The sequence below is a fragment of the uncultured Jannaschia sp. genome, from assembly GCF_947494055.1.
GTDB lineage: Bacteria > Pseudomonadota > Alphaproteobacteria > Rhodobacterales > Rhodobacteraceae > Jannaschia.
In genome coordinates this window covers 1-56205 of record NZ_CANLTR010000007.1, presented here as the reverse complement: position 1 = coordinate 56205, position 56205 = coordinate 1, and the positions used below count along the sequence as shown (strand labels likewise).

At 68.4% G+C, this 56205-nt stretch carries 56 protein-coding genes and 1 pseudogene (1 of these 57 only partly in view); 25 read left to right on the top strand and 32 right to left on the bottom strand.

Translation table 11 applies throughout. The features are described 5' to 3' along the window. Positions 1-126: the start of a PQQ-dependent sugar dehydrogenase gene (locus Q1A87_RS09030; RefSeq protein WP_299650012.1), read on the bottom strand. It extends 1065 nt beyond the left edge of the window; 126 of the gene's 1191 nt are visible here — the first part of the coding sequence; the start codon lies at positions 124-126; its stop codon lies off the left edge, out of view. Between the two features lie 99 nt (positions 127-225). After that, positions 226-2184 (bottom strand): bifunctional 2',3'-cyclic-nucleotide 2'-phosphodiesterase/3'-nucleotidase, encoded by a 1959-nt coding sequence (locus Q1A87_RS09025; RefSeq protein WP_299650009.1) that lies wholly within the window; start codon positions 2182-2184, stop codon positions 226-228. Positions 2185-2320: 136 nt separating this feature from the next. Between Q1A87_RS09025 and Q1A87_RS09020 the strand changes: the two genes are divergently transcribed. Next, the gene (locus tag Q1A87_RS09020; protein WP_299650006.1) at positions 2321-2713 is read left to right on the top strand and encodes a four-helix bundle copper-binding protein; all 393 of its coding nucleotides are present in this window, start codon (positions 2321-2323) and stop codon (positions 2711-2713) included. Positions 2714-2798: 85 nt separating this feature from the next. Here Q1A87_RS09020 and rplI read toward each other — a convergent pair whose 3' ends face one another. The 3 genes from rplI to rpsF are packed head-to-tail and all read right to left on the bottom strand — an operon-like array spanning position 2799 to position 4038. Further along, positions 2799-3434, bottom strand: a complete 636-nt coding sequence (rplI, locus tag Q1A87_RS09015) for a 50S ribosomal protein L9 (protein ID WP_299650003.1) — start codon at positions 3432-3434, stop codon at positions 2799-2801. Positions 3435-3444: 10 nt separating this feature from the next. Beyond that, positions 3445-3672, bottom strand: coding sequence for a 30S ribosomal protein S18 (gene rpsR / locus Q1A87_RS09010; protein ID WP_299650000.1), 228 nt, complete (start codon positions 3670-3672; stop codon positions 3445-3447). Positions 3673-3684: 12 nt separating this feature from the next. After that, a complete protein-coding gene (gene rpsF, locus Q1A87_RS09005) occupies positions 3685-4038 on the bottom strand; it encodes a 30S ribosomal protein S6 (RefSeq protein WP_299649997.1) in 354 nt (117 codons plus the stop codon). Positions 4039-4297: 259 nt separating this feature from the next. Here rpsF and Q1A87_RS09000 point away from each other — a divergent pair, with 259 nt between their 5' ends. Continuing rightward, positions 4298-4864: a YceI family protein gene (locus Q1A87_RS09000; RefSeq protein WP_299650267.1), complete on the top strand. Its 567-nt coding sequence runs from the start codon at positions 4298-4300 to the stop codon at positions 4862-4864. A 78-nt stretch (positions 4865-4942) separates the two neighbouring features. Here the strand turns inward: Q1A87_RS09000 and Q1A87_RS08995 are convergent, their stop codons facing one another. Beyond that, entirely contained in the window at positions 4943-5401 is a 459-nt protein-coding gene (locus Q1A87_RS08995) for a PRC-barrel domain-containing protein (protein WP_363322975.1), read from the bottom strand. 173 nt (positions 5402-5574) lie between these two features. After that, on the bottom strand, positions 5575-6789 hold the full coding sequence (locus Q1A87_RS08990) for an acyl-CoA dehydrogenase (protein WP_299649994.1): 1215 nt from the start codon (positions 6787-6789) through the stop codon (positions 5575-5577). A gap of 77 nt (positions 6790-6866) precedes the next feature. Here Q1A87_RS08990 and Q1A87_RS08985 point away from each other — a divergent pair, with 77 nt between their 5' ends. Beyond that, positions 6867-7760: a MoxR family ATPase gene (locus Q1A87_RS08985; protein ID WP_299649991.1), complete on the top strand. Its 894-nt coding sequence runs from the start codon at positions 6867-6869 to the stop codon at positions 7758-7760. Positions 7761-7930: 170 nt separating this feature from the next. On the opposite strand, the gene Q1A87_RS08980 is transcribed toward Q1A87_RS08985, so the two are convergent. The 10 genes from Q1A87_RS08980 to Q1A87_RS08935 form a co-directional block, all read right to left on the bottom strand. Next, positions 7931-9079, bottom strand: a complete 1149-nt coding sequence (locus Q1A87_RS08980) for an aminotransferase class I/II-fold pyridoxal phosphate-dependent enzyme (protein WP_299649988.1) — start codon at positions 9077-9079, stop codon at positions 7931-7933. A 419-nt stretch (positions 9080-9498) separates the two neighbouring features. Beyond that, positions 9499-10410 (bottom strand): pseudouridine-5'-phosphate glycosidase, encoded by a 912-nt coding sequence (locus Q1A87_RS08975; protein ID WP_299649985.1) that lies wholly within the window; start codon positions 10408-10410, stop codon positions 9499-9501. A gap of 217 nt (positions 10411-10627) precedes the next feature. After that, entirely contained in the window at positions 10628-11701 is a 1074-nt protein-coding gene (locus Q1A87_RS08970; protein ID WP_299649982.1) for a 4-oxalomesaconate tautomerase, read from the bottom strand. Next, the gene (locus Q1A87_RS08965; RefSeq protein ID WP_299649979.1) at positions 11694-12365 is read right to left on the bottom strand and encodes a 4-carboxy-4-hydroxy-2-oxoadipate aldolase/oxaloacetate decarboxylase; all 672 of its coding nucleotides are present in this window, start codon (positions 12363-12365) and stop codon (positions 11694-11696) included. The genes Q1A87_RS08970 and Q1A87_RS08965 overlap by 8 nt, the downstream gene beginning before the upstream one ends. Before the next feature lie 9 nt (positions 12366-12374). Further along, positions 12375-13115, bottom strand: a complete 741-nt coding sequence (locus tag Q1A87_RS08960; RefSeq protein WP_299649976.1) for a PIG-L deacetylase family protein — start codon at positions 13113-13115, stop codon at positions 12375-12377. A 105-nt stretch (positions 13116-13220) separates the two neighbouring features. After that, positions 13221-14459 carry an organoarsenical effux MFS transporter ArsJ gene (arsJ, locus tag Q1A87_RS08955; protein WP_299649973.1) on the bottom strand — a complete coding sequence of 413 codons (1239 nt, stop codon included), beginning with the start codon at positions 14457-14459 and terminating at the stop codon, positions 13221-13223. Next, on the bottom strand, positions 14456-15454 hold the full coding sequence (locus Q1A87_RS08950) for an ArsJ-associated glyceraldehyde-3-phosphate dehydrogenase (protein WP_299649970.1): 999 nt from the start codon (positions 15452-15454) through the stop codon (positions 14456-14458). Before Q1A87_RS08950 ends, arsJ begins: the two co-directional genes overlap by 4 nt. A 113-nt stretch (positions 15455-15567) precedes the next feature. Then, entirely contained in the window at positions 15568-16848 is a 1281-nt protein-coding gene (locus tag Q1A87_RS08945; RefSeq protein WP_299649967.1) for a TRAP transporter large permease, read from the bottom strand. Then, a complete protein-coding gene (locus Q1A87_RS08940) occupies positions 16845-17354 on the bottom strand; it encodes a TRAP transporter small permease (protein ID WP_299649964.1) in 510 nt (169 codons plus the stop codon). The genes Q1A87_RS08945 and Q1A87_RS08940 overlap by 4 nt, the downstream gene beginning before the upstream one ends. Before the next feature lie 57 nt (positions 17355-17411). After that, positions 17412-18380 (bottom strand): TRAP transporter substrate-binding protein, encoded by a 969-nt coding sequence (locus Q1A87_RS08935; RefSeq protein WP_299649961.1) that lies wholly within the window; start codon positions 18378-18380, stop codon positions 17412-17414. A 227-nt stretch (positions 18381-18607) separates the two neighbouring features. Between Q1A87_RS08935 and Q1A87_RS08930 the strand changes: the two genes are divergently transcribed. Continuing rightward, a complete protein-coding gene (locus Q1A87_RS08930) occupies positions 18608-19126 on the top strand; it encodes a hypothetical protein (RefSeq protein WP_299649958.1) in 519 nt (172 codons plus the stop codon). Positions 19127-19150: 24 nt separating this feature from the next. On the opposite strand, the gene mnhG is transcribed toward Q1A87_RS08930, so the two are convergent. Genes mnhG through Q1A87_RS08900 form a run of 6 tightly spaced genes read right to left on the bottom strand, consistent with a single transcriptional unit; the run spans position 19151 to position 25071 of the window. Continuing rightward, positions 19151-19534: a monovalent cation/H(+) antiporter subunit G gene (mnhG, locus tag Q1A87_RS08925; RefSeq protein ID WP_299649955.1), complete on the bottom strand. Its 384-nt coding sequence runs from the start codon at positions 19532-19534 to the stop codon at positions 19151-19153. Then, entirely contained in the window at positions 19531-19818 is a 288-nt protein-coding gene (locus Q1A87_RS08920) for a K+/H+ antiporter subunit F (RefSeq protein ID WP_299649952.1), read from the bottom strand. The genes mnhG and Q1A87_RS08920 overlap by 4 nt, the downstream gene beginning before the upstream one ends. Then, positions 19815-20315 (bottom strand): Na+/H+ antiporter subunit E, encoded by a 501-nt coding sequence (locus Q1A87_RS08915; RefSeq protein WP_299649949.1) that lies wholly within the window; start codon positions 20313-20315, stop codon positions 19815-19817. Before Q1A87_RS08915 ends, Q1A87_RS08920 begins: the two co-directional genes overlap by 4 nt. A 1-nt stretch (position 20316) precedes the next feature. Beyond that, positions 20317-21867, bottom strand: coding sequence for a monovalent cation/H+ antiporter subunit D (locus Q1A87_RS08910; protein WP_299649946.1), 1551 nt, complete (start codon positions 21865-21867; stop codon positions 20317-20319). Then, a complete protein-coding gene (locus Q1A87_RS08905; protein ID WP_299649943.1) occupies positions 21864-22202 on the bottom strand; it encodes a Na+/H+ antiporter subunit C in 339 nt (112 codons plus the stop codon). The genes Q1A87_RS08910 and Q1A87_RS08905 overlap by 4 nt, the downstream gene beginning before the upstream one ends. 1 nt (position 22203) lies before the next feature. After that, positions 22204-25071: a monovalent cation/H+ antiporter subunit A gene (locus Q1A87_RS08900; protein ID WP_299649940.1), complete on the bottom strand. Its 2868-nt coding sequence runs from the start codon at positions 25069-25071 to the stop codon at positions 22204-22206. 219 nt (positions 25072-25290) lie between these two features. Here Q1A87_RS08900 and Q1A87_RS08895 point away from each other — a divergent pair, with 219 nt between their 5' ends. Further along, positions 25291-26079 (top strand): potassium channel family protein, encoded by a 789-nt coding sequence (locus tag Q1A87_RS08895; RefSeq protein WP_299649937.1) that lies wholly within the window; start codon positions 25291-25293, stop codon positions 26077-26079. Between the two features lie 25 nt (positions 26080-26104). Here Q1A87_RS08895 and Q1A87_RS08890 read toward each other — a convergent pair whose 3' ends face one another. From Q1A87_RS08890 to Q1A87_RS08880, 3 genes are all read right to left on the bottom strand, one after another. Next, complete coding sequence (locus Q1A87_RS08890) at positions 26105-26611, bottom strand: chemotaxis protein CheD (protein ID WP_299649934.1); 507 nt, start codon at positions 26609-26611, stop codon at positions 26105-26107. A gap of 34 nt (positions 26612-26645) precedes the next feature. After that, complete coding sequence (gene cheB / locus Q1A87_RS08885; protein WP_299649931.1) at positions 26646-27686, bottom strand: chemotaxis-specific protein-glutamate methyltransferase CheB; 1041 nt, start codon at positions 27684-27686, stop codon at positions 26646-26648. Between the two features lie 91 nt (positions 27687-27777). Next, positions 27778-29985 (bottom strand): methyl-accepting chemotaxis protein, encoded by a 2208-nt coding sequence (locus Q1A87_RS08880; protein WP_299649928.1) that lies wholly within the window; start codon positions 29983-29985, stop codon positions 27778-27780. Between the two features lie 235 nt (positions 29986-30220). Between Q1A87_RS08880 and Q1A87_RS08875 the strand changes: the two genes are divergently transcribed. From Q1A87_RS08875 to Q1A87_RS08835, 9 genes are all read left to right on the top strand, one after another. Further along, positions 30221-30526 carry an STAS domain-containing protein gene (locus tag Q1A87_RS08875; protein WP_299649925.1) on the top strand — a complete coding sequence of 102 codons (306 nt, stop codon included), beginning with the start codon at positions 30221-30223 and terminating at the stop codon, positions 30524-30526. Then, entirely contained in the window at positions 30523-30891 is a 369-nt protein-coding gene (locus tag Q1A87_RS08870; RefSeq protein WP_299649922.1) for a response regulator, read from the top strand. The genes Q1A87_RS08875 and Q1A87_RS08870 overlap by 4 nt, the downstream gene beginning before the upstream one ends. A 4-nt stretch (positions 30892-30895) precedes the next feature. Continuing rightward, complete coding sequence (locus Q1A87_RS08865) at positions 30896-33130, top strand: chemotaxis protein CheA (RefSeq protein WP_299649919.1); 2235 nt, start codon at positions 30896-30898, stop codon at positions 33128-33130. Next, positions 33120-33584: a chemotaxis protein CheW gene (locus Q1A87_RS08860; protein WP_299649916.1), complete on the top strand. Its 465-nt coding sequence runs from the start codon at positions 33120-33122 to the stop codon at positions 33582-33584. Before Q1A87_RS08865 ends, Q1A87_RS08860 begins: the two co-directional genes overlap by 11 nt. Further along, positions 33584-34441 carry a protein-glutamate O-methyltransferase gene (locus tag Q1A87_RS08855; protein WP_299649913.1) on the top strand — a complete coding sequence of 286 codons (858 nt, stop codon included), beginning with the start codon at positions 33584-33586 and terminating at the stop codon, positions 34439-34441. The genes Q1A87_RS08860 and Q1A87_RS08855 overlap by 1 nt, the downstream gene beginning before the upstream one ends. 18 nt (positions 34442-34459) lie before the next feature. Further along, positions 34460-34846: a response regulator gene (locus tag Q1A87_RS08850; RefSeq protein ID WP_299649910.1), complete on the top strand. Its 387-nt coding sequence runs from the start codon at positions 34460-34462 to the stop codon at positions 34844-34846. Further along, positions 34843-35250, top strand: a complete 408-nt coding sequence (locus Q1A87_RS08845; RefSeq protein WP_299649907.1) for a hypothetical protein — start codon at positions 34843-34845, stop codon at positions 35248-35250. Before Q1A87_RS08850 ends, Q1A87_RS08845 begins: the two co-directional genes overlap by 4 nt. 247 nt (positions 35251-35497) lie before the next feature. Further along, a complete protein-coding gene (locus Q1A87_RS08840) occupies positions 35498-37042 on the top strand; it encodes a phospholipase D-like domain-containing protein (RefSeq protein WP_299649904.1) in 1545 nt (514 codons plus the stop codon). A 93-nt stretch (positions 37043-37135) separates the two neighbouring features. Further along, entirely contained in the window at positions 37136-40309 is a 3174-nt protein-coding gene (locus Q1A87_RS08835) for a DEAD/DEAH box helicase (protein ID WP_299649901.1), read from the top strand. 307 nt (positions 40310-40616) lie between these two features. On the opposite strand, the gene Q1A87_RS08830 is transcribed toward Q1A87_RS08835, so the two are convergent. Next, positions 40617-41372, bottom strand: coding sequence for a glycosyltransferase family A protein (locus tag Q1A87_RS08830; RefSeq protein ID WP_299649898.1), 756 nt, complete (start codon positions 41370-41372; stop codon positions 40617-40619). Then, positions 41369-43219 carry a hypothetical protein gene (locus Q1A87_RS08825; protein ID WP_299649895.1) on the bottom strand — a complete coding sequence of 617 codons (1851 nt, stop codon included), beginning with the start codon at positions 43217-43219 and terminating at the stop codon, positions 41369-41371. Before Q1A87_RS08825 ends, Q1A87_RS08830 begins: the two co-directional genes overlap by 4 nt. A gap of 504 nt (positions 43220-43723) precedes the next feature. Between Q1A87_RS08825 and dusA the strand changes: the two genes are divergently transcribed. Next, positions 43724-44719 (top strand): tRNA dihydrouridine(20/20a) synthase DusA, encoded by a 996-nt coding sequence (gene dusA, locus Q1A87_RS08820; RefSeq protein ID WP_299649892.1) that lies wholly within the window; start codon positions 43724-43726, stop codon positions 44717-44719. 389 nt (positions 44720-45108) lie between these two features. Here the strand turns inward: dusA and Q1A87_RS08815 are convergent, their stop codons facing one another. From Q1A87_RS08815 to ccmI, 3 genes are read right to left on the bottom strand one after another with little or no spacing between them, the layout of a single operon-like run. After that, on the bottom strand, positions 45109-45345 hold the full coding sequence (locus tag Q1A87_RS08815; RefSeq protein ID WP_299649889.1) for a DUF1289 domain-containing protein: 237 nt from the start codon (positions 45343-45345) through the stop codon (positions 45109-45111). Then, positions 45342-45818 carry a Holliday junction resolvase RuvX gene (ruvX, locus tag Q1A87_RS08810; protein ID WP_299649886.1) on the bottom strand — a complete coding sequence of 159 codons (477 nt, stop codon included), beginning with the start codon at positions 45816-45818 and terminating at the stop codon, positions 45342-45344. The genes Q1A87_RS08815 and ruvX overlap by 4 nt, the downstream gene beginning before the upstream one ends. After that, a complete protein-coding gene (gene ccmI / locus Q1A87_RS08805) occupies positions 45815-47014 on the bottom strand; it encodes a c-type cytochrome biogenesis protein CcmI (protein WP_299649883.1) in 1200 nt (399 codons plus the stop codon). Before ccmI ends, ruvX begins: the two co-directional genes overlap by 4 nt. Positions 47015-47194: 180 nt before the next feature. Between ccmI and Q1A87_RS08800 the strand changes: the two genes are divergently transcribed. From Q1A87_RS08800 to Q1A87_RS08755, 10 genes are all read left to right on the top strand, one after another. Next, positions 47195-48439: a sarcosine oxidase subunit beta family protein gene (locus tag Q1A87_RS08800; protein ID WP_299649880.1), complete on the top strand. Its 1245-nt coding sequence runs from the start codon at positions 47195-47197 to the stop codon at positions 48437-48439. Between the two features lie 121 nt (positions 48440-48560). Next, a complete protein-coding gene (locus Q1A87_RS08795; protein ID WP_299649877.1) occupies positions 48561-48740 on the top strand; it encodes a hypothetical protein in 180 nt (59 codons plus the stop codon). A gap of 39 nt (positions 48741-48779) precedes the next feature. Next, entirely contained in the window at positions 48780-49088 is a 309-nt protein-coding gene (locus tag Q1A87_RS08790; RefSeq protein WP_299649875.1) for a sarcosine oxidase subunit delta, read from the top strand. Beyond that, positions 49085-52060 carry a sarcosine oxidase subunit alpha family protein gene (locus Q1A87_RS08785; RefSeq protein WP_299649872.1) on the top strand — a complete coding sequence of 992 codons (2976 nt, stop codon included), beginning with the start codon at positions 49085-49087 and terminating at the stop codon, positions 52058-52060. Before Q1A87_RS08790 ends, Q1A87_RS08785 begins: the two co-directional genes overlap by 4 nt. Further along, positions 52053-52544 (top strand): sarcosine oxidase subunit gamma, encoded by a 492-nt coding sequence (locus Q1A87_RS08780; protein ID WP_299649869.1) that lies wholly within the window; start codon positions 52053-52055, stop codon positions 52542-52544. Before Q1A87_RS08785 ends, Q1A87_RS08780 begins: the two co-directional genes overlap by 8 nt. 72 nt (positions 52545-52616) lie before the next feature. Then, entirely contained in the window at positions 52617-53216 is a 600-nt protein-coding gene (locus Q1A87_RS08775) for a superoxide dismutase (RefSeq protein ID WP_299649866.1), read from the top strand. Between the two features lie 105 nt (positions 53217-53321). Next, on the top strand, positions 53322-53561 hold the full coding sequence (locus tag Q1A87_RS08770) for a hypothetical protein (RefSeq protein ID WP_299649863.1): 240 nt from the start codon (positions 53322-53324) through the stop codon (positions 53559-53561). Beyond that, entirely contained in the window at positions 53562-54029 is a 468-nt protein-coding gene (locus tag Q1A87_RS08765) for a host attachment family protein (protein WP_299649860.1), read from the top strand. It begins immediately after the preceding gene. Between the two features lie 150 nt (positions 54030-54179). After that, positions 54180-54677, top strand: a complete 498-nt coding sequence (locus tag Q1A87_RS08760) for a hypothetical protein (protein WP_299649857.1) — start codon at positions 54180-54182, stop codon at positions 54675-54677. Between the two features lie 485 nt (positions 54678-55162). Beyond that, complete coding sequence (locus Q1A87_RS08755; RefSeq protein WP_299649854.1) at positions 55163-55717, top strand: LysM peptidoglycan-binding domain-containing protein; 555 nt, start codon at positions 55163-55165, stop codon at positions 55715-55717. Here the strand turns inward: Q1A87_RS08755 and Q1A87_RS08750 are convergent. Next, positions 55714-56205 (bottom strand): annotated as a pseudogene (locus tag Q1A87_RS08750) (hypothetical protein); the annotation flags it as partial. The gene Q1A87_RS08755 and the pseudogene Q1A87_RS08750 overlap by 4 nt on opposite strands.

The following is a 56205-nucleotide window of genomic DNA, read 5'->3' as shown; positions in this document are numbered from 1 at the left end:
CGGCGTGATCGGGGCGCGGAACTGCTCGGGGAAGGCCGGCTCGAAATCGGTGTTCCGGCCTCCGTAGTTGAAGTCCTGCGCCATGGCGCAGGCGGGCAGGGCGGCGAGAAGGATGGCGAAGCGCATGCGGATCGTCTCCGGTCTGGTGTCGGTTGCCGGAAACGATAGCGCATCCCGCGGATTTATCAGGCCGGTCCGTCTCACAACCGCGTCAGGCGGCGTTCGCTAGAGCGTCAGACGGTACCGCAGGAACCCGTCCTCGTCGATGCCCATCTCCTCCAGGTCGAGGCCCGGCACGTCCCCGGCATAGGCGGTCGCCGCCGGGCCGGTCTCGAACACGACGCTGGTCCCGTCGAGCGGCAGGAAGCCCCAGTTCGCGTCCGCCGACGGGCTGATCGTGCCCTGCTCGACGATGTAACGAACGATGACGTCGCGGTTCGTGTCCGGCGCCTCGACGACGATGGTCGACCCGTCGGCCCCGGGGAAGTTGCCGCCGCCGCCCGCGCGGTAATTGTTGGTGGCGACGATGAACGCCTGCGCGGGGTCGATCGGCGCGCCCTCGTAGCTCAGGTCCACGATGCGGTTCGCCTCCGGGTTCACGAATACGCCTTCCGCGTCGTATTTCGAGGGCTGGCTCAGGTCGATCCGGTAGGACACGCCGTCGATCACGTCGAAATTGTAGCTCGGGAAATCCGGGTTCAGCAGGATCGCGTCCGCGCTGCCCGGCTCGATTTGGTTGAACATGCCGGCGGAGCGTTCGAGCCAGTCCTTCACCTGCGCCCCGGTGATGCGCACGGCGCGCACCGTGTTCGGATAGAGGTAGAGGTCGGCCACGTTGCGGATCGCCACGTCGCCCGCCGGGACGTCGGTATAATAGTCCGGACCCCCGCGGCCGCCGGCCTTGAAGGGCGCGGCCGCCGACAGGACGGGCAGGTCCTCGTGCTCCGAGCCGGCCAGAAGCTGCTCGACATACCATTTCTGTGCGATCGAGACGATCTGAACGGACGGATCGTCGGCGACGAGCGCGAAGTACGAATGGAGCGGCGCGTCCGTCTTGCCGACCGGACGGCGCACGTAGTCCAGCGTCGCCTGGTGGTCGTCCTCGGTCACCGCCAGCACCGACTCCACGCTCTCGACCTGCGGCTCCCAGTCGCCGTCCTCGTCGCGGGTCGCGATGGGGCGGATCTCCTGCGTGCTCGCCGCGATGCGCCAGCCGTTTCCGTCCCGCTCGAGGAGCAGGTCGACGAGACCCATGTGACTGCCCCAGAAGCCGGGCATGACGGCGGGCTTGCCATGGATCAGGCCGGCCTCGGCATCCACCCCCTCGAGTCCGGCATAGGTCTCGCCCGGGAACTCCTGATGGTGGTGACCGGTCAAAACGACGTCGATCCCCTCGACGGCGGCGAGGGGGATGGAGGCGTTCTCCATCATCTCGGTATATTCGACCGGGCCGATCCCGGAATGCGAGAGGGCCACCACGATGTCCGCGCCGTCCTCCCGCATTTGCGGCACGTAGGCCTCGGCCGCCGCGACGATGTCGCGGACGGTGACGTTGCCCTCCAGATGCGCACGGTCCCAGCGGAGGACCTGCGGCGGGGTGAAGCCGATCACCCCGATGCGGATGGGATGCGTCTCGCCGGCGCCGTCGGTCAGCTCCCGGTCGAGGATGACGTAGGGCGGCACCAGCGTCTCGTCCTCGGTGATCGACGCGCCCTCGCGGCGGACGACGTTCGACAGGACGACCGGGAAGGCCGCTCCGGCCAGCGCGGTCTCGAGGAACTCGAGCCCGTAGTTGAACTCGTGGTTGCCGATCGTGCCGGCATCGTAGCCCACGGTATTCATCGCGGCGATGACGGGGTGGATGTCGCCTGCCTTCAGCCCACGCTCGTAGGCCATGAAGTCGCCGAGCGGGTTGCCCTGCAGGAAGTCGCCGTTGTCGAGGACGATCGCGTTGCCGGCCTCCGCGCGCAGATCCTCGATCAGCGCGGCAGTCCGCGCGAGGCCCACGGTATCGATCTCGCGGTCGGCGTAATAGTCGTAGGGCCAGACATGGACATGCAGGTCCGTCGTCTCGGCGATGCGCAGATGCGCCTGACCCGCCTGCGCCCGGGCGGCGAAGGGATGGACGGCGACGAGGCCGGTCGCGGCACTGGATGCGAGGAAGCGTCGGCGGGAGAGGATCATCGGTGGCTCCGCGAGGTCAGGGTGAGTCGCGGGCAGGATAGCCGGTTTACCGGCGGATGCACGACGCGACGGACGGCGCGGAACGGTCGGCGGCTTCGCCCGTTGGGTCGCCGAGTTCAGCCAAGGGAGATACCTGATGTCCATCAAGGAAATGATCGCCGAGCACCCAGACGTCGCGGGCCATGACAACGAGTTCCTGGGGCAGGCCGTGCGCCACGCGATGTATTGCGCCGCGATCTGCAATTCCTGCGCCGATGCCTGCGCCGCGGAGCCGAACGTGGCCGAGCGGGTCGACTGCATCCGCAAGTGCAACGACTGCTCGGATATCTGCGAGGCGACCTACCGCGTGGCGACGCGGCGCACGGGCAGCAACGAGGCGCTTCTGAAGGCAACGCTCGAGCTCTGCATCCAGGCCTGCGAGACCTGCGCGGAGATGTGCGAGATGCACGACGACGCCCATTGCAAACGTTGCGCGACGATGTGCCGGGAATGCGCCGAGGATTGCCGGAAGGCCGCGGCCAACCTCTGACGTCGCGATCCGTCCGACCGGACATGGGTCGAAACGAGAAAGGGCCGCCCGATGGGGCGGCCCTTTCCCTGTCGGATGGATCGGATCAGCTCGGCTGCTCTTCCCCGCCCGTGTCGCTTTCGGGCGTGGGGACCGGGCCGCTCCGGTCGTCGCCGTATTCGTCGGCAGCGCCGCCGATATCGTCGAACAGCTCGGAGATCTCGAATTCCGCCGCGGCCTCTTCCTCGGCCGCAAGATCCTGAATGGACTTGCCCGACGCCTGAAGCTCGGCCTCCTCGGGGGAGCGCGCGACGTTCAGCTCGATTTCCAGCTCGACCTCGGGGTGCAGGCGCACCGTGACCTTGTGCAGGCCGAGATACTTGATCGGCTGCTGGAGCGCGACCTGCCCGCGGTTCACGGTATAGCCGGCCTCGGTCGCCGCCTCGGCCGCGTCGCGCGTGGTGACGGAGCCGTAGAGCGCGCCGGAATCGGAGGCCTGACGGATGATGACGAACTGCTCGCCGTTGAGGCGGGCGGCCATCGAGTCGGCCTCCTTCTTCGTTTCGAGGTTGTCGGCCTCGAGTTGCGCCTTGCGGCCCTCGAACGCCTTCACGTTGGCATCCGACGCGGTGAGCGCCTTGCCTTGCGGCAGAAGGAAGTTGCGGGCGTAGCCGGGCTTGACGTCCACGACCTCGCCCATCTGGCCGAGCTTGGCCACGCGTTCCAGAAGGATCACTTGCATGTCGCTCTCCTCACTTCACGGCATAGGGCAGGAGCGCCAGGAACCGCGCGCGCTTGATCGCACGGGCGAGGCGGCGCTGGTTCTTGGCGGAGACGGCGGTGATGCGCGCCGGGACGATCTTGCCGCGCTCGCTGACGTAGCGTTGCAGCAGGCGAGTGTCCTTGTAATCGATCTTGGGCGCGTTCGGGCCCTCGAACGGATCGGTCTTGCGACGGCGGAAGAATGGTTTTGCAGCCATGATATGCTCTCCTTACCGGCGCTCGCGGCGGGTATCCCGCTCGTCGCGCTTCTGCATCTGGACCGAGGGACCTTCCTCGTGGGCGTCGACCTTCACGGTCAGCACGCGCATGACGTCGTCGTGCAGCCGCGCGAGACGCTCCATCTCGTGCACCGCGTCCGAGGGGGCGTCGGTGCGCAGGAAGGCGTAATGCCCCTTGCGGTTCTTGTTGATCTTGTAGGCCATCGTCTTGACGCCCCAGTACTCGCTGTCGACGACGGTGCCGCCATTGTCCGCGAGGACGGTGCTGAAATGTTCGACGAGGCCCTCGGCCTGCGCGGAGGACAGATCCTGCCGCGAAATCATCACATGCTCGTAGAGCGGCATGTTCACTCCTGTCTTGTCGGCGCGCGTTTCATAGTCCGGAGCAAAGGGCCCGCCCCCCGGACACGAGAGACCACGCGGAATGGGTGCATGGCGGGTGGGCCGCGTATAGCGACGTGGGCACGGCATGCAAGGGGCCGCGTCCGCGGCGAACCGACCGGACATGCACAGACCTTGTTCGTGCAGATGTCTATCCGGCGCGTCCCTCGATCGCGTATCGGGACGTTGCAAAATCATTCCTGAACCCGGAGACATCATCGTGATCCGCACCACACTCGCCGCACTCTTCCTCGCGACGCCCGGCTTCGCCGAACCCGTCGCCTACACGCTCGACTCGGCGCACAGCCAGGTCGTGTTCACCTACGAGCATCTCGGCTTCTCGACCACGACCGGCATGTTCTCCGGGTTCGAGGGCGAGATCATGTTCGACGCCGAGGACCCCGCCGCGTCCTCTGTGGAGGTATCGATGCCCACGGCGTCGATGATCACCGGCTGGCAGCCGCGGGAAGAGCATTTCATGACCGAGGATTTCCTCGACGCCTCCCAGAACGAGGCCATCCGCTTCGTCTCGACCGGCATCGAGGTCACCGGGGAGGACACGGCGCTCATCACCGGCGACCTGACCGTCAACGGCGTCACGCAGGAGGTCGTCCTCGACACGAAGCTCAATCAGGCCGGGGAGCATCCGATGGAGGGCAAGCCGTGGCTCGGCTTCGATGCCAGCGCGACGGTCCTGCGGTCCGACTTCGACGCGGGCGCCTTCGCGCCGATGGTCTCCGACGAGATCGAGGTGATGATCTCAATCGAGGCGATGCAGGCCGGGGCCTGATCGTTCCGGGTCCGGATTGGAAAGCCTGAAACGAAAAGGGAGGGCCGAAGCCCTCCCGATCCGTGATGTCGGACTAGCTCAGTTGAACCAGCCTTCGTCGACCGAGGGCAACTCCTCGAGCTGCTCCTCGCTGAGCCGCGTGATGTAGCTGTAGGTCTGGTCGTCCACCGCTTCGAGGCGCAGGTCCTCGACCGGGACCATCACGTGCTTGTCGCCGATATCCAGAAAACCACCGACTTCGGCGACGATCCCGACCATCTGGCCGCCTTCGTCGAGCACGATGTCCTCGATCTCGCCGATCTGGGCGTAATCGGTGCCGTAGGCGTAGTTGTTGTAGCTGTACGCGTCCCGGTTCGCCGTATCCATCCAGGTGGTGTCGTCGTACTGGTCCGCGATCGAATAGACCGGGCCGCCTGTGATGTCGCGCGTCCGGATAAGGTCGGACATGTCTGCCATCGCGTCCTGCGCGAGTGCGGCCAGGGGCGCGCCACCGGCGATTGCGGCGGCGAGGGCGGTCGTTACAAGGGGCTTCATCATTGTGTGGGCTCCTTTTCGTTGCAAGATACGAACTCGACGCACACGTTCCGATGAAGTTCCATGCAAATACAACCGGTCCGGAGCCGTACGAAGCCTGAAAGGGGCCGTTCTTCGCAAAGCCGCCCTCGCCATCCGCGCCGGTCCGATGGGACGGCGATCCGGTTCGTTTGACGTCAGAAGAACGCCTGCAGCCCCGTCTGCGCGCGGCCGAGGATCAGGGCATGGACGTCGTGGGTGCCCTCGTAGGTGTTCACCGTCTCAAGGTTCATCATGTGGCGGATCACCGGATATTCCTCGGAGATGCCGTTGCCGCCATGCATGTCGCGCGCCAGTCGCGCCACGTCGAGCGCCTTGCCGCAATTGTTGCGCTTGATCATCGAGATCAGCTCCGGCGCAGCCTTTCCCGCGTCCAGCAACCGACCCGCCTGCAAGGCGCCCTGCAGGCCGAAGGCGATCTCGGTCTGCATGTCGGCCAGCTTCTTCTGGAACAGCTGCGTCTGCGCGAGCGGCCGGCCGAACTGCTTGCGATCGAGCCCGTATCGCCGCGCCGCGTGCCAGCAGGTTTCCGCCGCGCCCATCACGCCCCAGGCGATGCCGTAGCGTGCCCGGTTGAGGCAGCCGAACGGGCCCTTCAGCCCCTGCACGTTCGGCAGGAGCGCGTCCTCGCCGACCTCGACGCCGTCCATGACGATCTCGCCCGTGGTCGAGGCGCGGAGGCTCTGCTTGCCCTTGATCCGGGGCGCGCTGAGCCCCGTCATGCCCTTCTCGAGCACGAAGCCGCGGATCTTGCCGTCATGCGCGTCGGACTTGGCCCAGACGACGAAGACGTCGGCGAAAGGCGCGTTCGAGATCCACATCTTCGCACCGTCGATCCGGTAGCCGCTCTCGGTCTTCACCGCGCGCGTCTTCATGCTCGCCGGGTCGGAGCCGGCATCCGGCTCGGTCAGGCCGAAGCAGCCGATCAGGTCGCCCGCCGCGAGACCGGGCAAATATTTCCGCCGCTGCTCCTCGGACCCGTAGGCGTGGATCGGGTACATCACGAGCGAGGATTGCACCGACATCATTGACCGGTAGCCGGAATCGACGCGCTCGATCTCTCGCGCGACGAGGCCGTAGGTCACGTAGTCCGAGCCGAGCCCGCCGTATTCCTCCGGGATCGTCACGCCGAGCAGACCGGCCGCGCCCATCTTGGCGAACAGTTCCGGCGCGTCGAGCTCGTCGCGGTAGGCGTCGCGGACGACGGGGGCCAGCTCGCCCTGCGCGAAGGCGCCCGCCGCGTCGCGCAGCATCCGCTCCTCCTCGGTGAGCTGATCCTCCAGACGGAACGGGTCGGCCCAGTCGAACTGTCCCAGATCCGGGCCGCGGCCCTCGGTTGCCGTATCCTTCATGGCATCGTCCTCCGTTTGCTCTCAGATACGCCCCCGAATGCGCGACGGCAACGCGGCTTGACCGCACGGGTCCGCTCATGCCCCATGCGCCGATGGACTCGATCGACGACGTGCAGGCGCGGCTCGCGGAACAGGACTACGTTTGCGGGCGAGCGCTCGCGACGGTGGTGTTCCTCGCGCTCGCGCTCGACCGGCCGATCTTCCTCGAAGGCGAAGCGGGGACCGGCAAGACCGAGATCGCCAAGGCGCTCGCCGCGACGCTCGGGCGGCGGCTGATCCGGTTGCAATGCTACGAGGGGCTCGACGCGCATTCGGCGGTCTACGAGTGGAACTTCGCCGCGCAGATGGTGGCGATCCGCCGGGCGGAGGCCACGCAGACCGCGCCGCCCGACCTGTTCTCCGACGACTTCCTGATCGCGCGCCCCTTGCTCGAGGCGATGCGGCCGCAGCCGGGCGGACCGCCGGTCCTGCTGATCGACGAGATCGACCGCACCGACGCGCCGTTCGAGGCGTTTTTGCTCGAGGCGCTGTCGGATCATCAGGTCACGATCCCCGAGACCGGGACCGTGAAGGCGCCCGCGCCGCCGATCGTGATCCTCACCTCGAACCGCACGCGCGAGGTGCATGACGCCTTGAAAAGACGGTGTCTTTATCACTGGGTGGACTACCCCGACCATGCCCGCGAGATGGAGATCCTCGCTGCCCGCGCGCCCGAGGCGGCGGAGCGCCTGAGCCGGGAGGTCGTGGCCTTCGTGCAGCGTCTGCGGGGCGAGGATCTGTTCAAGCGGCCGGGCGTGGCGGAGACGATCGACTGGGCCAAGTGCCTGCTGGCGCTCGACGTGATCGACCTCTCCCCGGAGGTGATCGCCGACACGCTGGGCGCCTTGCTGAAGTATCAGGACGACATCCAGCGGCTGCAGGGGTCGGAGGCGAAGCGCATCCTCGACGAGGTGCGTGCCGAGATCGGCTGACGGGAGGGGCGTGTTACCGCTGTGTTATGGCTGTGTTACGGCTGTGGCACAGGTGTGGGATAGGTCCGAGGCCGCGCCGGTCCGCCCCCGTGGGCGGGGCTTCTCCCCCGTTCGCTGCCCGGGGTTGCCCTCTCGTCCTGTGGGGCCGAGCCGGATCCGTCGCGCACATCCTATCCCGCGCGCAGCGTGGCCCGTTCTCCCGCATGCCGCGCGAGGAAGGCCGAGACCCGCGGCAGGCCGGCTTCCAGCGCCGCGGGGTCGTTGGCGAAGCCGATGCGGACATATCCCTCCATCCCCATCGCCGAGCCGGGGGTGAAGAGCACGCCTTCCTCGGCCAGCAGGTCGAGGCAGAAGCGCTCGGAGGACAGGTCGAGGTCGTAGGCCACGAGCGCTGTCGTTCCGGCGCGCGGGCGCACCCAGTCGAGATGCGGCTCCGACCCGATCCACATGTCGATCAATGCGAGGTTGCCCCGCGTGATGCGCCGCGAGCGGTCGAGCACGCGGTCGGCGCTTTCGAGCGCGAGCGCGGCGAGGTGGTCGTCGATCAGGCCGACCGAGATCGTGTTGTAGTCGCGGTGCCGCGATACCGCCGTGCGGACCTCCTCGGGCCCCACGACCCAGCCGAGCCGGAGCCCGGCGAGCGCGAAGGCCTTGGACATGCCGGCCGTCGAGATGCCCCGCTCGTAGAGGTCCACGACCGACGGCCCGATGGAATCGTCGTCCTGCGCCGTGCCGCGATAGACCTCGTCGACGAGAAGCCAGGCGCCGGCCGCGCGTGCGATCTCCACGATCCGTTCGAGCCCCGCCCGGTCGATCAGCGCGCCGGTCGGGTTGTTGGGGTTGGTCAGCGCGACCATGCGCGTGCCCGGCGTCACCGCGCGGGCGAGGGCGTCCGTGTCGGGCAGCCAGTCCTCCTCGGCGCGGAGCGGGAACCGGACGACCTCGGCGCCGAGGCTCTCGGGGATCGAGACATGCTGCTGGTAGGTCGGCACGAGGCTCACGACCCGGTCGCCTGCGCCCACCATCGCCTGCCAGACGAGGGCGTTCGCGCCGGCGGTGCCGTGCGCGACGATCACGTCGTGGCGGGTCGCATCCGCGTAGAGGGCGGCGATCGCGTCGCGCAGGCGGTCGGAGCCCTCGATCGCGCCGTAGCCCAGTTTGCGCGGCAGAAGCTCCGCCAGCGCGTCGGCGTTTCGGCCCGTCAGGCGCAGGAGCTCGTCCAGCGTTAGGCTCGACACGCAGGTCTCGGCGAGATTGATGGCGCAATCGTTCTCGTGCGCGTTCATCCATATCTCGACGCCGAACGGCTCGATTTGCATGGGAGGCTCCTTTTCGGGATGTCGGACGCTACCTGACCGCATCGGGCATGCGGGGTCCAGCCCGGTGGGTCAGGCGGGTGGGAAGGCGGCGGAGGATAGAGACGACAAGGGCAGGGTCCGGCGGCGGGCGGGAAGGAGTCGCCGCCGATTTGCCGAAGGGTCGCATCAGCTGACGGGATGGATTCGAGGGTCGTTCTCGTCACGACGCGGAAACGACGGGCCATGGCGAATGGCGCTCTCTACGACGCAATGACCGCAGCCATGGCTTAATTCAGCGATCGGTTCGCCCGGCGGCAACGCCGGGCAGCCCCCGTCCGCCCCCCAGGGCGGGGGCTTTGCCCCCACCCGCGGCCGGGGGCTGCCCTGATCGACTCTCAGCCATAAGGCTGCTTCGGATTCTGGCGTCTCGTCTTCGGCGCTCAGCCGGCGAGCTCGACGGCGATCCGCGCCGCGAGGCGGGCGTTGTTCCGCACCAGCGCGATGTTCGTGGCGAGGCTGCGGCCCTCCGACCGGGTCGCGATCCGCTCGAGCAGGAATGGGGTGAGATCCTTGCGCGACACGCCCTGCGTCGCGGCCGCGTCGATGGCCTCCGCGATGATGCCGTCGATCTCGGCGGGTGCGAGCGCGTCCGCCTCCGGGACCGGGTTGGCGATCAGCAGGCCGGTGCCGGAGCCGAGGCGGAGATGAAGGTCCACCGCCCGCGCGATCTCCTCCGGCGTGTCGAGGCGGTGGTCGGCGCGTTTGCCGCTGTCGCGGGCGTAGAAGGCGGGGAAGGCGTCGGTGCCGTAGGCGATGACCGGCACGCGCTGGCTCTCCAGCACTTCGAGCGTCTTCGGGATGTCGAGGATCGACTTCACCCCGGCGCAGACGACCGCGACCTCGGTCCGGCCGAGTTCCGCCAGGTCGGCCGACACGTCCCACGTCTCCTCCGCGCCGCGATGCACGCCGCCCACGCCGCCGGTGGCGAAGACGCGGATGCCCGCGAGCGCGGCGAGCCGCATCGTGCAGGAGACGGTCGTGCCCGCGCTGCCGCCGCGCGCCATGATCGCGGCGAGGTCGCGGCCCGAGGCCTTGGCGACGTCCGGGCGGGCGACGAGCGCGTCGAGATCGGCCGCCGACAGCCCGACCCTGGGCCGCCCGTCGAGCACCGCGATGGTGGCCGGAACGGCGCCTTCGGCCCGGATGTCGTCCTCGACGGCGCGGGCGGTCTCGACGTTCCGGGGATGCGGCATGCCGTGGGTGACGATGGTCGATTCCAGCGCGACCACGGCGCGGCCCGCGTCGAGCGCCGCCCGGACGTCGGGATGGATGTCGATGAGGTCTGCGGTCATTCGGGGATCTCTCCTTCGTGACGGCCCCTCGGCAGGGTGGCGAAGGGCGGCGCCGCGCTTCTAACGCGGCGGACGGCGGAGTCGAGCCGTGGCGTCCTCGGAGACCTGCGGCAGGGCGGACGGGTCGTGGAACAGGGCTGATGCGACGGGACCGGCGCGGTTCCATCGTCCGTCGCGGCGCCGACGACCGGCGGACACGGAGCGCACGGGACCCGGCCTAGACCGAGGCTCGTCCGGGCGCCGGGTAGACGATGCCGTCCATGAGGAGGCGGGCGGTGCGCACGGTGCCGGTGCGGATTACGCGGCCCGTTCCGTCGCGTTCGATCAGGACCTCCGCCGCGCCGGACGGATGCTCGACGCGGAACGTGTCGCCGTCGGGCAGGGCCGCGAGCGCGGCGGCGGGCGATCCGTCGAGCGTGCAGGCCGTCGCCACCGTGATGGCGGCGAAGACGCCGATGCTGGCGTGGCATCGGTGCGGAATGAAGGCGCGCGTGCCGACGACGCCCCCTGCGCGGGGGGGCGAGACGAGGATCATCTTCGGGACGGATTTCTCCGCGACGTCCCCGAGGTTCATCCGCGGCCCCGCCGCCAGCCGGATCGCCTCGATCCGGTCCTTCAGGCCCGTATCGGCATCGAGTGCCGCGCGATCCTCCGTGCCCTCGATCCCGAGATCCGAGGCCCGCAGGATGACGCAGGGCATTCCGTTGTCGATCAGGGTGCAGTCGTGCCCGCCGACCCGGTCCACCACCTTGCCTGTGGGCAAGAGCGCGCCGCACATCGAGCCGGCGACGTCGTCGAACATCAGCGGCACCGCGGCATGGCATCCGGGCACGCCGTCGATCGCCGCGTCGCCACCGTAGGCGACGCGCCCGCCCGGCGTGGCGATGCGCGCGGTCGCGACCTCGCCGGTATTGACCATGCGGATGCGGAGTTCGGTCTCGCCGTCTACGGACGCAACGAGGCCCCGATGGATGGCGGCGGGGCCGATGGCGGCCAGCATGTTGCCGCAGCCCTGCGCGTCCGACACCAGCGGGCGGTCGACGAAGACCTGCAGGAAGAGGTAGTCGACATCCGCCGCCGCGTCCGCCGAGGGCGAGATCACCGCCACCTTGGAGGTCAGCGGATCGGCCCCGCCGATGCCGTCGATCTGGGCCGGGTCGGGGGAGCCCATGATCCGCAGCAGGAGCGAGTCGCGGTCGGCGGGGTCGGCGGGCAGGTCGCGGGCCAGGAACACCGCGCCCTTCGACGTGCCGCCGCGCATCCAGAGGCAGGGCAGGCCCGCCTCATTCATAGCGCAGGCCGAGCGCCTCCAGCGCGCCGCGCATGTCGTACATGTCGAGGCCCAGCTCCCCCGCGGCGAGCCTCCGCCGCTTCTCGTCCTCGGCCGCGATACGCGTCTTCGCGCGGTCGAGCACGGCCGCGGCATCGCCACGGGGGACGACGCAGACCCCGTCGTCGTCGGCGACGATGACGTCGCCCGCCGCGATGGCCTGTCCGCCGCAGACGATGGGCACGTTCACGTCGCCGAGGCTGGCCTTCACCGTGCCCTGCGCGCTGATCGCGCGGGACCAGACGGGGAAGCCCATCTCCTCCAGATCGGCCACGTCGCGCACGCCCGCGTCGATCACCAGCCCGCGGCAACCCCGCGCGAGGGCCGAGGTGGCGATGAGGTCGCCGAAATAGCCGTCGGTGCAGGGCGAGGTCGGGGCGAGCACGAGCACGTCGCCCTCCCGGACCTGCTCGATGGCGACATGGAGCATCCAGTTGTCGCCGGGGGGCGCACTGATCGTGACGGCGCTGCCGGCGATGCGCGCGCCGCGCCAGACCGGGCGCAGATGGGGGGCGAGGCAGCCCGTGCGTCCCTGCGCCTCGTGGACCGTGGCGACGCCCGCGCGGCCGAGCGCCTCGATGATGGCGGGGTCGGCACGTTCGATGTTCTGTTTCACGACCGGCATGTCAGGTCCTCACAATGCGTCGACGGTGCGGGGGAACACGCTCTCGAACCCTTCGGCGTACGTGCAGTCGCGTCCGCCCGACTGACCGCCTGAATTGCGCTTGAAGTGGTTGGCGCGCTGCTGGGCCACGCGGGTGTAGAAGTCCCACAGGTGGACCTGGCCCTGCATCGCCTCCATCGCGGCGCGCTTGCGGTCCCAGACGGGCGTGATGTCGAGGAAGGTGTCGGGCGTCCAGCCCATGCGTTCGGTCTGGTGCGGCTCGAAGAGGTAGAGCTGCGGCGCGCCGAGCACCTTCTGCCCGGGCTCGTGGCCCCAGGCCTGCGCGATCATGCGGGCCTCGAGCACGACCTGCGTCGTGTAGGAATGGTCGGTATTGTAGGGGTCGTAGCGCGAATGGCTCGCCATCCAGCGCGGCTGGACCTGCCGGATCAGGTCGACGAGGCGCATCTTGTCGTTGCGGCCGAGTTCCAGCGGGTAGTCGCCGAGGTCGAAGCATTCGAGGCGATGCACGCCCAGCGCCGCCGCCGCGGCCTCCGCCTCGGCGCGGCGGATCGCGACGACCTCTTCGAGGGACTTGCCGTCCTTCCAGAGCCGTGCGCTTTCGCCCCGCTCGCCGAAGGAAAGGCAGGCGACGGTGACGTTCCAGCCCATCTCGGCGTGGAGCGCGATGGCGCCGCCGCAGCGCCAGACGAAGTCGGCGGCATGGGCCGAAATCACGAGGGCGGTCGGCGGGGTCTCATCGTCCGGCATGATCGGTCTCCTCCCTTTCCGGCGACCCAGAGGATGACATGCGGATGGCCGGGCCGAAAGGCCAAGTGCACGACGCCGATTCCGGGGGGCTGGAGCGGCGTCCCCTCAGGCCGGCGCCGCGCCGGTCTCGTCGGAAAGGCCACCCGACGCGAGCGCAGCCAGCGCGACCATCGCCGCGGCGGTGCCGAGCACGAGGGCGAGGCCGCCCGTCTGGTAGGTCAGCCCCGACAGGAGCGTGCCGACGAGCCGCCCGCCCGCATTGGCCATGTAATAGAAGCCGACATCCATCGTGACCCGCTCCGACCGCGTGAAGGCGAGGATCAGGTAGGAGTGCAGCGAGGAGTTCACCGCGAAGAGGACGCCGAAGACGAGAAGCCCCGCGACGAGCGTGCCGGTGAGCCACGCGGCGGGGACGAGCGCCAGCCCCGCGGCCCAGCCCCGGACGGCGCGGATGAGGCTGCCCTCGGAGCGCTGGGCGGCCCGCAGGATGCGGGGCGCGGCGGCCTGCACCGCGCCGTAGAGGATGATCCAGAGCGCCATGAAGGTGCCGATCAGGAAGAAGGCCGTGCGGTTGCCGGCCTCGGTCCCGTCGGAGAGGACGGCGTAGAAATAGATCGGGATGCCGACGACGAACCACACGTCCCGCGCGCCGAACAGGAACACCCGCGCCGCCGAGAGACGGTTCACGTTGGCGGAGCGGGAGAAGATTTCCGAGAATTTCGCACCGCGGCGCCCCCTCGGCAGTCCCGGCGGCATGAACAGCGCCACGGCGGCGAGGATGACGGCGAGGATCACGGCCATCGACAGGACCGCGCCGGTGAAGCCGAGCGTCGCGAGGAGCGCCGCGCCGAGCAGGAAGCCCAGTCCCTTCACCGCGTTCTTCGACCCGGTGAGCAGGGCGACCCAGCGGAACAGCCCGCCGCCCCCGGCCGGGGCGAGCAGCTTCACGGCGGATTTGGACGACATCTTGGCGAGGTCCTTGGCCACGCCGCTCGCCCCCTGCACGCACATCACGAAGGCCACAGAGGCGGCGATGGTCCAGCCCGGGTCGAGCGCGGTCAGCGCGAGGAGCGCCGCGACCTGCAGCCCGAGCCCCGCATAGAGCGTCGAGGTCAGCCCGAACCGCGCGGCGATCCAGCCCGCCGCGAGGTTCGTGACCATCCCCGCGACCTCGTAGAGGACGAAGAGATAGGCGAGCTGCACCGGCGAGAAGCCGAGCGTGTGGAAGTGCAGCAGGACCAGCATCCGCAGCGCGCCGTCGGTGAGCATGAACGCCCAGTAGGCGGCGGTGACGGCGATATAGGCCGACAGCCCCTCGGGCCGCGTCGCCGCCGGTGCGCTCACAGCGCCGCCCCAACCATCAGCGCGACGTCGACGAGGCGGTGGGCGTAGCCGTATTCGTTGTCGTACCAGGCGTAGACCTTCACCTGCGTGCCGGCCACGACCATGGTGGACGGCGCGTCCACGATCGCGGAGCGCGGGTCGTTGACGTAATCGGCGGAGACGAGGGGCCGGGTCTCGTAGCCGAGGATGCCGCGCAGGGGCCCGTCTGCGGCGGCGGCGAAAGCGGCGTTGACTTCCGTCGCATCGGTCTCGCGCGCGACCTCGAACACGCAGTCGGTCAGCGAGCCGTTCAGGAGCGGCACCCGCACGGCATGGCCGTTCAGCCGGCCGGCGAGTTCGGGATAGATCAGCGTGATCGCCGTGGCGGACCCGGTCGTGGTCGGGATCAGCGAGTTCAGCGCCGAGCGGGCGCGGCGCAGATCCTTCGCCGGGCGGTCGACGATGGTCTGCGTGTTGGTGACGTCGTGGATCGTGGTGATCGACCCGTGGCGGATGCCGAAGGTCTCGTGGACGACCTTCACGACGGGGGCCAGGCAATTCGTGGTGCAGGAGGCGGCGGTGACGATCCGGTGACGCACGGGGTCGTAGCTCGCGTGGTTGACGCCGTAGACGATGTTGGCCGCGTCGCAATCCTTGACCGGGGCCGAGACGACGACCTTCCTGACGCCGGCCGCGAAATAGGGGGCGAGCGTCGCTTCGGTCTTGTGAACGCCGGTGCAGTCGATGACCACGTCCACGCCGTCGAGCGGCAGCGCGGCCAAGTCGCCGGTGCCGACGAAGGGCAGGCGGCGGTCGTCGATGGTCACGCTGTCCGCGTCGTGGGCGAACGTCGCGGGCCAGCGGCCGTGCACGCTGTCGAACTCGAAGAGATGCGCGTGCATGGCGGGATCGCCGGTGGCGTCGTTGATCCAGGCGATCTCGGCGCCGCGCTCGAGCAGCGGGCGGAGCGCGAGCTTGCCGATCCGGCCCAGCCCGTTCACTGCGTAGGTCGTCATGCGGCGCCCCCGTCGATGTCGTGCCCTCGGCGGATTGCTTAGCGGAACCGGGCCGGGCGGCAAATGAAGGTTTGATGACAGGCCGGGATCGGTGCGGCGACGGCCATGTTTTCTCAGCCGCCGTAGACGAGCTCGACCGGCCAGAGCGAGAGGGCGGGGATGTAGGTGATCAGCATCAGCGCGGCGAAGACGGCGGCGACGAACCAGACCAGCTGCGGGACGATGCGCTCGACCGGGATCTTCGCCACCGCGCAAGCGGCGAAGAGGTTCACGCCCAGCGGCGGGGTGATCATGCCGAGCGCGAGGTTGACGACGACGACCAGCCCGAAATGCACCGGATCGACCCCGTAGGCCACCGCGATCGGCGTGAGGATCGGGGCGAGCACGAGGATCGCCGCCGAGGTCTCGATGAACATGCCGACGACGAGGAGCAGCAAGTTCACGGCGAGGAGGAAGGCCACGCGGCTCTCGAACATGTTCCGGAACCAGCCGGCGATCTCGTTCGGCAGGCCCGACCGCGTGATCAAAAAGGAGAACAGCGCGGCGGCGGCGATGATGATCATGATCGCGGAGGTCGAGATCACGGTCCGCGCGAGGATGCCGGGGAGGTCTCCGGGGCGCAGTTCGCGGTAGAGCAGGAGCCCCACGACGAGGGCCGCGGCGACGGCGGCGGCGCTGGCCTCGGTGGGCGTGAAGATGCCGGAATAGATGCCGCCCAGGATCACGACCGGCACGAGCAGCGCGGGCAGCGCGGCGAGGAGGGCGGGGCCGGGATCGAGGCGGCCCTCGCCGTCGTTGCGGCCGATCCCGCGCCGCCGGCAGATGAAGAGGACGAGCGCCATCAGCGTCGCGGCGACGACGAAGCCGGGGCCGATCCCCGCGACGAAGAGGCGGCCGATCGAGGTGTCGGTGGAGACGCCGTAGAGGATCAGCGGGATCGAGGGCGGGATCAGCACGCCGAGCTCGGCCGACGAGGCCTGGATCGAGGCGGCGAGGGGGCGCGGGTAGCCGTGATCGGCCATGGCCGGGATCAGGATCGCGCCGATGGCGAAGGTGGTCGCCACCGAGGAGCCCGAGACCGAGGCGAAGAGCATGCAGGTCAGCACGCAGGTGCAGGCGAGCCCGCCCTGCACGCCGCCGACGATGGACTTGGCGAGATCGACCAGCCGGCCGGAGATGCCGCCCGCCGACATGAGGTTGCCGGCGAGGATGAAGAGCGGGATCGCGACGAGCGGGAAGCTGTCGATGCCGGTGAACATCCGCTGCGCGACGAGGAGGAGGGGCAGGCGGCCCTGTGCCTCGATCCCCGCGACGGAGGCGAGACCGATCGCCACCGCGATCGGCACCCCGGCGAGGAAGAGGATGGCGAGCGAGAGGCCGAGCGCGGCGTTCACGAGACGGGCCCGAAGGTCTGAGGCGGGGTGGCGGCGCCGGTGAGGCCGCGGAGCGTGGCGGCGAGGATTGCGACAATGATGAACGCGGAGCCGACCGGCAGCGCGGCATAGACCCAGGCGATCGAGATCTCGAGCGCGGCGAGGTTCTGGCGCGCGACGCGGCCGCACATGAGCCAGCCCTGCCATAGGAGGATCGTGAAGAAGAGGAAGGACGCCGCGTTCGCGGCGATGAACAGCATCCGGCCCAGGGGCGCGGGCAGCGCGGTCTGGATGAGATCGACGGAGATCATCGCGCCGTGCCGGTAGGCGGCGGCGACGCCGAGGAAGACCGACCAGATCATCGCCGAGCGGGTGACGACCTCCGACCATGTGGAGGGCGCGTCGAAGACGAAGCGGGTCACGACCTGGAACATCGCGAGCCCGGCGGTGACGCAGAGTAGCGCGATGGCGGCGCGGAGCGCGAGGCCGGTCGTGATCGCCTCGAGCCGCAGGAAGGCGCGGATCATGGGGGAGCCGTTCGGGAAGGGGGCCGGCGCGGGTCCCCGCGCCGGCGGATGCGGGGCTTATTCGGCTTCGCGGATGCGGTCGACCATCTCGGAGCCGTACTCGTCGGTGTAGATGGCGTAGGCCGGCTCCGCGATGGCGGCGAAGGCGTCCTTGTCGATCTCGGTGACGACCTCCATACCGTTGTCGCGCATGATCTGGACGCCCTCCTCCTCGAGCCGGTTGACCTCGGCGCGGGTGGCCGCGCCGCTGGCCTTCGCGGCCTCGTGGAACCAGCCCTGCTCCTCCTCCGAGAGTCCGTCGAAGAGCACGGGGGAGGCCAGGATCGCGACCGGGGAATAGACGTGGCCGGTGAGCGTGGCGTAGTCCTGCACCTCCCAGAACTTGGCGGCGACGATGACGGTCACGGGGTTCTCCTGCCCGTCGACGACCCCCTGCTGGAGCGCGGGGAAGAGCTCGGGGAAGGCCATCGGCGTCGGCGCGGCGCCCAGATCCTCGAACGCCTCCATGTGGACGCGGTTCTCCATCGTGCGGAGCTTCAGCCCGGCCAGATCCTCGGGCGTCTCGACCGGGTGCTGCGAGTTCGTGACGTGGCGGAAGCCGTTCTCCGACCAGGCGAGACCCACGAGCCCGTTCTCGTCGATCTTCGCCAGCAGCTCCTGCCCGATCTCGCCGTCGAGGACCGAGCGGGCGTGGTCGTAGTCCCGGAACAGGAACGGCAGGTCGAGGACGAAGACCTCGGGGACGAAGTTGCCGAGCGGGCCGGTGGAGGTGATGACCACGTCGAGCGAGCCGATCTGCAGCCCCTCGATCATGTCGCGCTCGCCGCCGAGCTGGCCCGCGGGCGCCTGCTCCCCGGTCCATTCGCCGCCCGAAAGCTCCTCAAGCGTGTCGATGAAGGCCTGCGCGCCGAGGCCGTAATGCGAATCCGGCGACAGCGAATGGCCGATCACGATGGATTGCTGCGCGGTCGCGGCGCCGGCCGCGAGCGTGGCGACGGCGGCGAGGCCGAATGCGGTGTGTTTCATGTCTCTCTCCCTGTTGCGGACAGGCTTCGAGCCGGTCCGTCCTCCCGTGCGACAGGGTTTGCCGCAAACGGGGGCGGGGCGCAAACGGGGTTTGAATCGGCCACCGGGTCTGCCGTGTGGCTTGTTGGCATGACGTCGGGACGACCGGCTCCGCAGCGATCCCCCGTTCAAACGATGTCAAGGCGTGGCAGGTAGGCTTGCGGACACAAGCGACGGAGCCTGATCCCATGCGGAACCTTGCACGATACGTCTCTCTCGCGATTCAGGGATTCGCGTTCGAGGCCGCCCCTGCTTTCGCCGAGGAAACGTATCTCGACCCGGACTACATCGGCTGCATGATCGCCGTCGACGACGCCGACATCATGTTCCGCCAAGCTCTCCAGTCCACGTGTGTCTCACGAATGGCGGACTTGTGCGACTCGCGGGACGAGGATGCCACCGGCAAACGGACCGTCGAATGCCTCAACCGTGAGAGCCGGCAAGCCTTGCGTTTCGTGGCCAGCGTTACGGAGGCGCTCCCGCGTACGATCGAGGGGCAGGACTACCGTGCCGCTTCGTATCGCCGTCGCCACATGGACATTACGCAAACCCTGGCCGAGCTTCGGCAGGAGCCCCGACCGGAGGAATTGCCAGAGGCGACGTTGCGGATCGTCCGGGTCGCGTCCGCCGTGCATATGGTCTTCCTGCTGGCACGTGACAGCGGGACGGACCTCGACAGGTTCGTGCCGGCGGCATCCGGCGAATAGGACGCGCAGCCTCTGTCCCGCGCGCTATCCCACCCGTTCCCGATATTCCCGGTCCTCCTCCGGCACGTCGAGGGTGGACCAGGTGGTGCCGTCGCCCGGCGGGGGCGGGGTGTCGCAGGTGCGCCTGTGGATGTTCACGCGGCTGATGAAGTTCGCCGAGACCGGGGCGGTGACGAACAGGAAGGCCATGATCAGGATCTCGTGCAGCGCGCCGGTGGTGAAGGTGAAGGAGTGGATCATCGAGGCCATCAGGAACGCGCCGGTGCCGAGCGTGCCGGCCTTGGTCGGCGCGTGCAGCCGGGTCATCGGATCGGCGAGCTTCAGCAGGCCGATGGCGGCGACCAGCGTGAACAGGAGACCGATCAGGAGGAACGCCGCGATGGCGAGGATTGCTGCGATCTCGATCATTCGATGACGTCCCCCCGCAGGACGAACCGTGCGTAGGCGACGGTGGAGACGAAGCCCAGCATGGCGATGATGAGCGAGACCTCGAAATAGATCGCCGTGCCCTGGTAGATGCCCAGCAGCACGATCAGTCCGATCGCGTTGATGAACATCGTGTCGAGCGCGAGGATGCGGTCGCCGGTCGCCGGCCCGATCCACAGCCGGACCATCGCCAGGATCTGCGACAATCCCACGATCGCGAAGGCCGCATAGAGGGACCAGGTCATCAGAATGGTCGCGAAGGTCATCGGAAGATCTCCTTGAGGCGGCGTTCGTAGCGGTGCTTGATGTCGTCGCGCACCGCGTCCGGGTCCGGCGCGTCGAGCGCGTGGACGAGGAGGCTCCGGCCGTTGTCCGAGAGGTCGGCGGAGACGGTGCCGGGGGTCAGCGTGATGGTGCCCGCGAGGATCGAGATCGCCTCGGGCGTGCGCAGGTCCAGCGGGACCACGACCCAGGCGGGGCGCATCCTGTCGTTGGGCTTGGTCAGCACGATCCAGGCCACCTGCACGTTGGCGACCACGATGTCCCAGAGCACGAGGAGGCAATAGGCGAGCATCTTTCCGACCGCGATATGCTCGGGCCGGTCGGGCCACCAGCGGGCGGTGCCGATCGGGATGATGATGCCGAGGATGAGGCCGAACACCGCCATGCCGGCCGAGAACTCGGGTTGCAGCAGCATCCAGACCCCGGCCATCAGGATCGTGAGGGCGGGATGGGGAAACAGCTTCCGGAACGGCTTCATCATGTCAGTGCGCCTCCTCGTCGGGATCCGCATCCGACAGCTTGCCCGGCGTCTCGAGCACGGTCGAGAGGTATCGGTCGGGCGCGAAGAGTTGCGCGGAGATGGCGGAGGTATAGGCCGTGACCGGCCCGGCGAAAATCGTATGCGCCACGAGCAGCGCGAGCAGGCCGCCGACCGCCACGTAGGAGAGGGCGGGCGGGCGCGACGGGGCGGGGGCGGCCTCGTCCGGGGCCACGGCGCGGGCCTTCCAGAACACCTCCGTCCCGGCGCGGGCGAAGCCGAGAAGGCTGATGAGCGAGGTGACGAGGATGATCGTCCAGACCCAGACGACCGCGTCCGTGCCGAAGGCCGCGTCGAGGATCAGGAGCTTGCCGAGGAAGCCCGAGAGCGGCGGCAGGCCGACCATCGCGATGGCCGCGACGAAGAAGAGCGCCGCGGTCATCGTCGCGCCGGCGACCGGCGGCTGCGCCGTGAGGTCGAGATCGGCGCGGCCCGCGCGGACCAGATCGCAGATCAGGAACAGGGCGGCCGCGGCCAGCGTGGAATGGACGATGTAGTAGAGCGCCGCCGCGATGCCGGCCGGGGTGAAGAGCGCGATCGCGACCATCACCATGCCCATCGAGCCGATCACCGAAAAGGCCACCAGCCGGTCGAGCCGGCGCGCGGCGAGCACGCCGACCATGCCCACGGCGACCGAGACGAGCGCGGCGGGCAGGAGCCACCAGCCGTGCAGGCCCCCCGTCGCCTCGAGCCCGGGCGGGAAGATCATCGTGTAGACGCGGATGATCGCGTAGGCCCCGACCTTGGTCATGATCGCGAAGAGCGCGGCGACGGGGGCGGGCGCCTCGGCATAGCTCGACGGCAGCCAGAAATGCAGCGGCACCAGCGCGGCCTTGACCGCGAAGACCATCAGCAGGAGCACGGCGGCGATGCGGATGCCCATGTTCGCGTCCGGCGCGATGAGGCGCACCCGCTCCGCGAGGTCGGCCATGTTGAGCGTCCCCGTCTCGGCGTAGAGGGCACCGAGGGCGAAGAGGAAGAGCGTCGAGCCGAGCAGGTTGTAGAGCACGTATTGCGTGCCCGCCCGGAGCCGCACGGTCCCGCCCGAATGGATCATCAGCCCGTAGGAGGCGATCAGCAGGACCTCGAAGAAGACGAAGAGGTTGAAGAGGTCGCCCGTCAGGAAGGCCCCCATGATCCCCATGATCTGGAATTGCCAGAGCGCGTGGAAGTGCCAGCCCCGCGCGTCCCAGCCCGAGCCGATCGCGTAGAGCAGGACGAGGAGCGACAGGATCGCCGTCAAGAGCACCATCAGCGTCGAGAGGCGGTCGCCGACGAGGACGATTCCGAACGGCGCGGCCCAGTCGCTGAGCTGGTAGAGGATGACGCTGCCATCGGCGGTCTGCCAGGCCAGGCCCGCGGCGAGGACGAGCATCACGACGCCGCCCGCGACCGAGATCGCACGCTGGATGCCGATGTGATGGCGCGCGACCAGCACGACGAAGGGCGCGAGGAACGCGGGCAGGACGACGGGCAGGATGATCCAGTGGCTCATCGGGCGTCCTCCCCCTCGGCTGCATCGTCGACATGGTCGTCGTCGTCGCCGAGATAGGCGCCGAGCGCGATCATCACGACGACGGCGGTCATCCCGAAGGAGATCACGATGGCCGTCAGCACCAGCGCCTGCGGCAGCGGGTCGGTGTAGCGCTCCGCATCGGTCAGGATCGGGGGCGCGCCGACGGTGAGCCGGCCCGAGGCGAAGAGGAACACGTTGACGGCATAGGTCAGCAGCGACGTGCCCATGATGACCGGGAAGGTCCGGAGCCGCAGGACGAGGTAGAGCCCCGAGGCCGTGAGCACGCCAATGGCGGAAGCGACGAGAAACTCCATGTCAGGCCCCGATCTCGGTGGTGCGGGGCAGGTCGTCGCGCGAGGGATCGATGCCCATCGGATAGTCGTCCTCCGGTCCGTGTTGCCTCCGGGCGAGGCGCGAGAAGCTCTCGAGCGAGAGCATCACCGCGCCGACGACGGCGAGGAACACGCCCAGGTCGAAGAGCGCGGCGGTGGCGAGCTCGAACTCGTCGAAGGGTGGGATGCGCACGTAGGTGAAGGCCGAGGTCAGGAACGGCGCACCGAAGAACCACGAGCCGATCCCGGTCAGGCCCGCGGTCAGCACGCCGGCGCCGATGACGCCATGATAGGGGTATTTCAGCCGCGCCGAGGTCCAGGCGAAGCCCGAGGCCATGTATTGCATGACGAAGCCGATCGACACGATCAGCCCGGCGATGAAGCCCCCGCCCGGCTCGTTGTGGCCGCGCAGGAAGACGAAGAAGCCCACCAGCATGACAACCGGCATGATGACGCGGGTCACGATGACCATCAGCATCGGATGGGTGCCGCCGGCGCGGGGCTGATCGGGGAGCCGGTTGAGGAGTCGCGCGCGGACCGGGCCGGCCAGAAGCGACTCGGTCAGGGCGAAGATCAACAGCGCGGCGATGGAGAGCACGATGATCTCCCCGTAGGTGTCGAAGCCTCGGAAGTCGACGAGGATGACATTCACGACGTTCGTGCCGCCGCCGCCCTTGTAGGAGTTGGCGAGGTGGAACTCGGAGATGCTGGGCGCCACGGTGTCGCGCAGCAGGTAGTGCCAGGACAGCGCCATCGTCGCGAGGCCACCCGCCACCGCGATGATTCCGTCGCGGGCGCGGCGGAAGGCCGAGCTCTCGATCGGGGTACGGTTCGGCAGGAAGTTCAGCGCGAGGAGGAGCAGGATGATCGTGACGACCTCGACCGTGAGCTGGGTCATCGCGAGGTCGGGCGCGCTGAAGAGGACGAAGCCGGCGGTGACCATGAGGCCGACGATGCCGATGAGGATGAGCGACAGGAGCCGGTTGCGGTGCAGGAAGACGAGCGCGCCGGCGGCCGCGACGAGCATGGCCCAGCCGGCGACCTGCACCACGCCGGGCGTCTGCATCGCCCGGCTCGGCGCCGCCGAGGCGCCGGTCAGCCCGGCATGTGCGCCGACGGCCACCACCGTGACCGCGAAGATCGCGGCGTAGCGCGAGAACGCGCCGTCGTGAAGCGGCGCGACCGTCCGGCGGGCGAGACCGACGATCCCCGCGATCACGCCGTCGAACAGGGTCTTGGCTTCGGGACGGGGCGTGCGGTCCCACAGGCGCTGCGCCGGGCCGTGGGCGGCGAAGGCGAGGAAGCCGCCGCCGACGGCGACGATCGACATGTAGAGCGCGGGCGTGACGCCGTGCCAGATCGCAAGATGCGCCTCCGGCACCTCCGCGGCGGGGCCGAGCACCGCGGCGGTCACCAGCTTGACGAAGGGCTCCGCCAGGAACGGCATCACGCCGATCAGGACGACGAGCACGACCAGCAGGGCCGGCGGACCCCAGAGGCCCGGACCCGGATCGTGCGGATGGCCGGGGTAGTCGTCGCGCACCGGCCCGAAGAAGACGTGGCCCACGAAGCGGAAGCAATAGGCCGCCGAGAAGAGCGAGCCCAGCACGGCGAGCGCGGGGACGAGCCAGGGCAGGTCGAAGAGCGTGGTATGCGCCGCCTCCTCCAGCATCATCTCCTTCGACAGGAACCCGTTGAGGAACGGGATGCCCGCCATCGACAAAGCGGCCAGCGTGGCGATGACGAAGGTGACGGGCATCAGGCGCCGGAGCCCGCCCAGGCGGCGGATGTCGCGGGTATGCACCCCGTGGTCGATGATCCCCGCCGACATGAACAGGGCCGCCTTGAAGGTCGCGTGGTTGAGGATGTGGAACACGGCCGCCATCGCCCCGAAGGCGGTGCCGGTGCCCAGAAGCATGGTGATGAGGCCCAGATGGCTGACCGTGGAGAAGGCCAGCAGCGCCTTCAGGTCGTGCTTGAAGAGCGCGATCGTGGCACCGAGCACCATCGTGATGAGGCCCGCGCCGGTGACGAGCACGAACCATTCCGGCGTCCCCGACAGGACCGGCCAGAGCCGCGCGAGCAGGAAGATGCCGGCCTTCACCATCGTCGCCGAGTGCAGGTAGGCCGAGACCGGCGTCGGCGCGGCCATCGCGTGCGGCAGCCAGAAATGGAACGGGAACTGCGCCGACTTGGTGAAGCAGCCGAGCAGGATCAGCACGAGCGCGGGGTGGTAGAGCGGCGAGGCCTGGATCGCGTCGCGGTTCTCGAGGATCACGCTGAGGTCGTAGCTGCCGGCGATCTGCCCGAGGATCAGCATGCCCCCGATCATCGCCAGCCCGCCCATGCCGGTCACGGCGAGCGCCATCCGCGCGCCCTGCCGCCCCTCGGGCAGGTGCTTCCAGTAGCCGATGAGCAGGAACGACGACAGCGAGGTGAGCTCCCAGAAGATCAGCAGGAGCAGCACGTTGTCCGACAGCACGATGCCCACCATCGCACCCTGGAACAGGAGCAGGTAGGTGAAGAACTCGCCCATGTGATCCTCGCGGGCGAGGTAGTGCCGGGCATAGGCGATGATGAGGAGGCCGATGCCGAGGATCAGCGCGGCGAAGAAGAAGCCGAGCCCGTCGAGCCAGAACGTCACGTCGAGTCCGAGCCCGGGCATCCAGGACACCCGCGCGGTCACGATCTCGCCCGCGAGCACGGCCGGCAGGTTCGTCAGCAGGCCGATCAGGGCGAGCAGCGTGACGGTGAAGGTCACGCCGGCGCAAGCCTGCCGTCCGGCGGAGTTCATCAGTCCGGGAAGCATCGCCCCGAGGAAAGGCAGGGCGACGATAAGGAAGAGGGACACGCGAACTCCTGACTTGTGGCCGGCCGTTATGACGTTTTGCGCAACGCCGGCCGCTCGCACAAGAAGGGATAGGACTTTTGGCGGAAATGAGGCGTCAGGATGCCGTACCCGTCACCTTTCCCGCTCCGCGGCGTCACCCGGCCCGGCCCGCGTCGCGACCCGTCGCCGGAACCCAGACGAAGGCTGGCGGTCGCTGTCGCCTCCGTGCGAACAAGGCGCATGTCGCGTTCGCAGACCCGCCCCGACCCGTCCGACTTCATCCGCTCGCTCTATCTCGACCATACCCGGGCAGCGCGGCGCTTCCGCTACGCGCTCCTGCTGTTCGACGTCCTGACGGTGGTGTTCGTCATCGTCACCTCGTTCTTCCCGCGTTCGCCGACGGTCGAGGTGCTCGACGCGATCTTCGGGGTCCTGATCCTCGCCGATTTCCTCATCCGCCTGCGTCTCGAGACGGAGCGGGGCTACTTCCTGATGCGGTTCACGACCTGGGCCGACATCGCGGCGATCGTGTCGTTCCTCGCACCGGTGGCAGGCGAGGGACTGGGATTCCTGCGGATCCTGCGGACGTTGCGGCTCTTGCGCAGCTATCACCTGCTCGCGCAGCTTCGGAAGGATGTCCGCTACTTTCGCGCGCACGAGGACATCATCCTCGCCGCCGTCAATCTCGGCGTATTCCTGTTCGTGATGACCGGCCTCATCTACACGACCCAGTGGGCGGTGAATCCCGAGATCGGGAATTACGCCGACGCACTCTACTTCACGGTGACGACGCTGACGACGACGGGGTTCGGGGACATCACGCTGACCGGTCCGTGGGGGCGGATGCTGTCGGTGGCGGTGATGATCTTTGGCGTGACACTGTTCCTGCGGCTGCTGCAGGTGCTGTTCCGGCCGCCCAAGGTGCGGCAGGAATGCAACCGGTGCGGTCTGCTGCTGCACGACCCGGACGCGGTCCATTGCAAGCATTGCGGCGCGACGATGCATATCGTCACCGAAGGGCTCGCCTGACGGGGCTTGGGTTCGGGTCCGAAAGTCAGAACTGGGTGAAGTCGAACTTGTAGACGGAGGCCGGTTCGGGCTTCGTCACGAGCGGCGTGGTCGAGACGAAGCACTTCTGCGTCGCCCGCCCGGTCGCAGGCCAGAACCGCAAGCGCCGGGCGGTCGTTCCGCCGAGCGACTGTCCCACGCAGGGAATGCCCTCGTCCTGCAGGAATTGCAGCGCGAAGGCGGCGTTGGCCGCGCCGATGCCGGAGAGGCCGTCGACCATCCGGGCCCCGCCGAAGAGCTTGGCCTGCATCCGTTCCTTGCGGGCGCCCTTCTTCATCATGTCGTTGATCAGGAGTTCCATCGCCTGGGCGCCGTAGATGACGTTCTTCGAGGAATGCGCCTTGCTCTCGGGCAGGAGGAAATGGTTCATCCCGCCCAGACCGGCCTGTGCATCGAAGAAGCAGGCAGCGACGCAGGATCCGAGGACGGTCGTGATGATCGCCTCCGGATCGGCGGAAACCGCCTGGGTTCCCTGTGCGACGTGCAGGATCATGCGGCCTCCCGGTTCGGCTGAGCCATCATGGCGGTCAGGCGACGCGCGCCGAGGTGGACACGGCATTGCACTGCTCGAGGACGGCGCGGGTCATCCGCGACAGCGGCAGCTGCTTCTCGACGGCGCCCATCTCGTGGGCCACGCGCGGCATGCCGTAGACGAGGCTCGATTCCTCGTCCTGGCCGAGCGTTCGCGCGCCGGCCTCGCGCATCGCGGCGAGTCCGCGCGCGCCGTCGTCGCCCATGCCGGTGAGGATCACGCCGAGGGCGGGTGCGTCCAGCTTCGCTATGGAATGGAACAGCACGTCCACCGAGGGCCGGTGGCCGTTGACCGTCGGGCCCTCCCTGAGCCGGCAGACGCGCCTTTCCCGGCCCATGACTTCGAGATGGTGCGATCCCCCGGGCGCGAGATAGATCCGGCCCGGCTCCAGCGGCGCACCGTTCGTGGCCTCCTGTACCGCCGCGGCGCAATGCGCGTCGAGGCGGCTCGCGAAGCTTGCGGTGAAGGCTTCCGGCATGTGCTGGGTGACGACGGTCGGGGGGCAGTTCTCCGGAAAGTCGGACAGGAGCGTGATAAGGGCATCGACGCCACCGGTCGACGCGCCGACCGCCACGATCCGACCGTCGGGGACGAAGTCCGGAGCGGGGGCAGGCGTCGCCGGGCCGTCGCGCAGAAGGACGCGCATCTTTGAGGCGCCGCGCACCCGTGCGCGCAGGGGATCGTAGGCATGCGCCCGGCTTCCGTCCTCGGGCTTGAGGAAGATGTCGTAGGCGCCGAGGGCCAGGGCCTGCACGGATCTGGCGTTCCGACCGCCGGCGATTTCGGAGGCGACGGCGATCACGGGCATCGGCCGCAGGCGCATCAGCTTCTCGAGAAAGGAGAGCCCGCCCTTGCCGGGGCGCCTGATGTCGAGTGTCAGGACATCGGGATCGAGCGCAATGATCGCCGCCCTTGCCGCAAGCGGGGTCGAGGCCGTCCCGACGACGATGATCCCGGGGTCACGTTCCAGTTCCGTCTTGAAGACGGCGCACGTGGTCGGGGACCCGTCAACCACCAGGACCCGGATCGGTTTCACCTGGAATATTCCTGACTGGGGAAGAACAATTCGGTCGTCGTCATATCAAGGCGGGGCAGGGGCGCGAACGCCCCTGCCTTTCGGTCGGGTCTCAGAACTCTTCCCAGTTGTTTATCAGGGTCTGCGATTCGTCGGCGAGCGCGACGTTGCCCTGGGCGCGGAGCGGGCTTGCAGCGGCTCTCGGACGCGGCGTCATCGCCGTGACGTTGTTCCGGCCCGTCGCGCGGCCCGCATTGGCCGCCTCTCCGGTCGTGAACTGGCCCATCAGGTCGGCGAGCGACATGGTCTCGACGCGCATCGTCTGGCTGGCGGCGTTGACCTCCTCGACCATCGCGGCGTTCTGCTGCGTCACCTGGTCGAGCTGGCCGACGGCGGTGTTGATTTCGCTGAGGCCGACCGATTGCTCGCGGGCGGAGGAGGCGATTCCCTCCACGAGCGACGTGATGGCCGAGACCGATTCGACGATGGTCGAGAGCGCCTTGCCCGTCTCGTCAACGAGTTCCACGCCGGCCTCGACCTGCTGCGACGACGTCGAGATCAGCGCCTTGATCTCCTTGGCCGCATCCGCGGAGCGGGTGGCGAGCGCCTGGACCTCGGAGGCCACGACCGCGAAGCCCCGCCCGGCATCGCCCGCCCGCGCCGCCTCGACGCCCGCATTTAAGGCGAGGAGGTTGGTCTGGAAGGCGATGTCCTCGATCACGCCGATGATCTGGCTGATCTGCTCGGAGGATTTCTCGATCTTGCTCATGGCCTTCACGGCCTTCTTGACGATCCGTCCGCTGTCGATGGCGGCCTTGCGCGTGCCGGAGACGTCGGCGCCGGCCGTGTCTGCTGCTTCGGCCGCGGCCTTTACGCTGGTCGTGAGCTGCTCGAGTGCGGCGGCGGTCTCCTCCAGTGCGGCGGCCTGGTTCTCGGTCCGCTTGGCGAGGTCGTCGGCGGCGCTGCCGACCTGGTTCGACTCACTCTGGATGTTGGCGGCGTTGAGGGCGACGGCAGAGATCGTCTCGTCGAGCTGCGCGATGGCGGCGTTGAAGTTCTGCCGCAGGTCGTCGTAGCTCGGCGCGAAGGCCTCATTGATGCGGATGGTCAGATCGCCGTCCGCGAGGTTCGAGAGTGCGCCGTTCAGCCGGTCGATGACCTGCGACAGGTCGGCCTCCATCGCGCGTCGGTGCGCGATGCCCTCCAGACGCTCGGTCTCGGCCCGCGTGATGTCCGTGACCATCTCGACGATGCGGACCACTTCGCCGTCGCGGTCGCGCACGGCGTTGCAGGAGCCCTGCACCCACACGGTGCGGCCGGCCTTGTCGACCCGCTCGAACACCCCCGAGATCGTCTTGCCCTGGCCGAGCGCACGCCAGTGATTGCGATACTCTTCGGACTGGGCGAAGTCGTCCGGGGCGAACATCGAATGGTGACGGCCGACGATCTCCGCCTCGGCGTAGCCCATCATGTCGGAGAAGTTCCCGTTGGCCGCGAGGATCTTGCCCTTCGTGTCGACCTGGATCATCGCCTGCCCGTCGCTGATCGCCGCGATGATGGCGGCCTGTTCGGCGGTCTCCTCCTCGAGCTGGCGGCGCCGGGTTTCGGACTCGGTCACGTCGGCGACGATCTTTACGATGCCGACGACCTTCCCGGCCTCGTCGCGGACCGGGTTGTAGCACCCCTGCATGAAGATCCTGCGTCCGTCCTTGCCGACGCCCTCGAACGTACCGCGCAGCGGCTGCCCGGCGGCGAGCTGGTCCCACATGCGCCGGTACTCGGCGGTGTCGGCATGGCCTTCTGGCGCGAACATGGAATGATGGCGACCGATCATTTCGTCGGGCGCGTAGCCCATCATCTGGAAGAATACGTCGTTCGCCTTAAGGATTGTGCCCTTCGGGTCGAACTGGATCATGCCCTGGGTCGAGCCGATCGCCTCAATGAGGTGATGCTTCTCGCCGTTGGCCTCTTCGCCCGCGGCGAGCTGGTCGCGGCACTCGGAGGCGGCTTTTGCGACGCGGCCAATCTCGTCGCCGCGCGTCGCTTCGGGAATATCGGTGTCGAACCGCCTGGCGCCGATCGCCCGGAGGGCGCCGGAGATGTTCTGCAGCGGCCGACTGATCCCCCGGGCGATCAACACGCCGACGATCGTGGCGAACGCGGCGAGCAGGACGAGCTCCAGCGCGAAGAGCAGGCTACCGGTGATCCGACCGCCGAGGAGGGCGGGCAGCGTCGTCGACACGGTGACGGTCGTGACCACGAGGGCCGTGATCGCGGCCGGGAGCTTTGTGGACAGGGGTAGATCGGTGAGGCGTCGCATCAATCTGAACCTTCGTGCTTGTGTCGGTCCGTCCTGCGCTGCTTGCGAGGCCGGTCATCGCCCGCGGTCATCGACGCGGAGGGTGAAGGCGGCCTTAAGGACGACGGGCATTTTGCCTTGCATTTTTCCTTTCGGCCGAAAGACGGTTCACCCTTCGTTAGCCTCTGCCGCCTAGATCGCCGCCATCACGGGGCACCGCCGCGAACGGTGCCCGAGACGAGATGCGGAGATCGACGTGACCAAGACACCCGAACCAGCGGTCTTCACACTTCCCGCGGCCCTCAATCACGACATCGTCCGCGAGCTTGCCGAGTTTCTCGTCGTGGCACGCGGAACCCCCGTGACGATCGACGGCACGAACGCCGTCCAGGTCGGCGCGCAAGCGGCGCAGACCCTCGCGGTCGCAGCGCGGACCTGGGCCGAGGACGCCGTGTCGCTGCGGATCGCCGACCCCTCGGGCGCCGTCGCCCGAAGCCTCGAAACCCTGGGCCTCGCCGAAATCCTCGCCGACGCCCTCAGCCACGAGGGAGCTGCCGCATGAAGGCCCAGGTTCTCGCCATCGACGATTCGCGCACGATCCGGACGTTGCTCGCCGCGACGCTCGAGGAATACGACTTCGAGGTCACGACGGCCGTGGACGGCGTGGACGGTCTGGAGAAATTCGCTGAGACCGCCCCGAGGGTCGTCATCACCGACATCAACATGCCCAATCTCGACGGATTCGGCGTGATCGAGGGTATCCGCACGGGATCAATCAACAAGACCGTGCCGATCATCGTGCTATCGACCGAGAGCGGCGCCGAGCTCAAGGACCGCGCCCGCAAGGCCGGCGCGACCGGGTGGATTGTGAAGCCGTTCGACGAGGCCTCCCTCGTCTCCGTCCTCAAGCGCATTACCGGTATCTGACGCCATGGCTGCACTCGACGCGATCAGAGCGACGTTCTTCGAGGAATGCGAGGACCTGATCGAGGCCCTCAACGAAGGACTCGGCGAAATGGCCGATGGCGACCACGGCAGCGAGACGGTGAACGCCGTGTTCCGCGCTGTCCATTCGGTCAAGGGCGGGGCAGGCTCGTTCGGCCTGAACGACCTCGTGAGCTTCGCGCATACCTTCGAGACCGTGCTTGACCGCATCCGTTCGGGCGATCTCGAACCTGCGGACGAACTCATCGCCCTGCTGCAACGCTCCGGCGACGTTTTGGCCGACCTGGTGGAGGCCGCTCGCGACGAGATTCCGTTCGACGCCGCGACGGTCGCCACCACGTCCGAAGCGCTTGAGGCCGTCCTCGGCGAGGACGCCGCGCCCGAGGAGGAGTTCGTGTTCGACGCTGTCGGGGCGGATTTCGACTTCGACCTGCCGGTTCTTGACGGCGCCGGGTCGGGGCCCGCGACCTACATGATTGCCTTCGCTCCCCACCGCGACCTCTACGCCAACGGCCACGAGCCGCTCGTGCTGATCGGTGCGCTCGCGGATCTGGGCGAGGTGACGGTGGCGGCGGACGTCTCTCGCCTGCCCGCCGTGGATGCGTTCGACTGGGAGGAGAGCTATCTCGCCTGGGAGATCACGCTCGTCTCGACCGAGCCCGAGGGCGCCGTTCGCGAAGTGTTCGAGTTCGTCGACGGGCTTTGCGAACTGGAGATCACCGTCACCGAACCCGAGGGCGGGGGTGACGGACCGGGATCGCCGGACCTGCCCGACCTCGGCGATCTGGGTCCCGACGACATGCCGGGCCTGCCCGACCTCCCCGACCTGTCGGATGCGTCGCCCGCCGCTTCGATGGAGGTCGCGGCGGACTTGCCCGAACTGCCGTCCCTGGAAGACCTGCCCGCGGACAAGACGGACATCCCGGCAACCAGCAAGAACGTCTCCGCGAAGAAGACGCCCGAGGCCGCCCCGGCCGCCGCCGCCAAGAAGGAAGCGCGCCCGACGTTGCGCGTCGATGTCGACCGGATCGACCGGCTCATCAATACGGTGGGCGAACTCATCATCAACCAGGCGATGATCACGCAGCGCGTGCGCGAGATCGGCGTGCCGCTGACGCCCGAGATCGTGACCGACCTCGACGATTACAGGCAACTCGCCCGGGATATCCAGGAGGGCGTCATGGGGTTGAGGACGCAGCCGGTCAAGCAGCTCTTCCAGCGCATGACCCGGATCGCGCGGGAGACGGCGGACGTTGCCGGGAAGTCGGCGCAGCTCGTCATCGAGGGCGAGGAGACCGAGGTCGACAAGAAGGTGATCGAGAAGCTCGCCGATCCGCTGACGCACATGATCCGGAACTCGATCGACCACGGCCTCGAAGTGCCGGAAAAGCGTCGCGATGCGGGCAAGCCCGAGAAGGGAACCGTCAAGCTCACGGCCTGCTACAAGTCGGGCGACGTCCTCATCCAGATCGCCGATGACGGCGCGGGTCTGAACCGTCCGCGCATCCGGCAGATCGCGGTCGAGAAGGGGCTGATCCCCGCCGAGGCCGATCTCACGGACGCCGAGATCGATCAACTCCTGTTCCGGCCGGGCTTCTCGACCGCTTCCTCGGTCACCAGCCTCTCGGGCCGCGGGGTCGGCATGGATGTCGTCAAGACGTCGATCGCCGCGCTTGGCGGCCGCATCTCCATCGCGTCGACGCCGGGCGAGGGGTCGGTCTTCTCGATCCTGTTGCCGCTGACGCTGGCCGTGCTCGACGGCATGGTCGTTCGTCTCGGCAACGAGACGATGGTGGTGCCGATCGCCAGCATCGAGGAGGCGATCCGGCCCCACAAGGACGACCTGAGCCAGCTGGGCACCGCACGCACGTTGTTCGCCAATCGCGGGGAGTACCTGCCCGTGATCGACCTGGCCGAGCGGTTGGGCCATCCGGTGCGGGCGAAGAAGCTGACCAAGAAAACGCTTCTGGTGATCCAGTCCAACGGATCGCGGATTGCCCTCGCCGTCGACGGCGTCGTCGACAAGCGACAGGTCGTCATCAAGAGCCTCGCCAAGAATTACCGTCACATCGCCGGCATTTCGGCCGCGACCATCCTTGGCGACGGCAAGGTCGCGCTGATCGTCGATCCCGACGGTATCGCCGAGGACCCGCCCGCCGGTGCGATGCGGCCGGGCCCGGACGACGTGCATCCCACGGAGGAGAAGAAAGATGCCGCCTGAAGCGGAGGCGCTCGCCGCACCGGCCGAGCTTTATGCCACGGTCATCGTGGCCGGTCAGGACTTCTGCATCGACATCAAGCAGGTGCGCGAGAACCGCCGCTGGTCTCCGACGACCACGCTGCCGCATTCCCCGCATTACATGATGGGCACGATGAACCTGCGCGGCGAGGTCATTCCGATCATCGACCTGGCCGCGCTGTTCGGGTTCCCGAACATCGAGCCGACCGACCGGCATGTGATCGTCATCATCGAGCACGAGGAGAAGATCATCGGCCTCGCCGTGGAGGCGGTGCGCCGCATCCTCAGCGTGACCCCCGACCAGATCCGCGACGCGCCGGGTGCCAAGCGGGATACGAGCACGTCCTGCATCCGCGGACTCATCACAACCGAGTCCGGCGTCATCCGCATCATCAGCGTCAGCGACGTCGTCACCGCGATGGAGGAGGTCCTCTGATGGTCGCCACCGCCGTCCGGGGGGATTATCCGTTCACCGACCGCGATTTCCAGAACATCGCCGCGCTCGCCCACGAGAACTTCGGATTGTTCCTGGAGCCCTGCAAGAAGCAGCTGGCCTATTCCCGCCTGGCCAAGCGGCTACGGTTCCTCGGGCTCGAAACCTTCGGCGAGTATTGCGACATGCTCCGCGGCCCGCTCGGCAAGGACGAACAGCGCGAGATGCTCTCGGCGCTGACCACGAACGTCACCCAGTTCTTCCGCGAGAAGCACCATTTCGACCAGCTTCGCACAGCCGTGCTGCCCGAGCTGCTATCCCGGTCCAGGGCCGGACGACGCGTGCGGCTGTGGTCGGCGGGCTGCTCGGCGGGGCAGGAGGCGTATTCGCTGGCGCTGACCGTCCTCGACCTCTGTCCGGACGTGGCACAGTACGATTTCCGCATCCTCGCGACCGATATCGACCCGGTCATCCTGCAGCGCGCGGTCCAGGCCCGCTACCCGTTGGCGGAGCGCGAGGCCATCCCGACCGGCATGCGGCAGTCACAGACAATTGCTGAAGGCGACACCTTCGTGATGTCCGAAGCCACGCGAAAACTCGTCTCCTTCGGCGAACTCAACCTGATGGAGCCGTGGCCGATGAAGGGGCAGTTCGACGTGATCCTGTGCCGCAACGTGGCGATCTACTTCGATGCCGCCACGCAGTCCCGCTTGTGGCAGCGCTTCGCCGACCTCCTCGCGCCGGACGGTCACTTGATGATCGGCCATTCGGAGCGGTTGTCCGGGCCGGCGACGGCCATGCTGCGCAGTTGCGGCGTGACGGCCTACCGGAAGATGCAGAGTGGCCTCGCGGCCGGATAACGAAAGAGGACGTGTGATATGGGCATTCGCGAAAAGCTTCAGGTCATGGTCGTCGACGACATGTCGACCAGCCGTGGCCTCCTGACCCAGGGCCTCGACGCGCTCGGGGTGTGGAACTACTGCGAGGAGAATGACGGCAAGTCGGCCTTCCATCGGCTGCAGCAGCGCCCGGTGCACCTGGTGCTTTCGGACTACAACATGCCCGGCCTGGATGGTCTGGGACTGCTCGAATACCTGCGCCGCAGTCCGAAGACGCAGAAGACGGCGTTCATCCTCGTGACCGGCTCGCCCACGGCCGACGTCGTCGCGCGCGGCAAGGCGCTCCGGGTCAACTCGATCCTCAAGAAGCCTTTCACGCCGGCGCAACTGCGCGACTGCATCGAGAAGGTGGTGGGCCCGCTGTGACCCCGCACGCCCTGTCCGAGCCGCTGCCCCTCCAGCGGGTGATCCGCAACGTCGCGCGCGAGGTGGGTCGGCTGCATGGCCCCCTGTCGGAGCTCGAGGCCGCGGCCATCGAGGGCGACGGTTCGGCCCTGGGCAATCGGGACGCGCGGGCACGGTTGCAGGCTTTCGACCGGCTCTCGCAGCATGTCGTCGCGCTTTCGACGTTTCTCGACCGCCTTTCGGCTGCCGTTCCGGACGATGCGGAGGTCGACGCGCGGCCCGACATCGCGGCGATCCCCCTCGAAGAGATCCGGCGGGGATTGCTGGCCAATCTCACCGCGTGTCCGCTCACGACGCCATCCCCGTCCTTCGGGTCGGATTCCGCGAAGCGCGCTCAGGTCGGCAATGACGTGGACCTCTTCTGATCTTGCGTCCGTCGCGCGGGGCTCCGATTCTGCGACCACAACAGGCTTGCGGCGGCAAGTCCACGAACGGGGTCTTTCCTCGCTCAGACCCTGAACCCGAACCTGTCGGTGGAAATCCGAAAGGTTAACGGCTAAGTCCGCTGGCAACGCCGCGGTCAGGCGAATTGCCGAGCGGCGCATGGCGCCGGTGGAATCGAGCATCCGCCTGCAGGCCCGACCGAGAGACGAAGAACTGCGAGGAGTGGACGTGAACGAAACGAGGTCCCGGAATCCCGACGCATCGTCTTCGATCTTCAAGCCGGGGGAGAATTGCTGGCGCGTCACGCGCGCCGACAAGCTGGCGTTGATTGTCGACGCGGCCGATTACTTCCGGATGCTGCGCTGTATCTTTCTCGCGGCGAAGCGGGAATTGCTTCTCGTCGGCTGGGATTTCGACTTCGAGATCGACATGCTGCCCGGTGAAAGCGACGCGGACGGTCTGGCGCCCGACGGCTATCCCAACGCGCTCGGCCCGTTCCTCGAGGCCGTCGTCGCGCGCACGCCGGAGCTGAATGTCTACATGCTCAAGTGGAACGGAGCCGTCCTGGTGGCGCCGGGGCGCTTCCTGCCGACAGTGGCGCTCGACGTCTTCGGCGACGACCGGATCCATTTCGCGCTCGACGGCCATCATCCGTTCGGCGCCTGTCATCACCAGAAGATCATCGTCGCCGACAACGGTTTCGCCTTCTGCGGCGGCATCGACGCGACCGAAGGCCGATGGGACACGTCCGAGCACCTGCCGAAGGATCCCCGGCGCGCCCGCAAGAACGGCTCCCTCTCCGAGCCGTGGCACGATGCGACCTCCGCGCTCACCGGACCGGTCGCTCAGGCCCTGGGCGACCTGTCGCGTGGACGTTGGCTGCGCGCGACGGGCGAGGAACTGACGCCACCCGATGACGTCCGGCAAATCGATTGGCCGGACGATCTGGAAGTGGCCGCGGAGAACGTGGACGTGGCGATCGCGCGGACAAGCCCGCCCTTCGACGGGGAGGAGCTGACGAACGAGATCGAACGACTCATCCTCGACAGCATCGCCGCGGCCGACCACGTGATCTACATCGAGTCGCAGTACTTCTCGGCGGAAACCGTCTGCGACGCTCTCGAGGCGCGCCTGCGGGAAGAGACCGGTCCCGAGATCGTCATCATCAACCCCGAAGCCGCGCTGGAATGGCTCGAGGACAGGGCGATGCACGTCCTTCGCGCGCGGATGATCGAGCGGCTGCGCACGGCCGATCACGGCAACCGGTTCCGCATCTATCACCCGGTCGCGTCCGACGGCGAGCCGATCTATGTCCACGCAAAGATCTTCATCGTGGACGACCAGATCCTGCGGATCGGATCGAGCAACCTCGACGATCGGTCGATGGGGTTCGACACCGAATGCGACATCGCCTTCGAGGGACCGCAGGATTCTGTCCGGGCGTTCCGCACGCGGCTTCTGGCCGAGCATCTCGCCGTGTCCGTCGAGACGGTGGAGGAGCGGCTGCGCGAGAAGGGCAGGCTGATCGACGCGATCGAGTCGCTCAACGCGACCGGAGGACGTGCGCTTCAGGCAATCGAGCCGCCGCCGGAGGAGGACATGTTCGGCGAGTTCCTCGCCGACACTCGCCTGCTCGACCCGCGCTACATGCCGGGCGAGATGACGGTCGCCGGACACGGCCTGCGCCCCCGGCATTTCGTCATGATCGCGGGCGCGGTGGGTGCGGGGCTTCTGGCCTGGCTCGCGTGGCGGAGGCGGACGGCGCAACGCTAGGCGTCTCGCCGCGCCGGACCCTGCGGCAACGCGCCCGGTCGCGGAACCCGAGCGGGGCCTGACAGTTTGCCAGCCGAGCGGCAGGGGAAGCGGATGGCGCAGGACAGACCAACGGGCGCGGAGGCCCTGCGCCTCGCCGCCTGGATGCGTGCGAACGAAGCCCCGCAGGCCATCCATGTCGCGGCATCCGAGCTACGGGCCGAAGCGATCGCCAGCTTCCTTCGCGCGACCCATCCCGAACTCGCAATCCACCTCCTGCCGCCATGGGATTGCCTGCCCTACGACTGGGCTTCGCCGTCGCCTGCCACGATGGGCCGACGGATGGCGGCGCTTCGCGGCATGGCCGAGGCCGGGAACGCGCCATGCGTGGTGATCACGACACCGGCCTCCGTGATCCAGCGCATCGTTCCGCCGGATGTCAGCGATGCGCTCGACATCGCGATCGGCGCGACGGTGGACGCGGAGCAGGTGATGGCCCGTCTCGCCGCGCTCGCCTACCGGGAGGAAAGCCGGATCGACGAGCCGGGCGAAGTGGTCCTGCGCGGCGCCGTGCTCGACGTCTTCCCGGCCGCGCTCGACCATCCCCTGCGGATCACCTTCGAGGACGGGCGCATCGCCACGATCCACGTCTTCGATGCGACGTCCCAGCGCACCATCGCGGACCGGGATCGCGCCGTGATCGACGCGGCGAGCGAACTTCCGGCAGTGGTCGCGCAGGATCATGCGCCGGGTGGGGAGCATTGGCTGTCCGACCATCACGACGGGCTGGCGACCTTGCGGGATGTGTTGCCCGGCGCCCGCTTCACGGGAACGCCCGCCGCGCTGCGATCGGTGGGCACCGTGCTGACGGGGCTGGCGACGGCCTGCGAGGAGCGGATGCAGGCCGAGATCGACGGCGGCAGCGCGCGACGTCCGTTGCCGCCCGACCGGCTCTACCTCGATCCGGCGGAATGGAGTGGCTGGCGCGAGTCAGCCGGGGAGATCCGCCTCGACGGCGTGGCACGCCCCCCCGTCATCGCCGGCGAGGCCCGGCCCCGCGCCGCCCTGCGGGAGGCGATCGCCGGAGCGGGGCGCACGATCCTCGTTGCCGGCACGCCGCGCGAACGCGCGCGCTTGGCCCGCATGGCCGGCGCGGATGTCCTGCGCGCCGGGACGTGGCAGGAGGCCGAAGCGGCGCCGGAGGGCGGGGCCGCGACGCTCGTCGCGCCGCTCGATCACGGGCATCGCGACGGCGAGATCCTTGTCCTGACCGCGCGCGACGTGCTCGGCCGGCAGGCCGCCGCGGCCTCTGGTGCGGCCGCACCACCCCCCTGGATCGCCGAGGCGCACGAACTGCATACCGGCGACTTGGTGGTGCACGAAGCGCATGGGCTTGGTCGCTTCGAGGGGCTCGAGCCGGTGGACGGGGGCGAGGCTCTGCGAATCGTCTACGGCGACGATGGCGTACGGCTCGTACCGGCCTCCGAGGCCGGGCTCGTCTGGCGCTACGGGCAGGACGAGGACGGCGTCGCGCTCGACCGCCTCGACGGAAAGGGGTGGGCGCGTCGCCGCGCCCGTTTCGCCAGTGCCATCCGCAAGTCGGCGGAAGCGATGGTCGAGGCCGCGCGCGGTCGCGCCGGGGTGGAGGCCCCGGTCCTGAAACCGGATGAGGCCGCCTACGAGACAGTGGCCGCCTCCTTCCCCTGGGAGGAGACGCCGGACCAGCGCGCGGCGATCGCCGAGGTCTTGTCGGACCTCGCCTCGGGGCGGCCGATGAACCGGCTTCTCGTCGGCGACGTGGGCTTCGGCAAGACCGAGGTGGCGATCCGCGCCGTCGCCGCCGCCGCGCTTGCGGGGATGCAGGTCGCCATCGTCGCGCCGACCACCGTGCTTGCGCGACAACATGCGACGACCTTCGGCCGGCGGCTTGCCGAGGTCGGGATCGAGGTCGCGGCGCTGTCACGCTTGACGAAGCCCGCCGAGGCCGGGCGTGTCCGCGCGGGGCTCGCCGACGGGTCGGTTCGCGTCGTGGTGGGCACGCATGCGATCCTCGGAAAGTCGGTCGCCTTCGAGGCGCTCGGCCTCGTCGTGATCGACGAGGAACAGCGCTTCGGCCGGGCCCACAAGCGCGCGTTGCGCACGATGGGCGCCGCCGTCCATACGCTCTCGATGACGGCGACGCCCATACCCGGATCGCTCGAGGGTGCCATCGCGGGCGTGCGGCCGTTGAGCCTGCTCCGCACGGCCCCGGCCCGCCGTCGTCCGATCCGTACGATCGTCGCGCCCGCCGAACAGGGCGCGATCCGCGACGCGCTCCGACGCGAGGCCCGGCGGCACGGCCAAAGCTTCGTCATCGTGCCGCGGATCGAGGAGATCGACGCGGCAAAGGCGATGCTGGCCGAACTCGCCCCCGACCTGTCGGTGCGCGTGGCGCATGGCGACCGCCCGGCGCGCGAGATCGACGAGGCGATGACGGCCTTCGCCGACGGCGCGGGCGACGTGCTTCTGGCGACGACCATCGTCGAATCCGGGCTCGACGTGCCGCGGGCGAACACGATGATCGTGTTGCGCCCCGACCTCCTCGGGCTCGCGCAGCTCCACCAATTGCGCGGGCGCGTGGGCCGTGGCAGCCGGCAGGCCTATTGCTGGCTGCTGACGGATCCGGAAGATCCGCCGACCGAGGCGACCGAGCGGCGGCTCGACACGGTCGCGGCGATGGATACGCTCGGCGCCGGGCTCGCGCTCTCCGTGGCCGATCTCGACCGGCGCGGCGCGGGCGATCTCTTCGGTCTGGCGCAAACCGGGCACGACGCGCGGGTCGGCCCGGCGCTGCACGCGGCGATGCTGGCCGACGCGCTGCGTGTGGCGAAGGGCGAGGGCGGGATACGGCGGCCGGATATTCATGTCGATGCGCCCTGGAGCCTGCCCCACGACTACATCGCGAGCGCTGACATGCGTGCGACGCTCTATGTCCGTCTCGGCCGGATCGACACGCCGGAAGCGGCCGCGCGACTCGCCGACGAGGTGGAGGACCGGTTCGGCCCGCCGCCGCCCGAGGTCGTCGCGGCGCTGCGGCTCGCTCGCCTCCGCGCACTCGCGACCCGGCTTGAACTCGAGGGAGTCTCGGCGGGCCCGGACGCCGTCGCCCTCGACTTCGCCGGCGAGGTGCCGGAGGACGTGCCGGACGGCGTCGAGCGTTGCAGCCGGCGCCTCGTCCATCGCAGGGAACTGCCCGAGCCGGACGCGCGGCTGGAGGCGGCGATCGACCTGCTCGACCGTCTGTCCTGACGTTAGGCTCGATCCTTGTCCGACGGGGAGAGTGGGGTCTGCTGCCAACGGGCAAAGCCTCGCAGAGGGCGGAGGTCCGAGAACGCGCGCCGAATGGAGCATGCCCGATGGCTCATCGGGTTTATCGACTGCAGTCGCTATTGATCGCGGGCACGTCGTCCGACGTACCGTTGGGTGACGGTCGAAGGGGCGGCCCGCGCGTATCCGGCGGGAGTCGCCCGGCATTCGACCATCCGGGTCTCGGTGGCCCCGTCCTCGTCGCCGAGTAGGTCCTACGGCCCTGCGACCCCCCGGTTCGACGCGCCGGTCAGGAGGAGGTGCCGGTCTTCGGCAGAAGCTTCTCGAGATTGTCGATCGCCAGCGGCTCGATCGCGCGGATCACGGCGCTCGTCCCTCGGCTCTCGTGCGTCTGCGAAGCGTCGCGGCGGCGCTTGAAGATGATCGTGTCACGCGCGACGACGTGCCGCCAGCCAAGCGCCGTCGCCTCCACGAACCACTGGTAGTCTTCCAGGGCGAAGCCGTCCGCGATCGCGCGGTCCGGAAAAGGAAGCTCCTCCCACACCGCGCGAGGCGCGACGCACATGGCGTCGTAGTAATTCGCGATGGCAAGCACGTAGGGCGAGAAGAACGGGTGGTCCTGCGCCGGGTTGGAATAGACGTGGTTGATCCCGTCGAACTGCCAGTTCAACTCGGGATGGACGATGGCGCGGCGTCCCGTCGCCTCGGCCGCTTCAAGTTCCTCGATCGCACGGATCAGCCAGTTCTCGGAGAACAAGTCGTCGGCGTCGAGGAAGGCGACCCACTTGCCCCGCGCCGCCCCGATCAGCGCGTTGCGCGTGCGGCCCTGGTCGCGGAAGGCGTAATCATGGCGTTCGAAATCGACGAAGTCCGGCTGGGTCATGTAGTCGCGGCAGGCCGGCGTGCAGCTATCGAGACCGAGGAGGAGCTGCACGTCGTAGCCCCTCTCGCGCACGGGGGCGAGTGCAGCGCGCAAGCTGCGGAAGGACGGGCCGGCGACGACGGTCTCGGCATGGGCGGTGATCGCCACGGTGAGATCGGTCATACGTCGGACCCCCTACGGATGTGGCCAAGCAGGTCGGCGAGTTGCGCGCGGAACCGCGCGTCGTTGCGCCGCGCCCGGAGCGCGCGGGCCAACTCCGCCGCCTCCGCCTGCGCCGCAGGCAGGTCGGCGAAGATGCGGTCGAGCGCGGCGGCCGGGTCTGCACCGTCCGGCGCGCGGCCCAGATCGCACGCCACCGCCTCGGAGGCGACGAGCGGTTTGCCGGCGACGGCGGCGCGCAGCACGGTCGGGTCGATGCCGCTGCCCGGCGCGAGAACGACGTCGGCCTCGGCGACGGGCCCGCCATCGACAGGGGCCATGTGGGTCCGCACGTTCGGCAGGTGGTCGAAGCGGGGCAGGGTCATGTTCCGCTGGCGGGTCGGCAGCTGCACCGCGAAGCTGAGCTCGGGTCGGCCTCGGGCGAGGCGGCCGAGTTCCTCGGCGAAGCTCAGATCCGCCTCCTGACAGATCCACAGCACATTGACGCGTTCGCCCGTGGAGGGGGCCTCGTCGAAGACGGCCGGTTCCAGCAGGCGCAGCTTGGCGCGTTGCGCCGGTGGGACGAGATAGTCCGCGGCGAAGCGTGCCAGCGTCGTCTCGCTGTCCGAGCAGACCGCGGAGAGCAGGTCGAAATGACGGTAGAAATGCTGCGCGGCCGAGGGGCTGCGCCAGTTGTGGTCGTCCACGCCGACACGGCCGAAAAGGCCCACCAGATCGACGCTCGCCGAGAGCGCCCGGCCGTAGACCTTGAGCATTTCCCAACTCATCGGGTCGTCGGCGATGATGCAGATCTCCGGCCGCAACGACCGGATGAACTCGAAGAACGGGCGCAGCGCGTTGGCCGCGTTCATCTTGCGCGTCGCATCGGCGCAATCGATGACGCGCAGGCCGGCCGGCAGATCGGACGTCGCGGGTGGCCCCTCCGGATCGGTCGAGACGAGCACGATCTCCTCGGCCCCGTGTTCGGCGGCGAGGGCGCGGACGATCTGCTTGACCATCTCCGGCGCGCCGACATGAATGTCGCGCGGCCGCCGGCCGAGGGTGACGACGAAGCGGGCGCGGCGGAACCGGGCGGCCGCCTGCATGTCGTTGAGCGCGACGATCCGCGCCATCACCAGGTCGGAGCTGAAAGGCAGGCAGCGGATGCGCGCGGCGCTGCGCCAGGATTGCCCGATCAGCGGGTCGAGCGCGTTGGCCCGGTCGACCATCCGGCCGAGCTCCCCGCTCTCTAGACGGTCTCGGATGCTGCCGACGCGTTCCTTCAGATGGTCCGCGGCCGCCTCCGGCGTCAGGCCGAGGATCGCGGCAAGCTCGTCGTGCTGCCCGAAGCGCGCGGCCTTCACCGTGCCGCCCGCACGATGCGTCAGGTAATGGCCGAACGGCGTCAGGCCGCTCTCGACTGCTTCGGGGTAGCGCTTGACGTAGAGCTTGGAGGAAAAGAGCGGCGTCGGATTGCGGCCCTCGCGACCGCCGGCGAGCATGTAATGGGCGACGGGGTCGATGCCCTTCTGCGCGATGTCGGAATATTCCATGAAGTAATAGGGAAGGTCCATCTCCGCCTTGAGGAGATCGTATTCCGGACCGAGCCCCTCCGGACGGGGTCGCAGCCGAACGGCATTGACGAGGACGGCGATGCCCTGGTCGTAGAACAGCTCGCGGGTGTCCATCGCGGCGGCGGCGTCGAGATAGCGCTCCTCGATTCCCATGAGCAGATGACGCGGGACGGCTCGCGCCGCGGGCTTGTCGCCCTCCGTCTCGGGCGCAGTCCCCGGCGTCGCGACAGCCTGCGTTTCCGCCGGATCCGCCGAACCTTCGGTTGCGGGGGCGCGGTCGGGTATCGGGTCAGGCATCTCGGACGTCCATCCGCGGTTCGTACCCCGCCCGAACGGGCGCCGCGGCAGGCGTCCCTGTATTGCGGCGTCTGGCAAAGAGGTCGGGCGCGCGCATCGCGGCTTGATCAGGCATGCGTTGTCTAAATCCACCCGGAGCCCGGACGTCAACGTCTCGTGGAGCCCGTCAGACGGTGAATGGCGGCTGAGATCGTAATAGGGTCGAGCGATTAATTGCTCGAGATGGAGTACACCACGCGACATCGAAAGAAATGGTGTCGCTAGAACGTCTGAAGTCCCGCGACCTCATGCTTGGAAAGGTCGACCGGACGAGCCGGCAAGGGTCGACCTTGCCAGGTTCGAGCGCGCATCTGGTTGGCGGGTGACTCGCATCCCGTATCGCCGAGCGAAATGCGGATGGTCGCAGAACGCGAGAGGAGACGTATCGCTTCAAAAACCACCGGGGATCCCTTAGGCGCGTGGCTCACGGTGGCTGGCCGTGGGTCTGGAGCAAACGGGGGCGGAATGTCGCTGGCGCCGCAGGAGATGGCACGATTGAGCGTCGCGCCGATGATGGACTGGACCGATCGGCATTGCCGGGCGTTCCATCGCGTCCTGACGCACAGGACGTTGCTCTATACCGAAATGGTCACCGCCGCCGCGCTGATCCGGGGGCGGGCGACGCATTTGCTGGATTTCGATCCCGCCGAACACCCGGTCGCGTTGCAGCTCGGCGGCAGCGATCCGGGCGAGTTGGCCGAGGCGACGGCGCTCGGCGTGGAACGGGGCTACGACGAGATCAACCTGAATGTCGGGTGTCCGTCGGATCGCGTGCAGTCGGGCTTCTTCGGCGCCGTCCTGATGGAGCGGCCCGCGCTGGTCGCGGCGTGTCTTGCTGCGATGGTCCGGGCGTCGGGCGGCGTGACCGTGACGATGAAGTGCCGGCTCGGCGTGGACGATCATGAGCCGGCTGTCGTGCTGCCCGACCTGTTGTCCCGGATGGCCGATAGCGGTGTGGGTCAGGTGATCGTCCACGCCCGAAAAGCTTGGCTGCAGGGGCTGAGCCCGAAGGAGAACCGCGTGGTGCCGCCGCTCGACTACCCGTTGGTCCATGCGATGAAGGCGCGGTTTCCCGATCTCGCGATTGCGGTCAATGGCGGGATCGCGTCGCTGGACGCGGCGCAGGCGCATCTTCGCCACGTCGACGGGGTGATGATCGGCAGGGCGGCCTATCACGATCCGGCGAGCGTCCTGCTGCGAGCGGACAGCCGAGTCCACGGCGCCGAGGATCCTTGTCCGGACCGGGTCACGGCCGCGCTGCGGATGGTGCCTTACATCGAGGCGCATCTGGCCGACGGTGGCAAGCTCGGGCAGGTGACGCGGCACATGCTCGGCCTGTTCGCCGGCTGTCCGGGGGCGCGGGGATGGCGGCGGACGTTATCGGAGGGCGCGGCCCGCCCCGGCGCGGGGGTCGAGGTCCTGCACGCCGCGCTGGAGCAAGTTTCGGCCGCCGCAGCCTGATCCGGTATCGGAAGGGCCCCGCCCGAAGGCGAGGATCAACAAGCGAATCGAACCGGGTTCGGAAACTTTGTGTTCGAGCGTGGTATCCAGATGCTTTTGTTCGCGCCCCGCTCCCGTCTTGCGCTTTTCTTGGCTTACTGACTCGTCTCGGGGCCGGCCGTCGACCTTGACGGGTCGGTCTTCTACCACCTGCTTCAGCCGATCGTCTCACGCAGCCTGCAAATAGAGCAGATCAGCGTCGCGACCTCAGATGCGGCAAATCTGCCTCGGACAGTGAGGGCGGATGCGACGAAGGAGGCGGTCGATCCAGCATTCGTGGGGTCTGGGTTTTGTCGATGCTGCTAGCCTCGGCGATGGCGAGCCTTGTTGGGGTCCTGCCGGGGTCGGGTTCAGCGCTTGAGGCGTCCTGCGCGTCCGCCGCGGCGGACCTTGTGGCGCGCCGCCCGTGTCGGAAGCTCCGCCATGAGCGCTTGCCGGGCCTCGGGCGTCATGCGCGTCCAGGCCGCGATCTCGTCGAGGCTGCGCAGGCACCCCGTGCAGAGTCGCGTCTCCGGATGGACGACGCAGACGCGGATGCAGGGGCTCTCGATCTCGTCCCGGCTCCAGACCGGATCGTCTTCCTTCACGGCACAGCCCCGATATGGCGCAGGCGGTCGAGCGCGCCCTGCAGGATGTAGCCCGCGGCGACATGGTCGATCACCGCCGCCCGACGCTTGCGCGAGGCGTCGGCCTCCAGCAGCGCGCGTTCCGCCGCGACGGTCGAGAGACGCTCGTCCCAGAAGGCGATCGGCGTCTCGATCCGGCGGGCGAGGTTGCGGGCGAAGGCGCGGGTCGATTGCAGGCGCGGCCCTTCGGAGCCGTCCATGTTGAGCGGTAGGCCAAGCACGATGCCGGCCACCGACCGCGCGGCGAGCAGCGCTTCCACCGCCACCGCGTCGGCCGTGAACTTCGTGCGCCGGATCGTCTCGAGCGGGGTGGAGACCGAGCGCATCGTGTCGCTGACCGCGACGCCGATCGTCTTGGTGCCGAGATCGAGCCCCATCAACGCGCCATGGCCGGGCAGGGCGGCCGCATAGTCTTCCATCGTCTCGCAGATCACCGGGCGAGCCCCGCATCGTCCGCTGCCTGCGCCAGCAGGTCGAGTGCGTCGGGGCTTTCGGCGAAGACCGACTTCGCCTCCGCGTAGACGGCAGCCGCGTCGTCGGTGCGGCCCAGCACGCCGAAGGAGGTGATGAGCCGCGCCCAGTCGGCGGGCGGACCACCCTCTGTGGCGAGGCGCGTGGCGAGGCCCTCGACCATGCCACCGATCATCGCAACCCGGTCTTCCGGCGTCATCGCCGCGCTCGCCGCGATGTCCGCTCCGGTCGGCCCGCTGGGCTGCGGCAATTCGTCGAGGGCCGTGGGATCGCCCGCACGAACCGAAACCTCCTCGATCTGGGCGTAGATCGGCTCGAGCCACGGATCGTCGGGCGCGCTGTCTGCCACCAGCCGCTGCCACAGGCGGAACGCGAGGTCGGGCCGGCCGCCCTGTGCGTACATGAGCCCGGCATAGTAGCGGGCAAGGCCGTTCTCCGGGTCGCGGCGCACGGCTTCCGAGAAGGCACGCTCCGCTTCGGGGGAGACGTAACCGCCGGCGGCGATGACCATGAGTTCGCCGAGAACGGCAAAGTCCTCGCCGGTCGCGTCGTCGTCTCGGATGGCCACCACCCGGTCCTGCGCCCGCCACGCCGCGCGCATGTCGCCCAGACCCGAGAAGGTCGTGACTGCGAGCTCCCAGCCGCGCAGGTCGTCGTGCCGTCCGGCCAGAACCTCGCGGAGCTGCCCCGCCATCTCGGTGATCTCCGGTCGGGACGTGTCGATTTGTTCCGGCACGGCGACCTCCGCTGTCTCCTGCGAGGGGCGGGCGCGGCGAGCCGTATCGATGCGCTCGATCCGCCCGGCGAGCGGCATGTCCCCGTAGCCCGGTGCGCCAATGGCGAGGTAGGTGGCGAGGCTTACGGCGACGACCGGGACGGCGACGAGGCCGATGCCGAGCCACCGGGCGCCCGGACCGGTTGCGGCCGCCTGACGACGATCGGCCGCGAGCAGCCGGCGCGCGACCTCGGCCCGCGCCGCCTCGGCCTCCTCGGGCGCCAACGTGCCGCGCGCCGCATCGCGTTCGAGCTCGGCCAATTGATCGCGGTAGATCTCCACGTCCGGCGCCCCCGGCGCGGCGGGACGGTCGCGCAGGAGCGCGGCGGTGATGGCAGTGATGCAGACGGCCAGGATCAGGGCCGCGACGATCCAGAAAATCATGCGCCGCACCTAGCCCCGTTCGCCCTGCGACAGAAGCCCCACTTGCGGCATCGTGACCGCGCGCGCTACCGGCGATGTCGCGAAACTTCCCGAAGATGCCGCAGCGGGTCCGAAGCGACCGCGGCGGTCATGCGAAGGGGAGCCGAGATCAGGGACCGAGAACCGGAGGGCCGCCCGCCCATGCGACGCTTTTCCGCCTTTGCCATCGCGCGCGAGGCCATGCGAAACCACGAGGGCTGGGGCCGGACCTGGGCCAAGCGTCCGCCCGCCAAGCGCTACGACGTGATCATCGTCGGCGCGGGCGGGCACGGGCTCGCGACCGCGTATTATCTCGGCAAGAATTTCGGCATCACCAATGTCGGCATTCTCGAGAAGGGCTGGCTCGGCGGGGGCAACACGGGTCGGAACACGACGATCATCCGCTCGAACTACCTGCAGGACCCGTCCGCGGCGCTCTACGAGAAGGCCCGCAGCCTCTACGAGACGCTGAGCCAAGAGCTGAACTACAACGTCATGTTCTCGCCGCGTGGCGTGATCATGCTCGCGCAGACCCATCACGAGGTCCGCGGCTACAAGCGCACCGCTCAGGCCAATGCGCTGCAGGGCGTCGCGACCGAGTGGATCGGGCCCGAGCGAGTGAAGGAACTCTGCCCGATCATGAACATCGAGGGACCGCGCTATCCGGTTCTCGGCGGCCTCTACCAGGCGCGCGGCGGCACGGCGCGGCACGACGCGGTCGCCTGGGGCTATGCCCGGGCCTGCACCGACATGGGGATGGACATCATCCAGCGCTGCGAGGTCACCGGCATCGACCGCGACGGCGGGCGCGTGACCGGCGTGCAGACGACGCAGGGCCCCATCGGCTGCGACAAGCTCGGCATCGTGGTGGCCGGACATTCCGGCGTGCTGGCGAAGATGGCCGGGTTCCGGCTGCCGCTCGAATCGGTGGCGTTGCAGGCGCTCGTCTCCGAGCCGATCAAGCCCTGCATGGACGTGGTCGTGATGGCGAACACCGTGCACGGCTACATGAGCCAGTCCGACAAGGGCGAGATGGTGATCGGCGGTGGCACGGACGGCTACAACAACTACACGCAGCGCGGCTCCTTCCACCATATCGAGGAGACGCTGCGCGCCCTGGTGGAGACCTTCCCGATGATCTCGCGGCTCAAGATGCTGCGCCAGTGGGGCGGGATCGTGGACGTGACAGGCGATCGCTCGCCCATCCTGTCGAAGACGCCGGTCGAGGGCATATACGTCAATTGCGGCTGGGGGACGGGGGGCTTCAAGGCGATCCCGGGTTCCGGTTACGGCATGGCGGAGCTGTTGGCGAAGGGACATTCGCCGCTGACCGCGGCCTTTGGCATGGAGCGGTTCCGCGAAGGGCGCTTCATCGACGAATCCGTCGCTGCGGGGGTGGCTCACTGATGCGTGCGCATTCGCAAAGAGACCTGCGCGTCAAGGCGGTAACCATGAGGGTCCGCAGAGACTGGCGAAACCTCGCCTACGGTGTATATTCGAACCTTGTCGAATATTTAGCCGAGGCGTCATGCTCTCCAGAATCCTCCGCCGGCGGCCCCGCGGCCTGGCTCTCGTCCTTGGCGGGACCGGACTGGCGGTGGTCGTTCTCGGGATCGTCCTCGTCGGCGGCTTCCTCGATCTCGGGGTCGGGGGCGCGCCACAGGTCCGGATCGACACCCCGGCGACGGCTCAGGTCGCCAAACGCTGATCCTCGACGATTTCGCACCCTGACGGACGGGGTTGCGCCATGCTGCTTCTGACCTGCCCGAATTGCGGCCTCGCGGTCGAGGAGACCGAGCTCGCTCCCGGCGGTGAAGCGCACCTGAAGCGCTTCGGCCCGGATTCGACCGCCGACCAGTTCGAGGAATACCTGTTCCTGCGCGACAATGCGAAGGGGGTGCATTTCGAGCGCTGGCGGCACGCCTATGGCTGCGGCAAGTGGTTCCTCGCCGCGCGCAACACCGCGACGCTCGAGGTCTACGGGACCTATTCGGCCCAGACGACCGAGCCGCCGCAGCATATCCGTGACGAAATCGCGCGAAGGACGGACAGATGAGCCGACGCCTGAAGACCGGCGGGCGGCGCATCGACCGCAGCCGCCCCGTGACCTTCACTTTCGACGGCCGCGAGATGCGGGGCTTCGCCGGCGACACCGTCGCCTCGGCGCTGCTTGCCAACGGTCAACTGGTGATGGGGCGCAGCTTCAAGTATCACCGGCCGCGCTCCGTTGTGGCGTCCGGGCCGGAGGAGCCGAACGCCCTCCTTTCCATTGGCGAGGGCGCGCGGTTCGAGCCGAACCAGCGCGCCACGGTGCAACCGCTCTGGGACGGGCTCGTTGCGCGGAGCCAGAACGCGTGGCCGTCCCTTGGCTTCGACGTCGGCCGGGTCAACGATTACGGGTCGAAGTTCCTCCCCGCAGGCTTCTACTACAAGACGTTCATCCATCCGCGCCCGCTCTGGAAGCACGTCTTCGAGCCGTTCATCCGGCGCGCGGCGGGGCTCGGCGCCGCGCCGACCGAGGCCGATGCCGACACCTACGCGCACCGCTACGCCTATTACGACACGCTCGTCATCGGCGGCGGGATCGCAGGCCTCCTCGCGGCGCGCGCGGCGGCGGAGGCGGGCGACCGCGTGATGCTCGTGGAACGGCAGGGCCATTGGGGTGGGCGCGCGCCGACGGACGGCGCAACGATCGACGGCAAGCCTGCGGCGGAGTGGGTGAACGATACCGTCCAAGCGATTGACGCGATGGACAATGTAACGACGATCCTGCGTTGCGAGGGATCGGGCGTCTACGATCACGGTTACATCCTTTGCACCGAGGGATTGACCGATCACGTGGCCGAGAAGTCCGGGCCGCGGCAACGGCTCTGGCGTGTCCGCGCGGGCCGCGTCGTGACCGCCACCGGCGCGATCGAGCGTCCGCTCAGCTTTGCGGGCAATGACGTGCCGGGCGTCGTTCTGGCATCTGCGTTGCGCGACTACGTGACCGAGTATGGCGTGTCGCTGGGCGAGCGCACTGTCATCGTCACGAACAACGACGATGCCTATCGCACGGCGAAGGCATTGCTGGCGGCCGGCTTGCGCGTGCCGGCGATCCTCGACGTTCGAACCGGGGTGGACACGCCTCTCGTTAACGAAATCAAGGCGATGGGCGTCCGTGTTCATGCGGGTCGGGCGATCGCCAAGGTCCACGGGGACGGACAGGTCACGGGAATCTCCGTCTGCGCCCAGTCGGGCGACGGCACCGTGCTGCAAGAGATCCGCTGCGACTGTGTGGCGATGTCGGGCGGCTGGTCCCCGGTCGTGCATCTGTGGTCGCATTGCGGCGGCAAGCTCTGGTGGGACGAGGCGCGCGCGATGTTCCGCCCCGATGCCGATCATCCGCCCACCGGTGCGGACGGCAAGGGCTTCGTCACCTTCGTGGGCGCCGCGAGCGGGGCGCTGACCGCGGCCGAGGTGCTGGCTGACGTGACTGACACGATCGGCGGGACGGTGCCCGTAGTCGAGGACACGGCGGAAGGGCCGATCCAGCAGGTCTGGACGATGCCTGAGGGCGCGCCGCACAAGCTGCGCGCGAAGATGTGGCTCGACTACCAGAACGACGTGAAGGTCTCCGACGTGCGGCTGGCCGCGCAGGAGGGGTTCGAGAGCGTCGAGCACGCCAAGCGCTACACCACGCTCGGCATGGCGACGGACCAGGGCAAGCTCAGCAACATCAACGGGCTCGCCGTGCTGGCCGACCGGCTCGACACGACGATCCCGCAGGTCGGCACGACGACGTTCCGCCCGCCCTACACGCCGGTCACCATCGGCACGCTGGCGGGCGAGGCGCGCGGCGTCGCGTTCCAGCCCCTGCGTCGGACGCCGATCCATGATTGGCACGAGAGCCACGGCGCCCATTGGGAGCCGGTCGGCCAGTGGCGGCGGCCCTATTGCTTCCCGCGCGCGGGCGAGAGCCACGCTGAAGCCGTCACCCGCGAGATCCGCAACACCCGCGAGAAGCTCGGCCTTCTCGACGCTTCGACGCTGGGCAAGATCCTCGTGCGCGGCCCGGATGCGGGGCGGTTCCTCGACATGCTCTACACGAACATGATGTCGACGCTGAAACCGGGCAAATGCCGCTACGGACTGATGTGCGACGAGAACGGCTTCCTGATGGATGACGGCGTGGTCGCGCGGATCGACGACCAGACCTTCCTCTGCCATACGACCACCGGCGGCGCCGAGCGCATCCACGGCTGGATGGAGGATTGGCTGCAATGCGAATGGTGGAACTGGAAGGTCCACGCGCTCAATCTGACCGAGCAGTTCGCGCAGATCGCCGTCGTCGGCCCGAAGGCGCGGATAGTGCTGGAGAAGCTGGGCGGCATGAACGTCTCCGCCGACACGCTGCCGTTCATGACCTGGGCCGATGGGACGCTTGGCGGGTTCGGCGTGCGCGTCTACCGGATCAGCTTCTCGGGTGAGCTCAGCTACGAGATCGCGGTGCCGGCCGGGCAGGGCCGCGCGTTGTGGGACGCGCTGATTACGGCGGGCGCCGAGTTCGACGCGATGCCCTACGGGACCGAGGCGCTGCACGTGATGCGGGCCGAGAAGGGCTTCATCATGATCGGCGACGAGACCGACGGGACGATCATTCCGCAGGATCTCGGCCTCGACTGGGCAATCTCGAAGAAGAAGGACGACTTCCTCGGCAAGCGAGGGCAGCAGCGCGACGAGTTCCAGAAGGCCGACCGCTGGAAGCTCGTCGGGCTGGAGACGCTCGACGGCTCGGTGCTCGAGGATGGTGCATATGCCGTCGTGGACGGGCGGAATGCGAACGGGCAGCGCCGGACCGAGGGACGCGTGACCTCGACCTACTACTCGACGACCCTCGACCGGGGGATCGCGATGGGTCTCGTCGCACGCGGGCCTGCGCGAATGGGCGAGACGGTCCGTTTCACCCGGATCGGGGGCGAACCGGTCGAGGCGCGGATCGTCGATCCGGTCTTCTTCGACAAGGACGGGGAGAAGCAGAATGTCTGAGGTCGCCGTCCGCGCGATGGGCCCCGTCGGCATGATCACCCTGCGCGGCGCGCTGGAGACGCTTGCCCCGGCTGTCGAGGCCGTGACCGGCTGCGCGCAGCCTGCGCAACGGCTCTCGACCGAGGCGAACGGGAGACGCGCGATGTGGATGTCGCCCGACGAATTGATGCTGGTCTGCGATCATGCGGAGGCGCCCGGCCTCGCGTCCCGCCTGACCGACCAGCTCGGCGACGCCTTCGCCACGATCGCCGTCGTCAGCGACGCGCGCATCGTCTTCGAACTAACCGGACCGGGGTCGGCCTCAGCGCTTGCAAGCCTCATGCCCGTCGACTTCGCGCGGCTCGACCCCTCGGAGGTTCGCCGGACCCGGATGGCGCAGATCCCCGCCGCGATCTGGCGCGAGGGCACGGCCTGGCGCGTGATGTGCTTCCGTTCCGTCGCGCACTACGCAGAGGCCCTGCTGCGCGGCGCCGTTCCGGCCTGAGCCAGCCCCCGGGGGGTTGACCCCGCGCCGATCCGGGCAACATGTCGCAGGACGCAAACGAGGAGAGACCACATGGCTTTCGAGCTTCCCGACCTTCCGTATTCCCACGACGCGCTCGCTGCTGACGGCATGTCGAAGGAGACGCTGGAGTATCACCACGACATCCACCACAAGGCCTATGTCGACAACGGCAACAAGGCGATCTCCGGCACGGAATGGGAGAGCAAGTCCCTCGAGGAGATCATCAAGGGCACTTACGACCCGAATGCCGTGGCGCAGTCCGGCATCTTCAACAACATCAGCCAGCTCTGGAACCACAACCAGTTCTGGGAAATGATGAGCCCCGGCCAGAGCGCCATGCCCTCCGAGCTGGAGAGCGCGATCACCGAGAGCTTCGGCTCGGTCGACAAGTTCAAGGAAGAGTTCGCCGCCGCCGGCGCAGGGCAATTCGGGTCCGGCTGGGCCTGGCTGGTGAAGGACAGCGATGGCGGGCTCAAGGTCACCAAGACCGAGAATGGCGTGAACCCCGTCTGCTTCGGCCAGACCGCGCTTCTCGGCTGCGACGTGTGGGAGCATTCCTACTACATCGACTTCCGCAACAAGCGCCCGGCCTATCTCGACAACTTCCTGTCGAAGCTGGTGAACTGGGAGAACGTCGCCTCCCGTATGTGAGCCTGTCGAACGCTACGGAAAGGGGCCCGCGCGGCCCCTTTTTCGTGTCCGGAACATCCCGTCCGCCGCGGGGTTGATCCGGCGAACAGCTACGGAGGAAGCATCATGGCCGAACGTCATCGCTCCAGCGACGGAACCCGCGATACCGACCAGTTCGTCAAGGACATGCCCGCCACGCCGAGCCAGCAGGGCCGCGCCAACGGCGAGCTCGAACGCCAGGTCGGGTCCCGCGCCGAGGAAGAGACCGCCAAGCACGGCGAGGGCGTGACCCGCGTGACCAAGTCCGACGAAAAAGGACAGGGCAATCTCGGCGGCCTGCACGGCACCGGCTCGGAGGACGAATAGATGCCCAGCTTGAAAAATGGCACGATGGTCGTCGTCACCGATAGCGAGAAGGCGCTGTTCATGGTGAACCTTACCGATGGGGAAGATCCGAACTTCGACGTCGTCCGCGTCGATGAGGAGGCGAACCCGCCCGACCGGGAGCAGAAGGCGAACCGCAAGGGCATGAACCAAGAGAGCTCGGCGCCGGGGGTACGGTCCTACGACGAGACCGACTTCCACGAACTGCAAAAGGAGCGGTTCGCATCCGACCTCGCCGAGAAGCTCTACAAGATGGCGCATGCCGGGCGGTTCGAGTCGCTGGTCATCGTTGCCTCGCCGCAGGTCCTCGGCGTGTTGCGTAACGAGATGCATAAGGAAGTGTCCGACAAGGTCGTCGCGGAGATCCCGAAGACGCTGACGGGTCATCCGCGCGACGAGATCGAAACGCTGGTCAAGGCGCATCTGGACAAGATGGACAGCGCTGCCTGACGCGTTCGATGCTTTGCGAGATGCTGCGGCCCCCGCTTCGGGGGCCGTTTTCGTTCGAGCCCGTTGCCGCGCCCGGACGCCTTTTGACGCACCGCTCCGTCGCTGTTAGCCTTCCGCGTGTCCATATTGGGACGATGGGAGCACGGGCGGATGTTCGGGACCCGACGAGCCAATCAGACGATCGGCGTCCTCGCGGGCCTGCTGGCGCTCGGGGTCGCCGGATGGGCATTCTTGCCTCTTTCTCGCGAGTCACCATTGGCTGCGACCTCGCGACCCGAACTCGTCAAGGGAGCGCAGGCCATCGAGGATGCTGGGGCCGAACGCCCGACCACCCGCTTGGTCCTCAATACGTTGGGCGCACCCGACGCGACGCCGGCGCTGCCTCCGGAGGCCGCAACCCCGCTTCTCGATATCGTCCGCGTCGACGTGGAGGGCGGCGCGGTGATCGCGGGCCGCGGCGGCGGCGGATCCGAGGTAACCGTACGGTTCGACGGGAATCCTGTCGCGACGTCCCGGGCCGACGCAGCGGGGAACTTCGCGTCGCTCTTCGACCTGCCGATGTCCGCCGCGCCGGGCCTACGGTCGAGACGCAGGACGCCGGAGGGCGGGTGGCGCACGGAGATGAGAGCATCATCGTCGCGCCCGTGAAACCCGAGGCGCCGGCAATGCCCGACCCGCCCTCCGTCGCTTCTATCGAGACATTGCCTCGGACGAACGACGAAGATGAAGGCGTCGTTAGCGAGCTGGCGGTATCAGCACGGAACGAGGCTGAAGTCGCCGAGGCTGTCGTCGGTAGGGTCGAAGTCGGGGATCGACCCGGATCGGTCACGCCGCCAACGCGTGAGACGCCTCCGACCCCGCAGGGAGGAACTGCGGAGGGAGAACGGTCAGATAGGACCGCGGGCGAGGCGATACCGGAATTGACGGTCCCCGAGGCGCCGGCCGATCTATATGCCGGGACGAACACCAACGACGCGCCGGAGGCTCCTCTGCTGCCGAACGACAGGGAGGAGGGCCGGCCGGTCGCGGCAAAAGAGGAGGTGCCGGGCCTGATGTCGCTGATCACAGAAGTCGATAAGCGTCCGGCCATCCCCAGTCCACTAAGCTCGTCTCAGGGGTCCGAGGCCCGCACTATGTCCGCGACGGACGTTTCGACCGGGCCGCTCCCGCCCCGCCTCCTGCGGACCGGCCCGAATGGCGTATCGGTTGTGCCCGGTACGTCGCCCGGTCCGGCAACCCGAAAGGAACTCGGGATCGACGTGATCGGCTACGACGCGTCCGGCGAGGTGCAGATTGCGGGGCACGGACTGCGCGACTTGCGGCTGCGCATCTATCTCGACAACCGGCCGGTGCAGGTGGCCCAGATCGACGGTCACGGAGTATGGGCCGTCGAACTGCCTGAGCTCGACAGCGGCGTCTATATGCTTCGCGTCGATGCGCTTGCACCCGACGGGAGCGTCGCAAGCCGGATCGAGACGCCGTTCCAGCGCACCGCGCCCGAGGTTGCGGCAGCGGCACGGCGAGACGGGCTGAGTGCGATCACGGTGCAGCCGGGATATACGCTCTGGGCCATCCCCGAGGACTATTTCGGTGAGGGTGTTCGGTATGTACAAATCTTCGCGGAGAACCGTGATTGCATCCGCGATCCCGATCTGATCTTCCCGGGCCAGATTTTCACGTTTCCCTAACTCTTCAATCCCGGCGTTTGGTGGATTGGATCGAGGATGAATCTATCCGGCTCTGATGTCCGGATTTTGCAGATGTATTCGTAGGGTGTGAGGCCGCCGAGGGTCTTGGGCCTGCGGGCGAAATTGCAGGCTGCTATGAAGTCGCTGAGGTGGGCGCGGAGTTGATCGTGGCTGTCGTAGTGATAACGCTTGACGTTCAGCCGTCGCCGATCCCCCGGATCGGCTTTGGGCCTCACCCTCCTTGATCGTCCGGTTCATCCGTTCGACTCGGCCGTTTGTCGGGAAAGCAGTCCCCCGGACTGTTTTCTGATCCTTCAAACTCCATGGGTGGTTGGGCTTGATCAGGCGGTGCTCGATTTCATGTGCCTCGCAGATCATGTCGAACCGCATCTGCCGGGAATACGCAGTGTCGCGGTTCCGGGGCTGCCCGGCGAACTGGATGCCGTTGTCAGTCAGGATCGTGTGGATGCGATATGGGATCGCCTTGA

Coding starts and splice junctions, on each gene's coding strand:
- Q1A87_RS09025 (WP_299650009.1), bottom strand. CDS start 2,184: ATGATCCTCTCCCGCCGACGCTTCCTCGCATCCAGTGCCGCGACCGGC.
- Q1A87_RS09020 (WP_299650006.1), top strand. CDS start 2,321: ATGTCCATCAAGGAAATGATCGCCGAGCACCCAGACGTCGCGGGCCAT.
- rplI (WP_299650003.1), bottom strand. CDS start 3,434: ATGCAAGTGATCCTTCTGGAACGCGTGGCCAAGCTCGGCCAGATGGGC.
- rpsR (WP_299650000.1), bottom strand. CDS start 3,672: ATGGCTGCAAAACCATTCTTCCGCCGTCGCAAGACCGATCCGTTCGAG.
- rpsF (WP_299649997.1), bottom strand. CDS start 4,038: ATGCCGCTCTACGAGCATGTGATGATTTCGCGGCAGGATCTGTCCTCC.
- Q1A87_RS08995 (WP_363322975.1), bottom strand. CDS start 5,401: ATGATGAAGCCCCTTGTAACGACCGCCCTCGCCGCCGCAATCGCCGGT.
- Q1A87_RS08990 (WP_299649994.1), bottom strand. CDS start 6,789: ATGAAGGATACGGCAACCGAGGGCCGCGGCCCGGATCTGGGACAGTTC.
- Q1A87_RS08985 (WP_299649991.1), top strand. CDS start 6,867: ATGCCCCATGCGCCGATGGACTCGATCGACGACGTGCAGGCGCGGCTC.
- Q1A87_RS08980 (WP_299649988.1), bottom strand. CDS start 9,079: ATGCAAATCGAGCCGTTCGGCGTCGAGATATGGATGAACGCGCACGAG.
- Q1A87_RS08975 (WP_299649985.1), bottom strand. CDS start 10,410: ATGACCGCAGACCTCATCGACATCCATCCCGACGTCCGGGCGGCGCTC.
- Q1A87_RS08970 (WP_299649982.1), bottom strand. CDS start 11,701: ATGAATGAGGCGGGCCTGCCCTGCCTCTGGATGCGCGGCGGCACGTCG.
- Q1A87_RS08965 (WP_299649979.1), bottom strand. CDS start 12,365: ATGCCGGTCGTGAAACAGAACATCGAACGTGCCGACCCCGCCATCATC.
- Q1A87_RS08960 (WP_299649976.1), bottom strand. CDS start 13,115: ATGCCGGACGATGAGACCCCGCCGACCGCCCTCGTGATTTCGGCCCAT.
- Q1A87_RS08950 (WP_299649970.1), bottom strand. CDS start 15,454: ATGACGACCTACGCAGTGAACGGGCTGGGCCGGATCGGCAAGCTCGCG.
- Q1A87_RS08940 (WP_299649964.1), bottom strand. CDS start 17,354: ATGATCCGCGCCTTCCTGCGGCTCGAGGCGATCACGACCGGCCTCGCG.
- Q1A87_RS08935 (WP_299649961.1), bottom strand. CDS start 18,380: ATGAAACACACCGCATTCGGCCTCGCCGCCGTCGCCACGCTCGCGGCC.
- Q1A87_RS08930 (WP_299649958.1), top strand. CDS start 18,608: ATGCGGAACCTTGCACGATACGTCTCTCTCGCGATTCAGGGATTCGCG.
- mnhG (WP_299649955.1), bottom strand. CDS start 19,534: ATGATCGAGATCGCAGCAATCCTCGCCATCGCGGCGTTCCTCCTGATC.
- Q1A87_RS08920 (WP_299649952.1), bottom strand. CDS start 19,818: ATGACCTTCGCGACCATTCTGATGACCTGGTCCCTCTATGCGGCCTTC.
- Q1A87_RS08915 (WP_299649949.1), bottom strand. CDS start 20,315: ATGATGAAGCCGTTCCGGAAGCTGTTTCCCCATCCCGCCCTCACGATC.
- Q1A87_RS08910 (WP_299649946.1), bottom strand. CDS start 21,867: ATGAGCCACTGGATCATCCTGCCCGTCGTCCTGCCCGCGTTCCTCGCG.
- Q1A87_RS08905 (WP_299649943.1), bottom strand. CDS start 22,202: ATGGAGTTTCTCGTCGCTTCCGCCATTGGCGTGCTCACGGCCTCGGGG.
- Q1A87_RS08895 (WP_299649937.1), top strand. CDS start 25,291: ATGTCGCGTTCGCAGACCCGCCCCGACCCGTCCGACTTCATCCGCTCG.
- Q1A87_RS08890 (WP_299649934.1), bottom strand. CDS start 26,611: ATGATCCTGCACGTCGCACAGGGAACCCAGGCGGTTTCCGCCGATCCG.
- Q1A87_RS08880 (WP_299649928.1), bottom strand. CDS start 29,985: ATGCGACGCCTCACCGATCTACCCCTGTCCACAAAGCTCCCGGCCGCG.
- Q1A87_RS08870 (WP_299649922.1), top strand. CDS start 30,523: ATGAAGGCCCAGGTTCTCGCCATCGACGATTCGCGCACGATCCGGACG.
- Q1A87_RS08865 (WP_299649919.1), top strand. CDS start 30,896: ATGGCTGCACTCGACGCGATCAGAGCGACGTTCTTCGAGGAATGCGAG.
- Q1A87_RS08860 (WP_299649916.1), top strand. CDS start 33,120: ATGCCGCCTGAAGCGGAGGCGCTCGCCGCACCGGCCGAGCTTTATGCC.
- Q1A87_RS08855 (WP_299649913.1), top strand. CDS start 33,584: ATGGTCGCCACCGCCGTCCGGGGGGATTATCCGTTCACCGACCGCGAT.
- Q1A87_RS08850 (WP_299649910.1), top strand. CDS start 34,460: ATGGGCATTCGCGAAAAGCTTCAGGTCATGGTCGTCGACGACATGTCG.
- Q1A87_RS08835 (WP_299649901.1), top strand. CDS start 37,136: ATGGCGCAGGACAGACCAACGGGCGCGGAGGCCCTGCGCCTCGCCGCC.
- Q1A87_RS08830 (WP_299649898.1), bottom strand. CDS start 41,372: ATGACCGATCTCACCGTGGCGATCACCGCCCATGCCGAGACCGTCGTC.
- Q1A87_RS08825 (WP_299649895.1), bottom strand. CDS start 43,219: ATGCCTGACCCGATACCCGACCGCGCCCCCGCAACCGAAGGTTCGGCG.
- dusA (WP_299649892.1), top strand. CDS start 43,724: ATGTCGCTGGCGCCGCAGGAGATGGCACGATTGAGCGTCGCGCCGATG.
- ccmI (WP_299649883.1), bottom strand. CDS start 47,014: ATGATTTTCTGGATCGTCGCGGCCCTGATCCTGGCCGTCTGCATCACT.
- Q1A87_RS08800 (WP_299649880.1), top strand. CDS start 47,195: ATGCGACGCTTTTCCGCCTTTGCCATCGCGCGCGAGGCCATGCGAAAC.
- Q1A87_RS08795 (WP_299649877.1), top strand. CDS start 48,561: ATGCTCTCCAGAATCCTCCGCCGGCGGCCCCGCGGCCTGGCTCTCGTC.
- Q1A87_RS08790 (WP_299649875.1), top strand. CDS start 48,780: ATGCTGCTTCTGACCTGCCCGAATTGCGGCCTCGCGGTCGAGGAGACC.
- Q1A87_RS08785 (WP_299649872.1), top strand. CDS start 49,085: ATGAGCCGACGCCTGAAGACCGGCGGGCGGCGCATCGACCGCAGCCGC.
- Q1A87_RS08780 (WP_299649869.1), top strand. CDS start 52,053: ATGTCTGAGGTCGCCGTCCGCGCGATGGGCCCCGTCGGCATGATCACC.
- Q1A87_RS08775 (WP_299649866.1), top strand. CDS start 52,617: ATGGCTTTCGAGCTTCCCGACCTTCCGTATTCCCACGACGCGCTCGCT.
- Q1A87_RS08770 (WP_299649863.1), top strand. CDS start 53,322: ATGGCCGAACGTCATCGCTCCAGCGACGGAACCCGCGATACCGACCAG.
- Q1A87_RS08765 (WP_299649860.1), top strand. CDS start 53,562: ATGCCCAGCTTGAAAAATGGCACGATGGTCGTCGTCACCGATAGCGAG.
- Q1A87_RS08760 (WP_299649857.1), top strand. CDS start 54,180: ATGTTCGGGACCCGACGAGCCAATCAGACGATCGGCGTCCTCGCGGGC.
- Q1A87_RS08755 (WP_299649854.1), top strand. CDS start 55,163: ATGTCCGCGACGGACGTTTCGACCGGGCCGCTCCCGCCCCGCCTCCTG.